Here is a 45,743-nt window from a genome sequence, read left to right as displayed (position 1 = left end):
CCCCCCCGCCAGCGCGTTGGAACGGCTGGGGCTGATGCAGGCGCGCATCGAGGCCATGATCAAGGCAACCGACGCCATCGAGGCGCCGCTGGCGAAGTTCACAGGTCTTCTCGATGACGGCCAGAAGGCCAAGCTCGAGGCGCTCTCCAAGGACCGTCGTGCCGCGCTCGCGTCCATGCAGCGCAAGGATACGAGCAAGGATACGAGCAAGGATGCGCAGGCCTCGAGCGCCTGCGACCCGAACAGCGACCCCCGCTATGACGAAAAGCTGCAGCGTCAGTATGAGCAGCTCGTGCAGCAGCAATGGCCGGCAGATGATGTCGCCTCGACGCTCCGTCTCGACGACACCGCCCGCGCCCGCTTCGAGGTGCTCCAGGACACCACGCTGCGCACCATGGAAACGCTCAGTGCCTGCCCGTCACAGACGCCCGAGACACCGCAGGCCCGCCTCACCGCCGTGAAAGCGCGGCTGCAAGCGATGCTGCAAGCGGTGAACGGCGTCACCGATGCGCTCGACGATTTCGAGGCGGATCTGACCGACGAGCAGAAGGCCGGCTTCGAGGCGATCGGGCCGAAGCGGGGGGCGTGAGGCCGACGGCGAGACGTCTCCCCGTGAAATCGGTTAGCTAATCTCCCGCCTGACCTTCGCGGCCGCATCGCACATGGCCTTCAGCTTCCCGAATGCGGTCGCGCGCGGCATGTATTTCATGCCGCAATCGGGCGCGGGGATCAGACGGTCGGGCGACACGTGCTTGAGCCCGTTGCGGATGCGATCGGCGACGGTATCGACGCTCTCGATCGCGGGGTCCGCGAGGTCGAGCACGCCGAGCATGATCTTCTTCGACGACAAATCCTTGAGCACGCCGAGGTCGAGCTTCGGCTGCGCCGCCTCGATCGAGATCTGGTCGGCGATGGTGTCGTCGAGCTCGGCCAGGAAGGAATAGCCGGCCGGCTTGTTCGAGCCGGGCACGACGGCCGCATAGCCGAAGCAGAGATGCACCACGGTCGGCACCGTGATGCCCTGCAGCGCGCGGTTGATCGCCTTGACGGCATAGCGCTTGGCGAGCTCCGGATTGTTGCGCACCCAGGGTTCGTCGAGCTGGATCACGTCGGCGCCGGCCTTCTGCAGATCGAGCGCCTCGGCATTGACGGCTTCGGCGAGCGCCATCGCCAGCTCTTCCTCGTCCTTGTAGAACTCGTTCTTGGCCTGCTGGCTCATCGTGAACGGGCCGGGAAGGGTGATCTTCGCCGCACGCTCGGTGTTCTCTCGCAGGAACTGCATGTCATGCAGCTCGACCGGGCCCTTGCGCATGATGGGGCCGACGACGCGCGGCACCGGCGTCTTCGTGTTGCCGGTGCGCGCCACGATCATCGCGGGGTTGTCGCCGTCGATGCCGTCGAGCGCGGTGGCGAAACGATTGGAATAGCTCTCGCGACGAATCTCGCCGTCGGTCACGATGTCGATGCCGGCGCGCTCCATGTCGCGGATCGCGACGATGGTGGCATCGTCCTGGGCTTCCTCCAGATGCTCCGCCGGCAGCCGCCACATGTCGTGCAGGCGGGTGCGCGGCACCACCTTCGACAGCATGGCGCGGTTCACCAGCCATTCCGGCTGCGGATAGGAGCCGACCACGGTGGTCGGCAGGATGTGCGTTGGCATGGGCATGGGGTTCTCCTTCTTATTGTTGTCGAGCGCTGTTGTGAGCGCGTCTGGTCAGGCCGCGCGCGTTGCCGCGACTGAACCCTCGTCCTTGACGGGATTACTGAGGATGCCGATGCCGGAGATCTCGATCTCGACGACGTCACCGCCCTTCATCCACAGCGGCGGCGTGCGATAGGCGCCGACGCCGCCGGTCGTGCCTGTCACGATCACGTCGCCGGGCACGAGCTCAGTGAAGGTCGAGCAATAGGCGATCAGGGCCGGCACGTCGAAGACGAGATCGGAGATCGGCGCCTTCTGCACCTCGACGCCGTTGAGCCGGGTGATCAGTGTCTGCGCGGTGACATCGGTCAGCTCGTCGGTCGTGACCATCCACGGCCCGAAGCCGCCGGTCCCGGCAAAATTCTTGCCCGGCGCGAATTGCGAGGTGTGGCGCTGCCAGTCGCGGACGCTGCCGTCATTGTAGCAGGCATAGCCGGCGACATGGCTGAGCGCAGCTTCACGCGCGATGCGGCGGCCGGCCTTGCCGATGATGACGGCCATTTCGCCCTCATAGTCGAACCGCTCGGATTCCAGCGGCCGGATCATCGGCTGGCCGTGGCCGACCTGGCTGTTGGCGAAGCGGGTGAAGATCATCGGATGCGCCGGCGTCGGGTGGCCGCTCTCGGCGAGATGCGTGGCGTAGTTGACGCCGATGCAGAAGATCTTGTCGGGATCGGGGACCGTCGGCAGCAGCGCGACGTCCTGCAATGCGTAGTCGGGCTTCTCGGCGATGAGCTTCTTCAACTCGTCGAGCGAGCCCTTTGCAAGCAGCGCCTTCAGCGTCGGATAGGCCTTCAGGCGCTTGCCGGCATCGATGACACCCTTGTCGGTGACGATGCCATAGCTCGCACTGCCGGCGATGGTGAAGCTTGCGACTTTCATGGGTCAAACACTCTCTTCGATGGAGGAAACATAGTCGTTGATCGGAAGCGCGATCTCGCCGCCCCGGATCGGAACGCAGGCCGGCGGGAAGTCCTGGCGGAAGCGGGCGCCGGCCGCACCGGCGCGGTCGAGAAAGCGTTCCAGATGCGCCATCGGGCCGGTCGGAAGATCGTGCAGCACCATCAGCGTCCAGGGCTGCCGGCTGCATTGGTCGAGCGCGCGCTCGGTCCAGCCGTCGGGGTCGTCCCAGTCGCGCGGAATCGAATTCCAGAGCACGCAGCTGTGCTTCTTGCGGGTGAGGTAGTCGACGACGGATGGCTTGAGCAGCCGCGTGTCCAGATTGCCGCCGCCACCGAACGGCCGGAACCAGCGCTGCGGATGGGCGAGATCGCCAATCGCGTCCTGCGTGCGGCCGATCTCGTTCTCCGCGGTGTCGCGCCCGGATTGCTCGCCAAGCGGGATGCTGTGCGTGAAGGTGTGGTTGCCGATCCAGTGCCCCTCGCGGTGCGCGCGCTCCGCAAGGCCGCGCCGCTCGGGGTCGGCAAGCTTCTCGCCAATGACGAAGAAGGTGGTCTTGATCCCGCGCCCGGCCAGAATGTCGAGCACGCGCGGCGTCACCTCGGGATCGGGGCCGTTGTCGAATGTCAGGGTCAGATCGTACACGCAGCTACCTCAGGTCGCCGGCTGCATCGCGCCTGTCGCGATGTCGTCGTTGGCCTGGCCGGCGCGGGTGCCGGTCTGCCAGATCGCCGCCTTGCGCTCGATCCACCGGATCACGGCGTTGAAGCCGATCGCGAGGAACAGCACGAGCAGCACGCCCGCGAACACGTGCGGGCTGTCGAGGATGGTGCGGTAGCGCGAGATCAAATAGCCGATGCCGGCCGAGGAGATCAGCATCTCCGAGACGACGACGCCAACGATCACCAGCGCGCCGCCGACACGCAGGCCGGACAGGACGGTCGGGATCGCCGCGGGGATGACGACGCGGACCAGCCGCTGGCTCAGCGTCGCGCCCATGCTGCGGGCCGCGAGCAGGAGCTGCGGATCGATGGTCTGTATGCCGGCAGCGGTCGCGAGCATCGTCGGCAGAAAGCCGTAGATCGAGGCGAACGCGATCTTGGATTCCGAGCCGATGCCGAGCCACACGGTGAAAACGGGATAGAGGATCACCAGCGGCACCGCGTAGAGGCTCGACACCATCGGCATGATCAACACGCGCGGGCGCGGCAGGCTGCCGACGACGGCGCCGAGCAGGATGCCGCCGCCGCAGGCGAACGCCATGGAGACCACGACCTCGTAGAGCGTGACTGCCAGCGCATGACCATATTCGCCGGCGTCGGTCCATCCGGCCATCAAGGTGGACGATAGCGAGGGCAGGAACAGCTCGGCAATGAGCCCGGTGCGCGGCAGCAGCTCCCACAAGGCGATCAGGCCGATCACGATCAGATATCGCAACGTCCTCGCGCTTATTCTGGCACTGATCCTGGCGCTCATCGTCGCCTCACGCCGATTTGCGGATATGCCGCCAGATGCGGTCGCGCAGGCTCCCGAACGCATCGCCGCTCAGCATCTCGTAGGTGCGAGGCCGCGGCAGCTGGACCTGAAGATGGTCGACGATGCGGCCGGGCCGCGCCGACATCACGATCACCTCATCGGCGAGATAGACGGCTTCGGTGAGGCTGTGGGTGACGAAGACGACCGTCTTGCCGGTCGCCGCCCAGATGCGCAGCAGCTCGTCGCCCATGGTCATGCGCGTCTGCTCGTCGAGCGCTGCGAACGGCTCGTCCATCAGCAGCACGGGCGGATCCTGCACCAGCCCGCGCGCGATCGAGACGCGCTGCTTCATGCCGCCCGAGAGCTCGTGCGGATGGCGCCTGCCGAAACCTTCGAGCCCGACCAGCTTGAGCGCATCCTGCGCCTTGGCGCGGCGCTCGGCCTTGGGCACGCCGCGCAGCGCCAGCGGAAACTCGACATTGTCCTCGGCCGTCAGCCAGGGAAACAGGCTCGCTTCCTGGAACACCACGCCGACCCTGTCGGGGTCGGGCTGCAGGATCGGCGCGCCGCTGATGGTGATCGTGCCCGCGGTCTGCTGGCGCAGGCCCGCCATCATCATCAGGAGGGTGGACTTGCCGCAGCCACTGGGTCCGACCAGCACCACGAAGCGGCCGGGCTTGACCTCGAGGGAGACGTCCTCCAGCGCGACGACGTCCTGCGACCGGGTCTTGAACACCTGGCCGACATTCTTCACCTCGATCGCGCCGGCGCGCGGGGCGGGCTTCAATTGGGTCACGTTCGCCAATGGCTGCATCGCGTTTCCACCCATCTGACAAGTTCGTTGAAGGTCATGGCGATCGCGGCGACCATCACGACGCCGGCGAGGAGCTGCTTCATCTGGAAATTCTCGCCCCAGGTCGCGATCTGGTGGCCGATGCCGTCGCGCGAGGCGTACATCTCGGCGAGGATGACGCCGGTGAGGTTGAAGATCATGGAGATCCGCAAGGCCTCCAGCAGCACCGGCAGCATGCTCGGCAGATAGACCCGGAACGCGGTCTGCATCCGCGTGGCGCCATAGGAGCGTGCCACCGTCAGATGCTCGACCTTGACCGACTCCACCGCGGTGGTGGTCGACATGATCACGATGAAGATCGTGGAGAAGAAGCCGAAGCCGACCTTCTGGGCAAAGCCGACGCCGAACACCAGGATGAACATCGGCAGGAAGATCGACTTCGGGATGCTGAAGGCGAAGAACAGCAGCGGCTTGGCGACATCGGCGAAGTAGCGGTTCTCCGCGACCAGGAAGCCGATCAGCGCGCCGAACGGCACGGCCAGCGCGAACGCCGTCAGCACCTCGGTCGCGGTGACCATCAAATCCTTCTGCACCGCGGCGCGCTGCAGCAGTTCGCCGAGCGTCACGAATGTGTCGGAGGCCGACGGCAGCAGCCGCGGATTGACGATGCCGGTGCGCGACAGCATTTCCCACAGCGCCAGGACCGCGACGATGATCGCGATCCGCGCGAGGTTGATGGCGAGCGTGCCCTGCATCGTTACGGCTTGGTCGGGACGGGCTTGAACTTGGTCGAGATCACGTCCTCGGCGGGCACGATGTCCTTGAGCCCGCCGAGCTTGGCGAGATCGAGCGACAGCTGCACGGCGGCGCTGACGTTGGCCGCGCCCATGTCGCCGCTGGTCTCCAGCTTCATGATGGTGTTGTCGTATTCGAGGCCGGCGATCTCCGGCGGCATTTCGTAGAGCTCGGCGATCAGCTTGACGGTGACGTCGCGATTGGCCCGCATGAATGCGACCGCGCCGTAGAGGGCGTTCACCGCCTTCTGCACCATCTGGGGTTTTGCATCGGCAAACTTGTCGAGCACGATCCAGCCCGCGGCGAGGTTCGGCGGCACAGCGGTCGAATAGTCGAGAATGGTCTTGGCTTCGCCGGATTTCGAGATCTGGAAGCTCAGCGGCGAATAGACCACGGCGGCCTCGACATTGCCGGCGAGCAGGTTCGGCACCAGGCCGCCACCGCCGACGGGCACGCGCGTGAAGTCGATCTTCTTGTCCTGAATGGTCCACAGCGCGAGCAGGTCCGAGCCCGAGCCGGCCGCGGTGATCGCCACCTTCTTGCCGTTGAGGTCCTTGACGTCGAGCGTGGATTTGGTCGGCACCATCAGCTGCCAGCCGAAATTGCCCATCGCGGCGTTGGCGACGATGCGCGACATCACGCCCTTCTTGCGCCCGGCGGAGACCAGCGACGGCGGATCGAGGATGATGTCGGCCGCGCCTGCGGCCATGCCCTCGAAGGTCTCGGCACCGCTGCGGTAGATGGTCAGCTCGGCCTGGATGCCTTCCTTCTCGAACAGCTTTTGCCGCACCGCCGTCTCGGCGATCGTCGTTGGCCAATATGTCTTGGTGGGCAGGCCGACGCGGATGGTGTCGGCGGCGTTCGCGGGGCCGGCCAGGATGGCGGCGGCAACGAGCGATAGGAGCGCATGACGGCGATTGATCTTCATTGTTTCCTCCCGGTCTGTCTTTTCTTGTTTGTGTGCCGGATTCGTCCGGATCGTCAGGTCGTGCGGCTCACCTCCGCAATGCGCGAGGCGGCGAGCTCGACGAATTCCTTGGTGATACCGAAATGCTTTGACAGAGCGCGAACCGCCGCATCGGCGTCGCGCTTCATCACGGCCGCGACGATCGCCTCGTGCTCAGCCTCGACGTCGCGCGGCTTGACGCCGGGCTCGCGACGGATCGACAGACGCCGATATCGCTCGCTTTGCTCGTGCAACACGTCGCGGAAGCCGAGCAGCCATGGCGAGCCGCAGGCGTTGACCAGCGCACGGTGGAAAATGCGGTGACGGATCACCCATTCCTCGTAATGCACCGTGGGATCATCGGGGTAGTGATAGGGGACGGCTTTCAGAGCCGACCAGGTCGACTTCACCGATTCGAGCCAGGCATCGTCGCCCCGCTCGATCGACCGGCGCAGCGCAAGCCCCTCGATGTCGATCCGGGTCTGCGTCACGTCGGCGAGATCGGCGAGCGACACCGGGCTGACGCGGAAGCCGCGCTGGTCCGAGGCCTGCACCAGGCCGTCGGCGACGAGGCGCGACAGTGCCTCGCGGACGGCGGCAAGGCTCACCGAAAACTGCTTGGCGAGGCCGGCGATGTGCAGCTTCTGGGCCGGCAGCAGTCGCGCCGCCAGGATATCGGCGCGCAACCGCTCATGCAGCGCCGACGTCAGGCTGCGCGGACCATCCCCGGAGTTTCCGGACATATCGAATTGAAGCGGACCCATCGGGCGATGATTGCAAGGCGGCATCCCGGGGTCAATAGAAAATCGAAAATCGATTTTTCTGGCAGGCAAGCTTGGGCTGGCGTTGGAAGCTCGGGAATCTCCATCGGTGGGGCCTGTCCCGCCTACGCCGCCGAAGCCGCTTCGATCAGCCGCACGCCCAGTCGAATTTCATGTCCCTGAAGTCGAGCTGCGCGTTGCCGGTGCCGAAATTGTAGCCGCCGAGATATTCCTCGAACTCGATATAGAACGGACTCATCTCCGGCACCGCCTGGCACGGCCGCATGGTGCCGCCGAGATGGTTGTGGGCGTGGTCCTTGGCCCAGTCGTGCAGGCGGTAATTGTCGGCGGTCGGGACGCCGCCCTCAAAGTAATAATAGGACTGATAGCCGGTCGGCGGGTTGCGCGGGATGTGCGGGTCCTGCGGGGCCTTGCCGGCGTTGGGATCATCAGCGCGCGGCGTCAACGCGATCGCGAGGTTCTCGGCCAGATCGGGGCGCGGAGGGCCGGCGAACATCTTCTGCGCAAAGGGCGGGGCCGTCTCAAAGAAGGCACTGGCGCCGCCGACATCGAGCCAGCGCGGCCGGTCGGCCGTCGCCAGCGCAAGCGGCGCGGGCGGTGTCGCGAACGGGCCTTCGTATTCGCTTCTGGTCAGCAGCAGCGCGGCATAATCGTAGTCGAGGATGTCGGTCATGCGCGACAGGCGCGGATGCGATGGCTGCGCCATCACCGCCGCGCGGATCTCGGGGACATCGGTCGCGCCGCCGTCAGTGTGATCAGCCGGAGTGGCGAAGAACGACACCGCGACGATGTCCTCGCCATGCACGCGATAATCTTCCGGCAGCAGCAGCGTGAAGCCGTGCATCAGCGGATAGCCGGTGACGGGATCAAGCGGCCATTGCTCGCTGCCGATGCCCGGCGGCAGGCCATAGACCCAACCCTGGTCGCGCGCGCGATCGGCGGGACGGTCCAGCATCTTCAGATCATAAGCACGCGAAGGCAAGGCAAACGCCACTGGTAGTCTCCATTGGAAGCGCCTCGCCGTTGAGGCGAGGGTTAGTCGCGGGGAGCAGGGATGTGGTTCGGGGGGGGGAGGAATTTTGGCAACGCCGTCGCCTCATTCTCCCCTGTCGTCCCGGCGAACGCCGGGACCCATAACCACAGGGAGAAGTTTGGCGAAGATGAGTTGTTCGGTACTTCTATCTCCGCCGATAGATCACGCGGTATGGGCGGGACGAGCGGTGAGGGCACGCTGAGGCGGTTTTAACCCCTCCTATCTGATCTGGCTGCTTGGAAGTTCTTACGGAAAGGCTTATTCCTACGCTCTGTGAGGAGGCAACGATTGATGTCCTCTTCGCCGCCCTCCAGCACCGTGTCTTCTCGGGGCACTCTGACTATGCAGTTCGAGTTCGATTGGGACCCGATCAAGGCGGAGAGCAATCGGCGCAAGCATGGGGTCGCCTTCGAGGCGGCGATGGGCGTTTTCAGCGATCCGCTGGCCCTGTCGCTACTCGACAATGAGTCTGGCAAAGGGGAGGAGCGATGGGTTACCATGGGCCGGAGCCCGGCTGGTAATTTGCTTCTGGTCGTTCATACCTATGTCGAGCTGACAGCGGACCGGGCCGCGATCCGCATCATCTCGGCGCGCTACCCGAGTCGCCGCGAGATCAGGTCTTATGAAGGTTGAACGGTAATCCGATGAAGGACGAATACGATTTCTCGACCGCCGCGCGCGGCAAGTTCTTCCGCAAAGGCGCTCGCCTCGTGCCGCCGGTGCACCTGGAACCCGAGGTTCTGGCCTACCTCTCGGACCTCGCCGAGACCCAAGGCACCTCGCTGAACGACCTCGTGAACACCCTTCTCAGAGAAGACATTGAGCGCCTCGACGCAGAGAAGCAGCACTCGCCCCGGCCATAGTCTGCTCCCGCGGAGACAGCGATGAAGGTTTTCAAATGGGATGACGATCTTGCTGTGGTTCTTCCCCCAGGAGCTGATCGACCAGCTCGCTCTCAAGGAGGGCGACGAAATCGAAATCGCCGCCACCGGTGGAAGCACGACCACTGCCGAGACCGAGGTCCAGCGTGGCGGTCTGCGCGAAAACCGCCGCGTTGAATTGTGGCCTCCGACCGACTCTCGCAACCCATTGATCTGTCAGTCGCCGTCTACTGTGCATGGGGTTGTTTTCGATGTTTTAAGAAGGCCTGAAGCACATCTCTCATTCGAATAATCCAAAATTCGCTTTACTCGAAAAACGAAACACCCTATGATTCCCTCCCAACTCATCCCCCGGTAAGGGACGGATCGCGATCGTCAGGGTTCGTGGGGTGAGGGGCGGTGGACGCGGGCGGCGTTGGTGCCAGATGCGGTCGCAGGGCGGGTAGTCCCCGTGAGCGATCAGCGGGCGCGTGTACGACGGTGCTGCCTTGCGTACGGCAAAATCGTGTGGTCGTGACGCCCGAATTTCTGGCGTCAAGTCTTGCAGCGGTGCGCTGGTCCGACCGGACCTGCGCATCCCTTGAAAGCTGCAAGACGACGGTGGCAACAGAGAATCGACTCACCGGCGAGAGCGCGACATAAGCCGTTTCAACCACTGCGCAGGGAAGGCCGGGCATTCGGCCGCACCTGTTTCTCCCCTGTGAGCGACTATCACGCACTCATGCACAGGGGTTTTCGGGTGCCAGCCGGTGCCCGGTCTTCCCTGCGCCCTTCCACTTCGAAGGGTGCCGAGACCAAGCTAAACCCGGGCGCCATGTGCCGCGGGATCGCGACATGCTGTTTGTAAGCGATAGCAGGCAATGCCAGACCATGCGAGGCGAGCGAGAGAGCTAACCGCGGCGCCGCGCCACTGAGGCGTCCATCACGTTCTCGACTTCCTCGCGCCAGTTCAAAATCTCCATCGCCAGCACGGGATGATTGAAACCCTTGAGCTGGAGATCATCGAGGGCGCGCGCTTCCACCCAGGGCTCTACGATGCCGTAGACGCGGCGGCTCACCACGATCTGGTTGGGCTTGGCCTCGCCGCACAGGCGAGAGGCGAGGTTGGTCACGCTGCCGATCGCTGCATATTCCAGCCGCTGCTCGAAGCCGACCTGGCCGAGCGTGGCATAGCCGACCGCGATGCCGATGCCGAAGCCGAGGCTGTGCCCGCGGTTGCGCCAGCGCTCGGTCAGCGGGCCGATGGTGTCGCGCATCTCCACCGCCATCTTCACGGCGCGCTTGGTGTGGTCCTCGAACTGGATCGGCGCGTTGAACAGGATCATCACGCCATCGCCGGCATATTTGTCGAGCGTGCCCTCGTACTTGAAGATCAGCTTGCCGAGCGCGGCGTGATATTCGCGCAGCACGTTCATCGCCTCTTCCGGCTCGGTCGCCTCCGTGAACGCGGTGAAGCCGCGCAAATCGCAGAACACCACGGTCACCTCGCGGCGCTGGCTGGTGAGCAGCCCTTCCGGGCTGTCGGAGGAGGCGATCAGCTGCGCCACCTGCGGCGCCAGGAAACGCTCCAGCTTGCGGATGCGCTCGATCTCGCCGAGCTGGGTCTTGACGCGCTCCTCGAGCGACTTGTTCCAGTTCTTCAATTGCTCGGTCTGCTCGCGCAGCTTGTCCGCCTGGGCGCGCACGGTCTCGTTCGCCGTCTCCAGGGCGTGGCTCTTTTGGTCGACCTCGGTGAACAGCCGCGCATTGCGCATCGCCAGCACGGCCTGGTTGGCGAAGGTGCGCATCAGGCCGATGATGCTGGCGGCGAACTCGCCGCTCGCGCGGCGCAGCACCACCAGCGAGCCGAGCGTGCCCTGCTGGTCGACCAGCGGCACCACCAGCACCGAGTGGAAGCCGGCCGCGATCGCGACCTCGCGCAGCGGCTGCTCGGCGGCCGCGCCAAGTTCCGCAATCGCGATCGGCTCGCCGCTTTCGGCGGCATCGCTCAGGATGTTCTCGCCTTCGTCGATGGTGACATGCGCGCCGTCGGGGGATTTGTCGATGCCGTTGGCCTCGATCAGGTTGAAGCGGCGCGTCTCCGCATCGAAGCCGTAGATCAGCACCGCATCGGCATGGGTGATCTCGATCGCGCGCGCGGCGATCGTCGGCAGCACGGCGTTGAGATCGAGCGAGGCGGCGACGGCGCGGCCGACCTCCTCGAGCACCTTCAGCTCGTTGATCGACTGCGCCAGATCGCGCGTGCGCTCCTCGACCTTGGTCTCCAGGTCCGAATAGGTCTCCTGGATCTGGCCGGCCATGCGGTTGAACTGACCGGCGAGGTCCTCCAGCTCGTCCGCGGTACGCACTTCGATGCGGTGACTGAAATCACCCTCGCCGAGCCTGTAGGCGCCGTCGCGCAGCGCGGTGATCGGAATGATCATGCGGCGGGCGAGCAGCGTGCCGGCGAGGATCGCGACCATCAGCCCCATGCCGATCAGGAGCGCGATGCGCACCAGCTGGTCGCGGATCGGCGTCAGGGCCTGCGTGGTCGGCTGCTCGAACAGCACGCTCCAGCCGAGCTTCGGCACCGTGCTCGCGGCGCTCATCACCGCATGGCCGTTGAAGTCGGTGCCCGAGCTGTCGGCCTCATGGCCGGGCGCGATCGCGGCCGCGACCTGCGGCAGCTTCGACAAATCCTTGCCGACATCGGGCCCTTTCGACGACGTCGCCAGCACGCGGCCGCGGGGATCGACGACATAGGCAAAGGCCGCCTTGCCGACTTGCGCGTCGGACAGGAAGTCGGAGAGAAAGCTGAGATCGATCTCGGCCACGGTGACGCCGGCATTGAAGCCGGAATGCGCCACCGAGATCGACATGAACGGCGTCCGGTCGGCGAACCAGGCCGGCGCATAGCTGACGCCGCGGGCGACGGTGTCGGTGAAGCGCATGTCGCGGGAGAGGTCGGCGTTGCTGCCGGTCGTGGTCGACTGGCGGGAGACGCGCAGCACCTCGCGGCCTTCGCCGTTGAGCTGGAACAGCTGGTTGACGACCGAGACCTGGTGCAGCAGCGACGCGTAGTCGGCGCGGCGCTTTTCGAGGGTGTCCTGGCTCGCCCGCGTCACCCAGCTGATCTGGCGATCGAGCTCCGAGATCGACTGCTCGATCCGCCGGGCGGCGGCTTGCGCCTTGTCCTCCAGCCCGTCGGTCAGCTGGGTCTTGGTGGCGCGGTAGGAGATCCAGGTCTCCATCGCGCCGTTGACGGCGAGGACGAACACGACGAGGCCGACGAGGGAGACGACGTATTTGGCGAACAGGCCCTCGCGCAGAAACCGTGTCTTGTCGTTCGCTCCTGCCATCCCGATCCTCTCGCGCCGCCATCGACGCTGCGCGCTCACGGGCCGTGCAGGCCCTTCCCGGCCGTTCTATCACAATTTGGGCCAAAGGACCGCCGCGTGGGCCGGGGACCGGCCGGCGTGGTTACTCCCTGTGGACGCCGGGGCCGGCGGAAGGCCGGTGAATTGCCGCAGCCTCATCCGTTCGGAGGAAGCCGGTGGCGGGGAAGCTGATGTAAGGGGATTGCCGTGGAGCCCAGCCCGCCAATCACCGGTTAAAGAGTTGCCGCAGCACGTCGTTCATTGGCTGACTGTCCTGCTGAGCGACCGGCGGGTCCTCCAGGGCCGGAGCCGCGGGCGAGGCCTGTGGCGCGGGCGCAGAGGGCGTTGCCGGCAGGCTGCGGCTGCGGCCACTGCCTGGCGCGGCGCCAGTGCTGCTTCCCGCGCCGCTGGAAAGTCCCTGCTGAATCAAATTGCCGATGGCTTCGCCCAAGGGGCCGCCGAGCAGATTGTTCTGCCCCGGCTGCTGGGCTTGCGGATTGGCGTTGCCGGCCGCGTTGCCGCCGGGTGCAGTGGTGCCACCGAGACCCAAACTCCCCAGAATGTTGCCGAGCCCGGCGCCATCAGGGCCGAACAGGCCCTTACCCATCTCGCGCAGCTTGGCATAGGCGGCATCCGGATTGTCCAGCATGCCGGCCATATCAGGGTAGATCTTGGGCTGCGACCAGCTGCCCTGGATCATCACGGGAATGCCGAAGCCGACGGGCTCATTGGCGCGGCCCTGGCCTTCGGTCGTCATCACCAGCTTCGGCTCGACGCGAAAGCCCATCATCTTGGTGTCGAGCGCGATGGTGCCGGCACCGGTCACGCGCACCAGCGGCCCGATCAGGTTGAGATCGGTCGTCACCGCCTGGCCCTTGTCGATGCGGAACGAGGCCGAGAGCTGCGACAAATCCGTGCTCTGCTCCTGGCCGGCATTCTGGTTGTCCTGCCAGCCGGACAGCGTGCCCGATGTCAGCGAGCGAATCATCTGCGCGACATTGATGCCGCGGATGGCGCCGTCCTGGAAATTGACGAAGGCTGTGCCCTGCATGTTGGCCATCAGCGCGCGCTGGCTGGTGCCCGCGCTGCGAAGAGCGAGCTTGGCCTGCAGCTTGCCGTCGATGCGGTCGAATTCGGCAAGGCCCTGAAGCAGCGGCAGCGCACGCACGCCGACGAGATCGGAATGCATGGCAAAGCTCGGCGCGCCGGTGGTTGCATCGAGGATCACCTCGCCGGAGACCTGGCCGCCATAGGCGCCGAGATTGGCGGTGCCGGCCTTCAGCACGCCGCCGGCGAGCTTCGCATCGAGCGCCAGCGGCGCGATGCGGGCATCGCCGATCACGGCTTCGTTCGCCGAGATACGCACCTGCGCATCGACATAATTGAGCCCGGAGACGTCGATCGGCGCATTGCTCCAAGGCTGCCCGGCTGCGCCCTCCGGCGATTTCGCCAGCGGAATCGCCAGTCGCTGGAAGTCGAGGTCGAGCTTGACCAGCGGCTTGCTCGCAATGTCGACCGAAGCCCAGCCGTTGAATGTGCCATCGCCGAGCCGGCCATTCACGCCGTTGATCATCACGACGTCGCCGTTCATTCGCATCTCGGCATGGCCGGTGAGCTGAGACTTCAACACGTCGGGCATGTCGATGGCGAAATCCACCGGGATCGTCGGCCGGTCGGCCGGCGGCGCCGGCGTGGTCGCCTTGATGTCGAACTTGGTCGGGTGGTCGCCGACGCGCGCGGTGCCGGTGACATTGACCTTGCGGTCGCGGCCGATGGTCGCCTCCGCGTTGATGGCACTGATGCGGCCCTCGACACGGTCGCGCACGCGCGCGAATGCGACCTCACCGTCGGTGACCTTGATGCGGTCGATGGATGCCCCGCCGACATCGAGCGCGAGCGGCTTCGACGACCCCCCCGCATTCGGCAGGCGTTCACGCAGCAGCGGCTGGTAGAGCACCGGATGGGTGACGATCAGCTCGCGGATCTCAGGGCGGCCCGACCACACGCTGGAGAGCGACATGTCGGCCTGCACGCTGTCGACCGTCACGCGCGTGATGCCGCTGCGATCCCGGGGGTCGGCAAGCGAGAGGTCGTTCAGGGTGACGTTCAACGTCGGCCACAGGCTGATCTTCGTGGTGCCGTCGATCGAGAGACGATAGCCGGTCGCGCTCTCGACGCGCGAGGCGATCGTCGACGTCAGGAAGCCCGAGGGGATTCCGACCACCAGCAGGAGTGCGATCACGACGATGACGGCGGCCAATGCCGCGCCGGCGAATTTTACTGCTCTCATCTCGACTTTCCACTGACGGACGATCGGCGTCGAATCCCGCCGGCTATCCATCCTTCGCGGCCGAGTTTATCCCGGGACGGGAAGCGGCTCCAAGCGCGTAAAAATAGTCAGGGGGTGCTGCAAAGTTATGTGACTTATGACACACTTCCCCGACGCGGTTTTACGCGATCCTGATCGTGATGGTTTCAAGCGATTTGCCAAGCGTCTGACAAGATGACTGACCAGGACTTCACAAGGACATTGAAATGAGCAAGCAGGCCGAATTTGCGGTCATTTTGAAGATGAACGCGATGTTCGCGGATCTCGGTGCAGACGAGCTCCAGCGGCTGTCCAATCTCTGTCACACCCAGCACCTGGGGAACGGCGAGGTGCTGTTCCAGAAGGGCGATGCCGGCAACGCGCTGTTCGGCGTGCGCCGCGGCCAGGTCCGCATCGAGACAGGTGCCTCCGACGGCAGCCGGCTGACGCTCAATTTCATGGGCCCGGGCGACCTGTTCGGCGAGGTCGCGGTGCTGGACGGCCAGAATCGGACCGCGGATGCGACCGCCGGCGAGGCCAGCGAATTGTTCGTGCTGCGGCGCGAAGATTTTCTCAGCTTCCTCGAACGCGAGCCGAAGGTCGCGATCAAGATCATCGCGCTGCTGTGCCAGCGCATCCGCTGGCAGAGCGAGCGCATGGAGGAATCCATGCTGCAGCCGCTGCCGGTGCGCCTGGCGCGGCGGCTCTGCGCGCTCGCCGCCGATTTCGGTTCCGAGGTGCACATCTCGCAGGAGCAGCTCGGCGTCTTCGTCGGTGCCGCCCGCGAAAGCGTCAACCGCCAGCTGCAGGCCTGGCGCAAGGAAGCGATCCTCGATCTCCAGCGCGGCCGCATCCTGCTGCGGAACATGACCAAGCTGACCGCGATCGCGCGGAACGAGTAGGGATCAGCCGAACGCAGCCCACGAATGCAGGGCTTGCCGGTGCAGACAGCAGGATCGAGCGTGTCCGCGCGAAAGTTATTGGGTAACATAGCGCCTTGAAGGCGCCCTGCGTTGACGCGCCCCTCCGGCCGCTCGCCTAAATTTTACTCCGCAGCACGGTGGGCGACGTCTTTCGGTGCTGGTGCCGCTCCGTGATGACCGTCCGTCTCGGCATCCTCGCTGTGCACGATCAGCCGCTTGGCGAAGCGCCAGATCAGGGCGCCGAGATCGTCCATCACCATGAACATCGCGGGCACGAACACCAGCGACAGGATGGTCGAGAAGATCAGGCCGCCGATCACCGCGAGCGCCATCGGCGAGCGGAACTCGCCGCCGGCGCCGACCGCGAGCGCGCTCGGCATCATGCCCGCGGCCATCGCGATCGTGGTCATCACGATCGGCCGGGCGCGCTTCATGCCGGCGTCGATCATCGCCTCTTCGCGCGGCTTGCCGGCGTGAATGGCTTCGATCGCGAACTCCACCAGCATGATCGCGTTCTTGGTGACGATGCCCATCAGCATCAGAATGCCGATCCACACCGGCGTGGTGAGCTGCTTGCCGGTGATGAGCAGGGCCGCGATGGCGCCGCCGATCGAGAGCGGCAGCGAGAACAGGATGGTGATCGGCTGCAGGAAGGTGCCGAACAGCAGCACCAGCACGGCGTAGACCATCATCAGGCCCGCCGTGATCGCGGTGGCGAAGCCGTCGGACAGTTCGTTCAGGCTTTCGGCGTCGCCGGAGGGAGAGACCTTCACGCCCTTCGGCCGGCTCTTCATCACCGGCAGGTCGTAGATCTTCTTGGTGGCGTCGCCGAGCGCGGCCGAACCGACGAGGTCGGCGGCGACGGTCGCCTGCCGCTCGCGATCGTAGCGGTTGATGCTGGTCGGACCCTGGTCGAGCTTGACGTCGGCGATGACCGAGAGTGGCACGCCGCCCTTCTCGCCGTGCTCGCCGAGCGGGACGCGCAACTGCTCCAGCGTCTTCAGATTGCCGCGCGCGGCATCCTCGAGCTGCACGCGGATCGGCACCAGGCGGTCGCCGACGTCGAACTTGGCGAGCGCGGGTCCGACATCGCCGATGGTGGCGACGCGGATGGTCTGCGACAGGCTTTCGGTCGAGACCCCGAGCCGCGCGGCGAGATCGGCGCGCGGTTCGACGCGCAGCTCCGGCCGCTCCAGCGTGGTTTCCGAGATCACGTTGGAGATGGTGGGAATCCGCTTCATCTGCGTCGCGAGCTCGCTCGCGAAATTGTTGACGATGTTGGCGTCGACACCGGTCACGACCAGCGAGATAGCGCGCAGGCCGTTCTCGTCGAGGAACCAGAAGCGGATGTCGGGAATGTTCTCCAATTCCTGGCTGATCGAGAATTCGAGCTCGCGCTGGGTGATGTCGCGGGCATCCTTGGGCGTGTAATTGATGATCAGCGCGGCGCGCCGGACTTCCTGGGTGCCCGGCGGAACGCGCCCGCCGTCGACGAAGATGCTCTTCACCTCGGGCCGCTTGCGCAGGCGCGCGACGATGTCCTCGGTGACCTTTTCGGTATAGGCGAGCTGGGTGCCCGGCGGCAGCTCGAGCGCAAGCAGCGAGCGCGAACTGTCCTGCGCCGGCAGGAAACCCTGCGGCAACAGCGTAATGCTCCAGATCGAGGCGGCGAAGACGCCGAAGCCGACCAGCACCGTGATGAAATAGTGTTTTACCGACCAGGCCACGATCCTGTGATAGGACCGCAGCACGCGGCCGGGCGGCGGTTCTTCGTGAGTGCCAGGCTTGAGGAAGTAGGCGGCGAGCACCGGCGTGACGAAGCGCGCCGCGAGCAGCGAGAAGAACACCTGCACCGAGACGGTGATGCCGAACTGCTTGAAGAACTGTCCGGCGATACCCGACATGAAGCTCGCCGGTGCGAAGATCGCGATGATGGTGAGCGAGATCGCGATCACCGCGAGGCCGATCTCGTCGGCGGCTTCGAGGGCGGCACGATAGGGCGACTTGCCCATGTTCATGTGCCTGACGATGTTTTCGATCTCGACGATGGCGTCGTCGACCAGAATACCCGTCGATAGCGTGATGGCGAGGAAGCTGACGAGGTTCAGCGAGAAGCCGAGCAGGTCCATCGCCCAGAACGCCGGGAAGATCGACAACGGCAGCGAGATCGCGGCGATGATGGTGGCGCGCAGGTCGCGCAGGAACAAGAGCACGATGACGACGGCGAGGATGGCGCCTTCGAACAGGGTCGAGATCGCCGCGTGGTAATTGCCGTTGGTATATTCGACCGAGGTGTCGATCACCTTCAGGTCGACGTCGGGATAGGCGGCCTTGAGTACGTCGATGCGCTTCTGCACGGCCTCGGCCACCTTGACGTCGCTGGCGCCCTTGGAGCGCTTGATGCCGAGCGCGACGATCGGCTCGCCGTTGAAGCGGGCGAAGGTGCGGCGGTCTGCGATGGTGTCGGTGACGGTGCCGAGATCGTCGAGCCGGACCTCGCCGCCGCCGAACAGCGGGATCATGGTGCCGGCAAGATCGCTCAGCGTCTTTGCGCCGGCGAGCGTGCGGATCGCCTGGTCGTTCTTGCCGATCTCGGCCCGGCCGCCGGCGACGTCGACATTGGTACCGCGCAGGCTCTGGCTGACATTGACCGCGGTCAGCCCCATCGCCTGCAGGCGGTCGGGATCGAGCGAAACAAGAATCTCGCGCTCGACACCGCCGATGCGCTCGACCTGGGCGACGCCGCGCACGCCTTGCAGCGCGCGCTTGACCACGTCGTCGACGAAATAGGAGAGCTGCTCGGGCGTCTTGCCGGGCGAAATCGCGGCGTAGGTGACGATCGGCAGGCCGATGACGTCGACGCGCTGGATCAGCGGCTCGGTGACGTTCTGCGGCAGGTTCGAGCGGACACGCGTCACCGCGTCCTTGACGTCGTTGAGCGCGCGGTCGGTGTTGGTTTCAAGCGCGAACTGGATGGTGGTGACCGACACACCGTCGGTGATCTGTGAGGTAATGTGCCGCACGCCCTCGACGCCGGAGACGGCGTCTTCGACCGTCTTGGTCACCTGCGATTCGAGCTCGGCGGGCGCCGCGCCGAACTGCGATACCACGACCGAGATCACGGGAATGTCGGCCGAAGGCAGCCGCGTCACCGCGAGCTTGGTGAAAGACACCCAGCCGAGAATCAAGAGGATGATCGAGAAGACGACCGACGGCAGCGGATTCCGGATCGACCAAGCCGAGATATTGAGAGCCATCAGCGTACCCGCGTGCGATCGAGTTCATCGGCGAACATGGTCTTGATCTGGTCGCCGTCATGGAGCGAAGAGCCGGCGTCGGCCACGACGATTTCGCCGACGTCGAGGCCTTCCAGGATTTCCGTCGCGTTGTCGGACGAGAGCCCGACCCGCACCTTGCGCGTCTCGATCGTGTTGCCCTTGACGACCTGAATGGTGAGATGGTCGATCGCGGTCTTGGGGATCGAGACGCCGCAGCTTCGCTTGGCGTCGATCGAGGCGCGGGCGAATACGCCGACCTTCAGCGACGGATTGTTGGTAACGCTGATGCGGACGCGGCCGAGCTGCGTGGCGCGGTCGATTTCGGGCGCAACCAGCCGGACCCGGCCGATCAAATCGGGCGCGTCGTCGCGGCTGATCCGCACGGTGGCGCCCGAACTGAGCTTGGGCATGTGCACCGCCGGAACCTGAGCATCGAGCTCGATCTCGTTGTTGACGGCGATGCGGAACATCGGGCCGGCCTGCGGTGAAGCGGGCGCGCCGACAATGGTGCGGACTTCGGTGATGAGGCCCGGCGCAGGTGCTTTCAGCGAGATCGGGCCTTGCGGACCGGGTCTCTGCGGCTGCCCCGGGATCTGTGGCGGCGCGGTCAGGCGCGCCAGCTCCTGGTTGTCGGCAACGACGGTGCCTTCGGTGACGAAGAGGTCGGTGACCTTGGATCCTTCCTGGTCGGCGATGACCACCGCCTCGCGGCGCGGCACGAAGAAGCCGGTCACCCGCACGAGGTCGGAGAAGCAGGCATTGGTCGACTTCGTCACGATGACGAGCGCCTCGCTCTGCGTCTCCTTCGGCTCGGCGCGCTTCCGATGCTCGAACAGGTAATAGCCGACGCCGAGCGCGACGACGAACACCACCGTTCCGGCAGGCTTGAGATATTCGGAGAGATTCATCGCCGGATCATCCTGGCCTGGCTCACGGCCGTCCGCGCGAGGCCCATCGAGAACGTTTCCCTGAAACAAAGCGGCGTCCCGCAAGGCCGCGGGACGCGCTTTGGAGGCGAGACTTTACACCACATCACGACTTGTCACTTCAGAGGATTGCGTCGTGCTCACTTCGATGCGGTGGTCTTGTTTTCCATGTTGACGACCTGCACGCGGCGGTTGGCCTCTGCCATCGGCTGGCTCGGATTCTTCAGCTTGCTCTTGCCGTAGCCGACGGTGACGAGGTCGGTGGCGGAGATGCTGTATTTGTCGACGAGATAGCGCTTGATCGCATCCGCGCGGCGTTCCGACAGGTCCTGGTTGTAGGTTTCGCCGCCGGCGGCATCGGTGTGACCGGCGACCACGAAGGTGGAGCCCTTCAGGTCGGGACTGGTCAGCGCGCGACCGAGCGCCTGCACGGACGGCATCGACTTGGCGCTGATATTGGCGGAGTTGTAGTCGAACGTGATTTCGAGATCGATGTTCGGCTTGTCCTTGGCGACCGACGCGATTTCCTCGCGCTCGGTCGAGGACAGCGAACGCGTCGAGCGGCCGCGCACCGACTGGATCAGCTTGGTCTCGGCCGCGTTCGGCGCGGGATCGGCCTGCGGGGCGATCGAGAGGCCGCGGGTCAGGGGCTTCTTGGCCGGCGGCGCCAGCGCGCGGACGATGTCGTCCTCGGTGACGTTCTTGCTGTTGCCGTCATCGCCAGCGAAGGCCGGCGAGGCCGGCAGCGACAGCGTGGCGCCAAGAGTGATGCCAAGAGTGATGATGGACAGGATCGCGGTAAGTCCCTTTGCAGCCGATTTCATAACCAGTCCCTCCTGCGCAGCCAGCTCGCGCGGTTCCAAAATTCCTGCCAAAATTCCTGCAATGAGCCCCCCGGGGAAGGCTGCCTGCGGCATCCGTTCGTTAGTCTTCCCTGGGCCACCAGGGGTTCGAGGCGCCGCCTGCCTCAATTCAAAAAAATACTAGCGCACTCCGTAGCTTGCGAACTCCTGAACGATGTTCGGGTCCATTGCCTTGGCATTGGCGATATCAAGCGCGCCTTCCTGGGCGGAGCCATTGCGCTGCTTGGCGAGGCCACGTCCGTAGAGCGAGGAAGTCAGGCGCGGGTTGATCCTGAGGGCCGCATCGAAATCGGCGATGGCATTCTTGACCGCGCCCGATTTGAGGTTGACGAGCCCGCGGCTGTCCAGCGCATCGACGAAGTTGGGCCGCAGCCGCAACGCCTCGTTGCAATCCTTCAGCGCGCCCTGGAGGTCGCCGACCACGGTGCGGGTCCAGCAGCGGTTGTTCAGCGCCTCGACATCCTTGGTGTTGATCCGGAGCGTGTCGTCGAAATCCTTGATGGCGAGGTTGTAGGCGCCCTTGCTGGCATAGACCTGGCCGCGCCGGTACAGCGCGTTCACGTCATCCGGATTGGCGGCGATCTTGGAGGTCAGGCTCTTGATCGTGGGATCGTCGGCCAGCGCGGCAGCGCTCGGCCCGCTGTCGGTGCTCGGTGCCGGAGCGGGATCAATCGGTTTGACCGGCGGTGGCGGCGGGGGCAGGGCGGCCTCGACCTGCGGCTTCGGCGTGGGGGCCGGCGCAGGCGCAGGCGCTGGCGCTGGTGGCGAAGCAGGCGCGGGCGCCGCAGCGGTGTCGGCCGGCTTCGACGGCGGAGGCGGTGTCGGCGGCGCGGGCGGTGACGGCGGCGGGTTGTTGGCGACGACCGGCGGCGGCGCGGGAGGCGCGGGCGGCGTCGCCGGTGCCGGACGCGACCCGCCAGCTCCCGGGCTGAACGAGAAATCTTCGGCCAATGAAGAGGATATCCACGGCACCTGCTCGCCGCGCGAAGCGCGGGTGACGCCCATCTTGGTCCGGTTCAGTGTCTCCTCGGCCATCAGGTCGGGGACCCGGATTTCCTTCAGGAGCTCCTGGACGAACAGGCTGTGCTCGCCGCCGGCGTCGGAGACCACCGAGGCCAGCGCCGCCGAATACATCACCAGCGTTCCGTTCGGCGCGATGACCGGGGTCAGGCCAGCCGAGAAACTGCGGAACCGGCGCTCGAACGGATTGCGCCTGGAGGCGTCGATCAGCGCGATCTTGACGCCGGCGCCGCGGGTGTTGAGCTCGCCGAGGACGGTCTCGAGGCTGAAACCGTCGCGGCGCACGTCGGATTCGGTCCAGATCTGCGCATCGATCGGCAGCATGTAGCTCTGGCGCGCCGACTGGATGCCGAAGCCGCTGAAGAATACCAGCGCCACCGATCCCGGCTTGATCTTGCCGTAGAGCTTGTCGAAGGCGCGGCGCATGCCGTCGCCGGTCAGATTCTCGGCGATCTCGACCGAAAAGCCGTCGCGCTTGAGCTCGTCGGCGACGTCACGGGCATCGTTGATCGGTTCCTTCAGCGGGGCATCCGCATCCGGGTACTTCGCGTTGCCGATGACCAGCGCAAAGCGGTCACCGGCCGCAAGCGATGGGGCCGTCGGGACGAGCGAGATGAGCAAGGGCAGAAGAAGAAAGAAGCGAATTTTCATAATCAGCGCGGTCCAGCCAAAAAGGCGCCGTTACCAGCTTGCGCCGCGGCGACCTTAACTTACGCTTCCTGCATTATCAAACCGGGGACGGGAGGCGTCAACCACTTGGAGATTCGGCGTTATCGCGACGATTGACCGCAACGCCCGGGTGCGCCGCAGGGGGAATAAGCAGGCTGTCATGTTTGTGCTCGACGTGATCCGGCTCGATCTTACCGGCGGCACGTTAGGGCCTCCATGGCGACGAAAATGTGATTGGTCTCACATTGAGGGCATGCCTCCGTCGCGCCGCGAGGCGTTTGACCTTTGCAGCGGACAATGGCTTGGTGCGCAGGATCGTCCCGGAAGGTCCACTCAGAAAAGCAAAGCAAAAAGCAAAGAAATCATGGGAAACGCCTACGAAATCTACGCCCTGCGCTATGCGACGATGTCGCCGCGCACCCCCAGCATGAACTTCCTTCAGCCCGATCCGCATGACAGCGCGGCGCAGGACCTCGACTATTTCGTCTGGCTGATCCGAGGGCACGGCCGCGACATCCTGGTCGACACCGGCTTCAATGCCGAGGAGGCGAGCGCACGGGCGCGCAAGCTGACACTCAATCCGGTCGATGCGCTGGAGCGTTTTGGCGTCAAGGCATCGAGCATTCGCGACGTCATCGTGACGCATCTGCATTACGACCACGCCGGCAATCTCGATCGCTTCCAGAATGCGCGCTTCCATCTCCAGGAGCGCGAGATGGCCTATGCGACGGGGCGCTGCATGTGCAACGGCCTGCTGCGACATCCGTTCTCGGTCGAGCACGTCACGCAGATGGTGCGACATGTGTACGGCGAACGCGTCACTTTCTATTCGGGCGACGGCGAGGTCGCGCCCGGCGTCACCGTGCACCGTGTCGGCGGCCATTCCGACGGCTTGCAGGTGGTCAAGGTCGAAACCGCGCGCGGACCCGTGGTGCTGGCGTCCGATGCCGCGCATTACTACGCCAATCTGCAGCGCAAGAGCCCGTTCCCGATCGTCTACAATGTCGGCGACATAGCGGTCGGCTGGGAAACGATCGAGCGTCTCGCCGGACATCCAGATCGCTTCATTCCCGGTCACGATCCAATCGTGACGGAAATCTATCCGCGCGCCAGCGACAAGGTCGACGCCTGGGCGCTGCATCTGCCGCCGACGCGGTCGTTTGCGAAGTGAGGGCGTAGCCGTCATTCCGGGGCGCGCGAAGCGCGAACCCGGAATCGCGCGCCACAATCTCTGGATTCCGGGTTCGCCGCTTTGCGGCGCCCCGGAATGACAGCGTCGGCAAATACGCCTGCTTGGCGTCGGCCTCTTTGCTGGTCTGGATCAGGTCGAGACTCGCTTCGATCTTGCCGAGCCGGGTCGAGAGCGCCGGTTTGATTCCAGTCTGACCTTTTCCTCGGACGTGTGCGGTCTCCGAGACGGGCGGCAGATATGGTTTCAACGAGTGCCGGCAGGATCCACACAAGCAACGATATCGCGGGGAGATTTTCGAGCCGCTAGCTCCGGCGGAGAGAATATCGCCAGGTATCCTCCGTCCCCTGCGAGCTTAGATGTGGCGACCTCGCGATAGCCGACGGCAGTTAATTCGCAGCGCAAGAGCTCAATTGGCGTGCCGTGCTTCGACGTCGGAAGCTCAAGATCGACAATTCCCACCCGTGCACCCTGCTTCAAGGCGGGCGCGAGATTGTAGAGGAAGGCATAGGGTTGGGCTATCTCGTGATACATATGCGCAAGGATTGCGGCGTCCAGCGAGGAAGCGGGCAGACGCGGGTCGTGGGGTTCGCCGAGCGCGAATTGCACGTTCGTTAACTTCAGAAGTTTTGTTCGCCTCGCGAGTTCGACGAGGTAATCCCGCGTGACGTCCTGGGCAACGACAGAGCCGGCGGGTCCGACGAGGTGCGAGAGCCTGACCGTGTGGTACCACTGCCTGCTCCAATGTCGCCGACTGTCATACCTGGTTTCAGCTCAAGAACGCGTGCGATTTGACCGGCCTCATTGAGGGCGTCGCGGCGCTCTTCGGCGGAGCGGCGCGGGCTGACGATTCGTGCGACAGGGCGCTGCGGTGAGGGAAACTCGTTTGCAGCGACTCCGGGGGGAGCCAGATAACCCATGTCAACCGCGTATGCGCGAGCTGCAGCAAAGGCCACAAGTAGCATCGCTATATACGCCACTGCCGTCACGGGCCTACCAAGCTTTCTCAACCGGACTCCCAAAAGCCGACGTCTGCGCCTCTATGAGTCGCTAATACGCCTGCTTGGCGTCCGCTTCCTTGCTGGTCTGGATCAGATCGAGACTCTCCTCGATCTTGCCGAGCAGCGCCGAGAGCTGCTTGCGCTCCTGCGCGGAGAGGCAGGCGAGGATCTCGTCCTCCCGCCGCAGCAATTGCGGGAACAGCTCTTCGTAGAGCGCGCGGCCCTTCTTCGTCAGTTGCAGGCGGAATTCGCGGCGGTCGGCTTCGTTCTCGACCCGCTCGATCATGTCCTCGCTGAGCAGCGTGGTCACCGCGCGGCTGATGGTGGATTTGTGCGTGCGGGTGCATTGCGCGATGTACTGCGCGCTACAGGCATCGTTGCGGAACCCGAGCGTGGCGATCACGCGCCAGGCCGGAATGTCGAGGCCATGCCGTTCCTGATATTCGACCGAGAGCGCGGAACTGACCTCGGCCGCGAGCCGGTTGAGACGGAACGGCACGAACTTGAACAGGTCGAGCCGTGCCTTTGGCCGCGCGGAGGCCTCATCGGCTTGCCGTGCCTTCAGTGCGATATCGCTGGATGTCCTCGCCAAGGAGCGCGCTCCGAATTCCAGTTGACGGCCGGCCGGCTCCGGTCCAAAATAGTTGCACGTGAGACTATCTAGCAGATCAGTGCTCCCCTGACCATAGCCGAGGTTCGAGTATGGCGCAGGCCAAGCCACTTCAGGGCAAGACACATCAGGCCAAAGCCCAGTTCGGCTATCGCCGCCATGCCGATCAGGACCGCGCCGGCCAAGGCCCGGCCGAGCATCCGGTCGTGGTTGTCGGCGCCGGCCCGGTCGGGCTGTCGCTCGCGATCGATCTTGCCCAGCGCGGTCAGCGCGTCGTCCTGCTGGATGACGCCGACCGCATTGGCGAAGGTTCGCGCGCGATCTGCTTCTCGAAGCGGTCGCTGGAATATTGGGACCGGCTCGGCGTCGGCGACCGTATGGTCGCCAAGGGCGTGGTGTGGAGCGTCGGCCGGATCTTCCACGGGGACTCCCTGCTCTACCAGTTCAACCTCCTGCCCGAGGACGGCCACAAGCGGCCCGCCTTCATCAATCTCCAGCAATATTACGCCGAAGCCTATCTGGTCGATCGTATCAGCGACCTGCCCGAGATCGACCTGCGCTGGCGCAACAAGGTGACGGCGCTGGAGCAGCGCAACGACGGCGTGGCGCTGACGATCGAGACACCCGACGGCGCCTATCGCCTGCACGCGCAATATGTGATCGCCTGCGACGGCGCGCGGTCTTCGCTGCGGCAGATGGTCGGCGCCGAGTTCGCGGGACAGGTGTTCGAGGACCAGTTTCTGATCGCCGACGTCAAGATGACCGCGGAATTCCCGACCGAGCGCTGGTTCTGGTTCGATCCGCCGTTCCATGCGGGACGTTCCGCGCTGCTGCACCGGCAGCCCGACGATGTCTGGCGCATCGACCTCCAGCTCAATCGCTACGCCGATCCCGTGGTCGAGAAGAAGCCGGAGAATGTGCGGCCGCGGATCGCGCGCATGCTCGGCCACGACAAGTTCGAGTTCGAGTGGATCTCGCTCTACAAATTCCAGTGCCGGCGGATGGACCGCTTCATCCATGGCCGCGTGATTTTCGCCGGCGATTCCGCGCATCAGGTTTCGCCGTTCGGCGCCCGCGGTGCCAATTCCGGGCTCGAGGACGCGGAAAACCTGTCCTGGAAGCTCGACCGCGTGCTGCGCGGCACTTCGCCCGCAAGCCTGCTCGAAAGCTATCATGCCGAGCGCAGCATGGCGGCCGACGAGAACATCCGCGAGTCGACACGCTCGACCGATTTCATGGCGCCGAATTCGCATCAGGAAGCGCGGCTGCGCAAGGCGGTGCTGTCGCTGGCCAAGGAAACCGAGTTCGGCAAGCGCATGGTCAACGGCGGCCGGCTGTCGGTGCCGTGCAGCTATGACTCGCCGCTGTCATCGCCGGATGCAGATGTGTGGGGCGGCGGACCGTCTCCCGGCTGCTCCATGCTCGATGCGCCGGTTGCCGAGCACGCCTATCTGACGGACGCCTTCCGCAAGGGGGGAACGGACTTCACCCTGCTCTCGTTCAGCAATGGTGCGGCGATTGATGTGCCCGACGGGGTCAAGGATGTTCGCATCGGTGGCGAGGGCGGACTTGCCGATCCCTCGGGCCTCGTCGCAAAGCGCTATGACGCCGCGCCGGGTGCTGCCTATCTGCTCAGGCCCGATGGCTATGTCGCCGCGCGCTTCCGCCATCCGACGCGCGCCGCGATCGCGGCTGCGTTGTCGCAGGCTCAAGGTCTCAATTGAGGTTTCGCATGCCGTTGTCCACCAGCTCCAACTTTGCGCGGCCAGACGATGCCTTTCGCGCCATCGTCGAGGCGCATCGCGGGCTCACCGAGGAGCAGAGCGCCGATTTCGATGCGGCGCTGGTGCTGATCCTCGCCAACCATATCGGCGAGATCGATGTGCTGCGTGAGGCGATCGAGCTTGCCAAGCGCCGCATGATCGACGGTCAGCAGCAACAACAGCAACAACAATAACCCAGAAGACTCAAAGGACGAATTGATGGCGAAGAACTTCGCATCCACCGGCGATCTCTCGGAAAAGAAGATCACCTTCTCCGAGATCGGCACCGATCTCTATGCCTTTACCGCCGAGGGCGATCCGAATACGGCCGTGATCGTCGGCGACGACGGTTGCCTGGTGTTCGACGCGCAGGCGACGCCGGCGATGGCGAACAAGGTGATCGAGCGCGTCCGCACTGTGACCGACAAGCCGATCAAATATGTCGTGCTGTCGCACTATCACGCCGTGCGCGTGCTCGGCGCCTCCGCCTACAAGGCGCAAGGCATCGTCGCCTCGCAGGAGACCTATCGTCTGATCGAGGAGCGCGGCAAGCAGGATTGGGATTCCGAATACGGCCGCTTCCCGCGGCTGTTCCAGGATGCGCAAAGCATCCCCGGCCTGACCTGGCCGACGCTGACCTTCGAAGGCGAGATGTCGATCTATCTCGGCAAGCGCGAGGTGCGGCTGATGCAGCTCGGGGCCGGCCACACCTCCGGCGACATCGTCGCCTGGGTGCCTGATGCCGAAGTGATGTTCTCCGGCGACCTCATCGAATATCACTCGGCCTGTTATTGCGGCGATGCGCATTTGCGCGAATGGCCGATGACGCTGAACGAGATCCGCAACTTCAATCCCAAGGCGATCGCGCCGGGCCGCGGCGATGCGCTCAACGGCACGGCTACGGTGCGCGAGGCCATCGCAATGACGCGCGACTTCGTCACTTCGCTTTATGGTGCGGCCGAAATCTCGGTGGCGAAGGGGCGCACGCTGAAGGAATCGATGGCCGCGACCCGCGAGGTGATGGATCCGAAATTCCACAGCTTCGCCATCTACGAGCACTGCCTGCCGTTCAACGTGTCGCGCGCCTTTGACGAGGCGTCGGGGATCGACGATCCCGTGATCTGGACCGACAAGCGCGACCAGGACATGTGGGCAGCCCTGCAAGGAGGAGGATAGTGATGAACATCAACACCTCGCCCGATCAGATCGTCCGAAGCTCGGCACAGGTCACCCCGGGCTACATGTCCGGCTTCGGCAACAGCTTTGAGACCGAGGCGCTGCCGGGCGCGTTGCCGATCGGGCGCAACTCGCCGCAGCGCTGCGCCTACGGACTCTATGCCGAGCAATTGTCCGGCTCGCCCTTCACCGCGCCGCGCGGCACCAATGAGCGCTCGTGGCTCTATCGCATCCGTCCGTCGGTGAAGCATTCCGGCCGCTTCGAGAAAGTCGAGGCCGGCCTGTGGCGTTCGGCGCCATGCCACGAATACGATCTGCCGATCGCGCAGATGCGCTGGGACCCGACGCCGCTCCCGGAGGACGATGTGACCTTCGTTCAGGGCGTGCAGACCATGACGACGGCGGGTGACGTCAATACGCAGGCCGGCATGGCCGCGCATGTCTACCTCATCACCAAATCGATGGTGGATCAGCATTTCTACAATGCCGATGGCGAGCTGATGTTCGTGCTGCAGCAGGGCAATCTTCGACTCGTCACCGAGTTCGGCCGCATCGACGCCGAGCCCGGCGAGATCGTGGTGATCCCGCGCGGCGTCAAGTTCCGCGTCGAGATTCCGAACGGGCCGGCGCGCGGCTATCTCTGCGAGAATTACGGCGGCGCGTTCACGCTGCCGGAGCGCGGGCCGATCGGCGCCAACTGCCTGGCCAATGCACGCGACTTCCTCACCCCCGTCGCGCATTACGAGGACAAGGACACGTCGACCGAGCTGTTCGTGAAATGGGGCGGCTCGCTGTTCAAGACCACTCTGCCGCATTCGCCGATCGACGTCGTCGCCTGGCACGGCAATTACGCGCCCTACAAATACGATTTGCGTACCTTCTCGCCGGTTGGTGCGATCGGCTTCGATCATCCCGATCCCTCGATCTTCACGGTTCTGACCTCGCCGTCGGAGACCGCGGGCACCGCGAATATCGACTTCGTGATCTTCCCCGAGCGCTGGATGGTCGCCGACAACACCTTCCGTCCGCCCTGGTATCACATGAACATCATGAGCGAGTTCATGGGCCTGATCTACGGCGTCTACGATGCCAAGCCGCAAGGCTTCGTCCCCGGCGGCATGAGCCTGCACAATTGCATGCTGCCGCACGGCCCGGATCGCGACGCTTTCGAGCATGCCAGCAACGGCGAATTGAAGCCGGTGAAGCTGACGGGGACCATGGCCTTCATGTTCGAGACCCGCTACCCGCAGCGCGTCACCGCGCACGCCGCGAACGCGTCCACGCTGCAGGACGATTACGCGGATTGCTGGAAGGGGCTGGAGAAGCGGTTCGATCCGAGCAAGCCGTAGTCTCTCTTACCCTCCCCTGGAGGGGGAGGGTCGTTACGCATGCAGCGAAGCGGAATGCGTAGCGGGGTGGGGTGACGGTCTCTCCGCGAGTAACGCTGCCCGTGTTGAGAGATCACCCCACCCCGTCCCATATTTCGCTGCGCTCAATATGAGCCGACCCTCCCCCTCCAGGGGAGGGTGACACCGTCACCGCTGTGCCACGAGAAACCTATGCCCCACCCCAACGACCCCAGCCTCCGCTCCTTCATCGACGTCGATCCCGCCTCCGACTTCCCGATCCAGAACCTGCCCTACGGCGTGTTCTCGACCGCGGCCAATCCGACGCCGCGCGTCGGCGTCGCGATCGGCGATTACGTGCTCGATCTCTGGGAGCTCGAGCAGGATTCCCGGCTCGATGTCGGTCCGCTCGGCGTGTTCTCCGGCGCCTCGCTCAATCCTTTCATGGCGCTGGGACCAAAGGTCTGGACCAGGACGCGGGCGCGGATCAGCGAGCTCCTGCGGGCCGATCATCCGGAGCTGCGCGACAATGGGGAGCTGCGCAGCCGCGCGCTGGTGCCGGTGCGCGATGCAAGGCTGCATCTGCCCTTCACCGTCTCCGGCTACACCGATTTTTACTCGTCCAAGGAGCACGCCACCAATGTCGGCGTGATGTTCCGCGGCAAGGACAATGCGCTGCAGCCGAACTGGCTGCACATGCCGATCGCCTATAACGGTCGCGCCTCCACGGTCGTGGTCTCCGGCACCCAGGTGAAACGGCCGCGCGGGCAGCTGAAGCCGCCGAATGTCGAGCTGCCGAGCTTCGGGCCCTGCAAGCGGCTCGATTTCGAGCTGGAGATGGGCGTCGTGATCGGCCAGCCCTCGCCGATGGGCGGCATGCTGACGGAGAGCCAGGCCGAGGAGATGATCTTCGGCTTCGTGCTGCTCAACGATTGGAGCGCGCGCGACATCCAGCAATGGGAATATGTGCCGCTCGGCCCGTTCCTCGCCAAAGCGTTCGCGACCTCGATCAGCCCGTGGGTGGTGACGCGCGAGGCGCTGGAGCCGTTCCGCCAGAAGGGGCCGGAGCAGGAGCCGGTGCCGCTGGATTATCTCAAGCAGGGCAAACCGCAGAACTACGATGTCGCGCTCGACGTCTCCTTGCGCGCCGCCGGCGCCAACGCGCCGGCCGGCATCAGCCGCACCAATTTCAAATACATGTACTGGTCGTCGGTGCAGCAGCTGATGCACCATGCCTCCTCCGGCTGCGCCATGAATGTCGGCGATCTCCTCGGCAGCGGCACGATCTCCGGTCCGGAGAAGAACCAGCGCGGCAGCTTGCTCGAGATCAGCTGGAACGGCACCGAGCCGATCGAGCTCCCCGGTGGCGCCAAGCGCTCATTCCTGGAGGATGGCGATAGCCTCGTGATGCGCGGCTGGTGCCAGGGCTGCGGCTATCGCGTGGGGTTCGGTGAGGTGGAAGGGACGATTTTGGCGGCGGAGTAGCCGCGCGCTCCTGTCTTGTAGGGTGGGTTAGCGTCAGCGTAACCCACCTCTTCAGTGTCCGCGGTCGCAGACGTGGTGGGTTACGCTGCGCTAACCCACCCTACGCATCGACGGCGTGGAGAGACCTACCGGCTCTCCGGCGGCACGTCCCGTATCCGCGCGCAATGCGCCGCGACGTCCTCGACGCTGTATTTCAGATGCACCCGCTTGTCCGACGGCGCCTGTTTGCTCGTGCAGACGCCCGGCCGCCATTCCTGCGTCGGCCTGATCGGGCGCGGCGCAAAACCGCCGCCGCAGTTCGGGCAGACGTTGGACAGTTTCGTCTCGACGCAGTCCGCACAGAACGTGCATTCGTACGAGCAGATCCGCGCGTTCGTCGCATCCGGCGGCAGGTCGCGGTCGCAATATTCGCAGTTCGGTCGAAGCTGGAGGGCCATGGCTGAATCTCCGGATTGGCTGGGATCATCGCAGATCGCGCGGGGAGCGCGAATGACGTAGTTCCCTCGATTTCAGCCGGCCTTGATCTCCCTCAGCGGCAATCGCGAGCTCTCCTTCAGCCTGTCGAGCACGATCGAGGAGCGCACATGCGCCACGCTCTGATGCGGCATCAAGACGTCGTTGACGAGGTTGGAGAGGCCCTTGAGATCGCGCAGCACTGCCTTGAGCACGTAGTCGGCGTCACCGGTGAGCGAATAGGCCTCCTGGATCTCGTCGATCCGGTTCACCAGCGCGCGAAACCGCTTGGAATTGTCCGGCGAATGGGTCGCAAGGCCCACCTGGATGAAGGCGATCACGCCGAAGCCGAGCGCCTCGCTGGAGAGATCGGCGTGATAGCCCGCGATCACCTTCTCCTCCTCCAGCCGCATCCGCCGCCGCGAGCATTGCGAGGCCGAAAGTCCCGCGAGGTCCGCGAGTTCCTGGTTGGTGAGGCGGCCATCGTCCTGGAGCGCGCCCAGGATCCTGAGGTCGAAGGCGTCAACCGAAATCATGCGTCGTTTGCCCATATCATGCACGGATCGTGCATATGATAGCCAAAGACCGTCCCGATTGCACGCTCATTGCAGGCCCCATGAAGGATAGTTCCTCCCAGTAGCAATTTGGGAGAGCCGCCTATGGGACCGTTTCCGCACGATGCACCGCCGGCCACTGTCAGCGCCGACAATCCGATGGGCACCGACGGGTTCGAATTCGTCGAATATGCGCATCCCAATCCGCAAGAGCTGCATGCGCTGTTCAAGCTGATGGGTTATGCGCCCGTCGCGCGCCACAAGACCAAGAAAATCACGGTCTATCGCCAGGGCGACATCAACTATCTCATCAACGAGGAGCCCGGCACTCACGGTTACGAGTTCGTTGCCACGCACGGGCCCTGCGCCCCCTCGATGGCGTTCCGCGTGGTCGATGCGAAGGCGGCCTATGACCGCGCGATGTCGCTCGGTGCGGAGCCTGCCGATGTGTCATCCGCGCAGAAGACGCTCGATGTGCCCGCGATCAAGGGCATCGGCGGCAGCCTGCTCTATCTGGTCGACCGCTACGGCGCCAAAGGCTCGGCCTATGAGGCCGAGTTCGAATGGCTCGGCGCGCGCGATCCGCGGCCTGCCGGCGCCGGCCTGTTCTATCTCGACCATCTCACCCACAACGTCCATCGCGGCCGCATGGACGTCTGGGCCGGCTTCTACGAAAAGCTGTTCAACTTCCGCCAGATCCGCTTCTTCGACATCGAGGGCCGCGCCTCCGGCCTGTTCTCGCGCGCACTGACCAGCCCAGATGGCAAGATCCGGATTCCGATCAACGAGGACGCCGGCGATTCCGGCCAGATCGAGGAATATCTGAAGACCTATCGCGGCGAGGGCATCCAGCACATCGCCTGCGGCTGCCGCGACATCTACCGCACCATCGAAGGCCTGCGCGTCGCCGGCCTGCCCTTCATGCCGTCGCCGCCGGAGACCTATTTCGAGCGGATCGACGCGCGCCTGCCCAAGCATGGCGAGGACCTCGCGCGTCTCCGGAAGAACGGCATCCTGATCGACGGCGAAGGCGTGGTCGAGGGCGGCCAGACCAAGGTGCTGCTCCAGATCTTCTCGGCCAACGCGATCGGCCCGATCTTCTTCGAGTTCATCCAGCGCAAGGGCGACGACGGATTCGGCGAGGGCAACTTCAAGGCCCTGTTCGAATCGATCGAGGAGGATCAGATTCGGCGCGGAGTGCTGAAGGTGGATGCGGCGTAGGCACCTGCGTTAGACGCGGGGTGCACCCTCAATGTCGGTGTCGTCCCCGCGAAGGCGGGGACCCATACCCACAGGGATTAGTTGCTACAGGGAGTAGTTGCGGCGCGAGCAGATAACTCCGAGTCTTCGCCAAACCGCTTCCTGTGGTTATGGGTCCCGGATCTGCACTCGCTACGCTCGCTTGTTCGGGACGACGGCGGAGTTTGAGGCGGCAGCGGAGAGTCTATCTCTTCCACGCCTTCGTCACCGCGGCGATCTCCGCTGCCTCCGGCTCACGCACCGTCGACGGTGTCCGCGAGAACCGCGGCGCCGGCGCGGGCTGCTTGACGCCATGACGCTCGACGAACACGTTGCGGGCGACCATGTGCGGATGCTGGGTTGCTTCCGACATGGTCAACACCGGCGCGAAGCAGATGTCGGTGCCTTCCATGATCTTGCACCAGTCCTCGCGCGTCTTGCTCTTGAACACGGCCTTCAGCTTCTCCTTGAGCGCCGGCCAGGCCTTGGGGTTCATCTGCGCGTCGAAATCGGCATCGGTCAGGCCCGCATGCTCGCGCAGCAGCGCGTAGAACTGCGGCTCGAGGGAGCCGATCGAGACGAAGTGCCCGCAGGCACATTCATAGACGCCGTAGAAATGCGCGCCGCCGTCGAGGAAGTTCTGGTCGCGGCCCTCGGTCCAGCGGCCGAGCGTGGTCATGTCGAAGAAGAACGACATCAGCGATGCCGCCCCGTCGCACATCGCGGCATCGACGACCTGGCCCTTGCCGGATCGCTGCGCCTCCAGCAGGGCTGCGAGCACGCCGACGACGAGATAGAGCGCGCCGCCGCCGAAATCGCCGACCAGATTGAGCGGCGGCACCGGTGCTTCCTTCGTGCCGATGGCGGCGAGCGCACCGGTGATGGAGATGTAATTGATGTCGTGGCCGGCCGCATTGGCGAGCGGGCCTTCCTGGCCCCAGCCGGTCATGCGGCCATAGACCAGCTTGGGGTTGCGCGCGAGCACGACGTCCGGGCCGAGCCCGAGCCGCTCCATCACGCCGGGACGAAAGCCCTCGACCAGCGCATCGGCGCTGGCAAGCAGGTCGAGCACCTCTGCGATCGCGGCCTTGTCCTTGAGGTCGAGCTCGATCACCTTGCGGCCGCGCCCCGCCACCGACTTCATGCTCTTCTTCGCGCCGACCCGGTCGAGCGTGACGACGTCGGCACCCATGTCGGCCAGCATCATGCAGGCGAACGGGCCGGGGCCGATGCCGGCGAATTCGACGATGCGGAAGCCCGAGAGCGGGCCGGAGGAGCGGACGGTCGAGGTGGGCGCTGATTTGTCGAGCACGTTGTTGTTTCCTCGGGTCGCGGGCGGATGCCGATGGTTCGGCAATCGCCGCTGACATTCTTCTTTGGAGCGAGTTAATCGGCTGATTAACTTTTCTCGCCTTCATGCCAGCGAGGCAAGCGCTTTTGATGCCGCATGGCCAAAATAAAACGGCGCGCACCGAAGTGCGCGCCGCGGAAAATTTGTGTCGAGGCGCTATCAGCGCGCCGCGGCCACCGCGCGCTGTGCCATTACCTTGATGAGGTTGGCGCGGTACTCGGCAGTGCCGTGGATGTCGGCCAGCAATCCGTTCGCCGAAATCGTCACGCCGTCGATCGCCGACGGCGACCAGTTCGCCTTCAGCGCCGCCTCAATCGCGGGCACCCGCATCACGCCGCTCTGCGAGGCGCCGGTCGCGGCGACCCGAACCTCGCCCGATTTGGTCTGCGCGACGAACACGCCGGTCAGCGCAAAGCGCGAGGCCGGATGCCGCATCTTCTCGTAGCCGGCTTTTGCCGGCACCGGGAACGACACGGCGGTGATGATCTCGCCGTCTTCGAGTGCCGTGGTGAAGAGGCCCTGGAAGAAGTCCTCGGCCGAGATCGACCGCTTGTTGGTCTTCACGGTGGCGCCAAGGGCCAACAAAGCGGCCGGGAAATCCGCGGCCGGATCGTTGTTGGCGATCGAGCCGCCGATCGTGCCGCGGTAACGCACGGCGGGGTCGCCGAGGACCGAGGTGAGATAGGCAATCGCGGGAATCGCCTTCTTCACATCGGCATTGGTCATGATGTCGTAATAGATCGTGGCGGCCTTGATGGTCAGCGTGTCGCCCGACAATTCGACGCCCTGCAGCTCCTTGATCTTGCCGAGGTCGATCACGTCGGAGGGGCTTGCGAGGCGCTGCTTCATCACCGGCAGCAGCGTCTGGCCGCCGGCAAGGAACTTCGACTCGCTGCCCTTGGCGAACAGGCTGGCGGCCTCGTCGACCGAGGAAGCGCGATGATAGGTGGTCTGGTACATCTTCGTTCCTCCCTCTTAAGCCGCGTGGATCGTGCGCCACACCCGGTCAGGGGTTGCGGGCATTTCCAGGTTGTTCTTGCCGATCGCATCCGTGATCGCGTTGATCACGGCTGCAGAGGCGCCGATCGCGCCGGCCTCACCGCAGCCCTTGATGCCCAGGGGATTGCCCGGGCACAGCGTCGTGGTGTGGGAGAGGTTGAAGGAGGGCACGTCGTCGGCGCGCGGCATGGCGTAGTCCATGAACGAGGCCGTGACCGGCTGGCCGTTGGCATCGTAGATCGCATGCTCGAGCAGCGCCTGTCCGATGCCTTGAACAAGGCCGCCATGGACCTGGCCCTCGACGATCATCGGATTGATCAGCCGGCCGAAATCGTCGGCCGCGACGAAGTTGACGAAGGAGGTCTTGCCGGTGCCGGGATCGACCTCGAGCTCGCAGATATAGGTGCCGGCCGGGAAGGTGAAGTTGGTGGGGTCGTAGAAGGCGCTTTCCTTCAGACCCGGCTCCATCCCGTCAGGCAGATTGTGCGCGGTATAGGCTGCAAGGGCGACCATCGGCAGGGCAATCGCCTTGTCGGTGCCGGTGACCTTGAACTCGCCGTTCTCGATGACGATGTCGGCCTCGGAAGCTTCCAGCGCATGCGCCGCAATCTTCTTGGCCTTCGATTCCATCTTCTCCATCGCCTTCAGGATCGCGGTGAGGCCGACGGCCGCCGAGCGCGAGCCGTAGGTGCCCATGCCGAACTGCACCTTGTCGGTGTCGCCATGGACGATCGAGACCTGGCTGATGGGAACGCCGAGGCGCTCCGCGACGAGCTGGCAGAACGTGGTCTCGTGACCCTGGCCGTGGCTGTGCGATCCCGTCAGGATCTCGATGGTGCCGACCGGGTTGACGCGTACCTCGGCCGATTCCCACAGGCCGACGCCGGCGCCCAGGCTACCGACCGCCTTCGACGGCGCGATGCCGCAGGCCTCGATGTAGCAGGACACGCCGATGCCGCGCAGCTTGCCGTCGGCTTTCGCCTTGGCCTTGCGGGCGGGGAAGCCGGCATAGTCGATCGCCTTCATGGCAGCGTCGAGCGAGGCGTTAAAGTCCCCGGTGTCATAGGCCATGATGACAGGCGTCTGATGCGGGAACTGGGTGATGAAGTTGGTCCGGCGCAGCTCGGCCGGATCGACCTTCAACTGCCGCGCCGCCGTTTCCATCAGCCGCTCGATCAGATAGCTCGCCTCGGGTCGGCCCGCGCCGCGATAGGCGTCGACCGGCGTGGTGTTGGTGTAGACCCCGATCACCTCGGCGTGGATCGCCGGGATGTTGTACTGGCCCGACAGCAGCGTCGCGTAGAGATAGGTCGGCACCGAGGACGAGAACAGCGACATGTAGGCGCCGAAATTGGCGTAGGTCTTCACCTTGAGGCCGGTGATCTTGTTGCTGGCGTCGAACGCCAGCTCGGCATGGGTGACGTGGTCACGGCCATGCGCGTCGGTGAGGAAGGCCTCGGTGCGGTCGCCGGTCCATTTCACGGGACGGCCGATCTTCTTGGAGGCCCACAGCGCCACCATCTCTTCGGGATAGATGAAGATCTTGGAGCCGAAGCCGCCGCCGACGTCGGGGGCGATCACGCGCAGCTTGTGCTCGGGGGCGATGTTGTAGAACGCCGACAGCACGAGGCGGGCGACGTGCGGGTTCTGCGAGGTCGTGTAGAGCGTGAAATGCTCTTCCGCCGCGTCGTAATCGGCGATCGCCGCGCGCGGCTCCATCGCGTTCGGGGCGAGGCGGTTGTTGGTGACGTCGAGCTTGACCACATTGGCGGCCTTGGCGAAGGCGGCATCGGTGGCACCCTCGTCGCCGATCACCCAGTCATAGACCTGGTTGCCGGGAGCTTCGGGGTGAAGCTGCGGCGCGCCAGACTTGATCGCGGCTTGGACGTCGGCGACCGCCGGGAGCTCTTCATAATTCACGACGACGGCCTCGGCCGCGTCGCGCGCCAGATTCTTGCTGTCGGCGATCACGACCGCGACGGCCTGACCGACGAAGCGCACGGTCTCCGGCGCCATCGCCGGCCATGCGCCCATCTTCATCGGGCTGCCGTCCTTGGAGGTGATGGCCCAGCCGCAAATGAGGTTGCCGACCTTGTCGTCGACAATCTGCTGGCCCGTGAGCACCGCGACCACGCCCGGCATCTTCAGCGCGGCGGAGGAATCGATCCCCTTCACCTTGGCGTGTGCGTGCGGGCTGCGGATGAAATGGGCATGGGTCATGCCCAGCAGCTTGATGTCGTCCACGTACCGGCCCTTGCCGGTAATGAAACGCTTGTCTTCCTTGCGCACGACTCGCGCGCCGATGCCTTCTACACCCATGTCTGGTCCTCCCGACCGGAAATTTCTTTGACCGCGCTTTCCCTCGAAAGCTGCAGCCGTGGTTCTTTTCGAGGCGTGCCGCTTTACTCGGCCGCCTGCGAGACCTTCATGCGCCCGGCTGCATCCAGCACGGCTTTGACGATTTTGTGTTAGCCGGTGCAGCGGCAGATATTGCCTTCCAGCTCGGTTCGGACGGTCGCCTCGTCAAGCTGGCCGCCGTGACGATGCACGATGTCGATCGCCGACATGATCATGCCCGGCGTGCAATAGCCGCATTGCAGGCCGTGATTGTCGCGGAAGGCGGCCTGCATCGGGTGCAGCTCGTCGCCCTTGGCGATGCCTTCGATGGTGGTGATGCTGGCCCCGTCGGCCTGGCCCGCCAGCATGGTGCAGGATTTCACCGCGCGGCCGTCCATGTGCACGACACAGGCGCCGCACTGGCTGGTGTCGCAGCCGACATGGGTACCCGTGAGATTGAGGTGATCGCGCAGCAGTTGGACCAGCAGCGTGCGGTCCTCGACGTCGACAGCAACGGCCTTGCCGTTCACCGTCAGTTTGACTGTAGACACGATGTCGTCCTCCCAGAATGTTTGTAGTTATTCCAATTAGAAACAGCGCGATGAAACTTTGCAACTGGGATTTTGGGTCGCCGGCGTCACGAAACGGTCGTCGAGGCGCCGCGATCAGACAACAGCGATCCGTGCCGCCGCCAGCGCATGGCGCGACCTGTCCGAAACCTGCAAGGAGATGGTCTCTCGTCTTCCGCGGCGTCCACCTCTGCCATCGCGCGAAGGTTGCTCGCCCCGCGGATGTCGGTCCTTGGCGCCGCCGATTGTCTCTCCCTTGGGATTCTTGTCGTCGTTCCGCAAATAGGAGCACGGCCGGGCAACTTTGTAATCGCGATCTTGGTAGTAGGATTTGGTGCGGTAAGCTATTGATTTCATTGAAGCGTTGATCGCCCACGACGAGCCGTGGCCGGCTCGGGGGCTGCCGGGAAGCGGACTGACCAAGTCCGCCTGTACCCCCTGGCGATCAATGGACGCGAGAAGACAACCGATCTCTCGAGATGGCTTCGCCAATCGAGCGCCCACCGTCGTCCTGAAGGCGGGCCGGTCAAAGCGACAACGACACCGTGACATTGACGGATATCGTAACGCCCAGCGGCCATCCGTCGCGGTTGAACCGTCGTCGTGATTTGTGGACGTCGCTTATGCCGACTTTCGACGGAACGCGCGGATGGCTGCACGATGTTGCCGCAATCCGATCGCTGGTTTCGAGCTGCCAACGAGCGACAAGAAGCGAGTGCCGACAACGAGATGAGTGGCCAAGCCTGACAGTGATTTGCACTACTACCTTCCGCCTATACTAAGCGCGAAAAGGCGATGCTGTAATTTCCGTGATGGTTCGCAGGCGAACTGCGTATCGAAAGCGCAAAAGCGCATCGGCGCCCAACGTGGCGCGCAAAGCAACATCACGGAGGGAATAATGACCTTTGGAACGAGGGGCTTCTTGGCCGGCATTTCGATGATCGCGATGATGGGCGCCGGCACGATTGGCGTTCGCGCCAACGATTCACTGCTCAAAGCGCAATCCGATTCCAATCAATGGGCGGTGGCGGGCCACGACTACGCCAACACGCGGTTCAGCCCGCTCAACCAGATCAACGCCGAGAACGCCGGCAAGCTGTCGCTTGCCTATTCGTTCTCGCTTGCATCGCTGCGCTCGAACGAATCCTCGCCGATCGTCATCGGCAACACGTTGTACGTCTCGACGTCATGGGGGCCGAAATACGTCTACGCGCTCGACGCCGCGACCGGTGCGCGCAAGTGGACCTACGAGCCGGAGATTCCGGACGACGTGCTGCAATACGCCTGCTGCGACGTGAACAATCGCGGCGTCTCCTACGCTGACGGCAAGATCTTCGTCGGCCGGCTCGACGGCAAGCTGACCGCGCTCGACGCTGCGACGGGCAAGGCGCTGTGGACGGCGAAGGTGGTCGATTACAAGCAGGGCTCGGTCATCACCTCGCCGCCGCTGGTCGTGCGCGACAAGGTCATCACCGGCTTCGGCGGCGGCGAGTACGGCGTGCGCGGCGCGCTTCAGGCCTTCGACATCAACACCGGCAAGCTCGCTTGGCAGACCTTTACCGTTCCCACGCCGGAGGAGCCCGGCGGCGATACCTGGAAGGGTGATTCCGCGCAGCATGGCGGCGGCGCGGCCTGGCTGGTCGGCTCTTATGATCCCAAGACCGATACCGTGTATTGGGGCACCAGCAATCCCGGGCCGTGGAACACTGCCGTGCGCTCGACCGGCAATGGCGATTTCGGCAAGCTGACCAACCTCTACACGGCCTCGACGCTGGCCCTCGACCCGAACACCGGCAAGATCAAGTGGCATATCCAGACCACGCCCGCCGACGCCTGGGACTATGACGGCGTGAACGAGGCCGTGCTCGCCGACCTCAACATCGGCGGCAGCAACGTTCCGGCGCTGATGAAGGCGGATCGCAACGGGTTCTTCTTCGTCGCCAACCGCGAGACCGGCAGGGTTCTTTCGGCGGAGAAGTATGTCTTCTCGAACTGGGCGCAGAAATTCGATCTCGCCACCATGCGCGCGGTCGAGGATCCCGACAAGCGTCCGGGCCCGGGCCATCCCGCCAAGGACATCTGCCCCAATCTGATCGGCGGCAAGAACTGGCAGCCGATGTCGTTCAACCCGCAGACCGGCCTCGTCTACATTCCCTCCAACAATGTCTGCATGGATTGGTCGGTCAGTGACGTCGCCTACAAGCGCGGCGTGTTCTATCTCGGCGCAGAATTCCCGACCAAGGAAGGCCCCGGTGGCTTCCTCGGCGAGCTCGTGGCCTGGGATCCCGTCAACCAGAAGAAAGTCTGGTCCATCAAGGAAGACCTGCCTTTCAATGGCGGTACGCTGACCACTGGCGGGGGCCTGGTGTTCGCCGGCAACATCCATGGCGATTTCCGCGCCATCGATGCGAAATCCGGCAAAATGCTCTGGAGCAAGAATCTCGGCTCCGGCATCGGTGCGGGTCCTGTGACCTACATGGTCGACGGCAAGCAATACGTCGCCATCGTCGTCGGCCGTACGGCAGCACTGCCCGCGTTCCTGGGCGAGGTTGGCAAGAAGATGACGGCTGCAGCTCCCGAGGGCGGCTCGCTCTTCGTGTTCTCCGTCCAGTGACCACTGGCGCGTGTATCCCGAGGTGAGGGGATACACGCGCTCTTTTCCCAAAGTGTGATCGCGTCGTTGCGGCCGAGGCAGGGCCTTGTCGCAACGTGACGCCAACGATGCCCAACCACGGGAGGTGAGGATGCGTCCAAATCGTTCTGGCCTTGGCAATAGCAGACGTCGCGCCATCGCAGCTTTACTTGCATGTGTTGCCGGTTCCGCGCTCATCGTGCCAGCCGCCACAAGCCGCGCCGACGAAGTGAAGCCGTTCCGGCTCTGTGCCGATCCGACCAATCTTCCGTTCTCGAGCAACAGCCCCTCGCAACCCGGCCTCTATGTCGAGATCGGGCAGGCGCTGGCGCGGGCGCTCGGGCGGCCGATCGCCTACGACTGGTACAAATCGTATTTCGGCAAGCGCACCGTCCGCGTGACGCTGCTCGGCAAGCAGTGCGACGCCATGATCGGCCTGCCGCGCTCCGAGGATTTCATGGGGCCAGCCGTCATCTTCTCGAGCACGGTTGCGCGTGAGGGTTACGCCCTCGTGACGGCAAAGGACCGGACGGTCTCCGGGATCGACGAACTCCGGGGCAAGCGGGTCGCCGTGCAGTTCGCCAGCACGCCACAGAACCTCCTGGCGACGCGTGACGACATCCAGAAGGTGACGGTGCTGTCGCCCGAGGAAGGCATGCAGGCGCTCGATCGGGGCAAGGCCGACGTCGCCTTTATCTGGGGACCCGTGGCCGGCTGGCTGAACAAGACCGTCTACCAGGATCGGTATCGCGTTCAGCTCACCGAAGGCGAAGGTTTGTCGTGGGACGCGGCGATCGGCTTCGCGAAGGCCTCGACAGAACTGCGCGACCAGATCGATGCGGTCTTGCCGGACCTCGAGCGGACCATCGCCGACCTCAAGGTGAAGTATGGCCTGCCGACCGGTCAGGCTCTCCACTTCAATGCCGTGCAGACGCCGGCGGGAACCACGACCGGAGCCGGGACCGGCGCGGCGCATGTGGCCAGCGTCGTCGCGACCGAGACCAAGGGCGACGCGCTGGCGTCAAATGCCGAAGCTGTCGGTCAGGGCAAGGAGATCTTCAACGGCACCTGTGCGCATTGCCATGGTCCCGACGCGATCCAGAGCGAGCGGAAGATCGATCTGAGGCTGCTACGTCACCGCTACGGCGACGAGATGCGAGAGAAATTCCTGACCACGGTGCATGAGGGGCGTCCGGCCAAGGGCATGCCGTCCTGGAAAGAGGTCTTCACCGACAGCCAGTTCGACAACATCTACGCCTTTCTGCTGACGGTTCAGGCCGAATCGAACGACTGAATGGTCTTGACCGGACGGCATCGGGGAGATGTTCTAGGGTCCGTTTCGCATCCATCGGCACGAACGCCCGATGGATGCGCCCGCGCGATGGACCCCGGGGAAGGTGCCATGACCAGCTTCCTGATCATCGACGATCATCCGCTGTTTCGCGAGGCGCTCGGCAATGCCGTGCGGCTGGCGCTGCCGGAGGCCCGCATTCTGGAAGCGATGTCGATCGAGGACGCCTTACGGGTGCTTTCGGTCGAACGGGGGATCGACCTTGCGCTGCTCGATCTCTCGCTTCCCGACGCAACCGGTTTCTCCGGCTTTCTCAGGCTGCGCGAGACCTATCCGCGCCTGCCGGTCGCCATCGTCTCGAGCGAGGAGGATCAGCATGTGGTCCGCGAGGCACTGGCGCTGGGTGCTGCCGGCTATCTGCCGAAATCCACGTCCAAGCGCGAGCTCGCGCAGTCGATCGAAGGCGTGCTCGGCGGATCGGTGTCGGTGCCGAAGGATTTCGTGGCGGAGCCGCAGCGGAAGCGGGCCGACAGCAGCAAGGCACTCAGGGTCAAGCTTCGCGAACTGACGCCGCAGCAGCTTCGCGTGCTCGATCTCCTTCGCCGCGGCTATCCGAACCGGCAGATCGCGCAGGAGCTTCAACTCGCCGAATCGACTGTGAAGGCGCACATCACCGAGATCCTGCGCAAGCTCGGACTGTTCAGCCGCAACAAGGCGATCGTCGAGATCGGCAAGGTCGATCTGCCGGATCCGCGGCAGCGGCCCCATCCGAGGATCGATCGCGGGAGGCCGCAATGAGCTGCTGGTCCGATTTGATCTGGATCAAGCCGGGTTGCTCCGGCGACGGCATGCTCGCCGGTCTGATCGCTGACTTCGGTGACGAGCTGGGAACGGCCCAAATCTGATGCGGTTTCTGATTGTCGAGGATCATCCGCTGTTTCGCGAGGCGCTCGAGGGAGCGCTGCAAATGGCGACGCCGGATGCCGAGATGCTTCAGGCCACCTCGATCGACGGTGCGCTCGAATTGTTGGCGTCGAGGCCCGATGTCGACCTCATTCTTCTCGACCTGTCGATACCCGGGACGACCGGACTGTCCGGCATCATCCGCATCCGCAAGGCGTTTCCGCGCATTCCCGTCGTCATCGTGTCGGGGCACCAGGACGCGCAGATCATCTCGGGCGCATTGTCGCTCGGCGTATCCGGCTACATCCTCAAATCCTCGTCCAAGCAGGAGCTGGCGCATTCGATCGGCGAAGTCGTGCGCGGCGCGGTGTGTCTGCCGGCCGCTTTTCGCGCGCTGGCCCGCCCGCAGCGTTCGCCGATCGCGGCCCAGGAGCTGCTGAAGCGCCTTCACGATCTGACGCCCCAGCAATTGCGCGTCCTCGAAATGCTCAAGCGCGGCCTGCAGAACAAGCAGATCGCCTTTGAGCTGAAGATCTCCGAGACCACCGTGAAGGTTCACGTCTCGGATATCCTGCGCAAGCTGAACGTGATGAGCCGCACCAAGGCGATCGTCGAAATGTCGAAGATCGATTTTGCGACGCTGGCGGGCTCGGGAGCGGCCGCGAAGCGCGACCGCGCCCGGACCGATCCGCAGGCATGATTGCCACCTCGTTCGCAGCCGATGCGGCGCAAGGTGATGAACTAAAGCGCGATATGCGATCAGGATGAATCGTCATCGCGCTTTAGGTTGTTATTTAAGCATGATCTTTCCGGAAAAACGCTGCGCACTTTTCCGCATCATGCTTTAGCTCAGCAGGAACGACAGCAGCGCGCGCATTTCCGCCGGCCTGATCGGCTTCTTCAGCACTTCCAGCCCGTAGCGGCTGGCTTCCGCCGCAGCCTTTTCGGAATAATCCGCGGTGATGATCATCGCCGGCACGTCCGACTTCAACCGCTGCCGGATTCCCTCGACGGCCGACAATCCGCTTTCGCCGTGATCGAGATGGAGATCGGCGATGATGGCGTCCGGCGTGCCGCCGAGCTCACTCAAGCGCTGGGCGGCATCCGCGGCGGATCTCGTGGTCGCGACGTCGCAGCCCCATCCTTCCAGCAAGGCGGCCAGCGCCTCCGCGCCCGAGGCGTCGTTCTCGATGAGCAGGATTTTGGCCCCTCCCAGACCGCCATAGTGCAGGTCTGCGGGCTTCATCTCCTGCAGGTCGTCGCTGACATCGGCGCGATCGGCCTGCTCCAGCTCGAGCACAAAGGTCGATCCGCGGCCGACATGCGACGACAGCCGCACCTCGTGGCCGAGCGCCGTCGCGAAGCGGCGCACGATCGAAAGACCGAGGCCGAAGCCGGCCTGGTCGGTCGCGCTCGCGTCGCCGCGCTGGAACTCCCGGAAGATCGCCTCCTGCTGCGCCTGCGCAATTCCGGGCCCGGTATCGGAGATCTGGATCGCGATGCGATCGCCACGCCGTCTGCATCCCAGGATGACGCCGCCGCTGCGGGTATAGCGGATCGCATTCGCGAGCAGATTTTGCAGGATCCTCCGGAGCATCATCGGGTCGGACAGGACCGCGAGCGGCGAGCTGCGGACGCGCAGGGACAGTCCCTGCCTCCAGGCGATCGGCTCGAACTCGTCGCGGAGCTGGTCGAGCAGCGGCCCAAGCGCGATCGGCCGCACGTCGGGCCGGAGCGCGCCCGCATCGAGCTTCGCGATCTCCAGAAGCGAGCGCAGCAGGTCTTCCAGCGTGACCAGGGACCGGTCGACCTGGTCGATGAGCAGGCCTGCTTCCTGCGACTCCATCATCTCGGTGAGGGCCGACAGGGTCAGGCGTGCCGCGTTCAGCGGCTGCAGGAGATCGTGGGTGACCGAGATCAGCACGGACGATTTCAGCGAGCTTGCAGCTTCCGCCTGCTGCTTGGCGCGGTACAAGCCTTCGTTGGCCCGCTCGACCGAACGCAGGGCATCCCGCAACTGATGCGTCCGGTCGCGAACTTGATGGTCGAGCGCGATTGCGGTTTCGAACAGTGAGAACGCATTGAGCTGCTGGTCCATCGACCGCTCGACGCGCGACATCAGCGCCGCATTGATCTTCTTCAGCTTGACCGACTCCCGCCGGAGCTGCTCGATCGTTTCGGCATCCTGCCAGGT

General features: G+C 64.7%; 38 protein-coding genes and 3 pseudogenes. 16 read left to right on the top strand and 25 right to left on the bottom strand.

Annotated elements, in window-relative coordinates:
• Positions 1-589: Spy/CpxP family protein refolding chaperone (locus IC66_RS0134970; protein WP_038950756.1), on the top strand; the 589-nt coding region annotated here is incomplete at its 5' end.
• 33 nt (positions 590-622) lie between these two features.
• Here the strand turns inward: IC66_RS0134970 and IC66_RS0134965 are convergent.
• The 9 genes from IC66_RS0134965 to IC66_RS0134925 form a co-directional block, all read right to left on the bottom strand.
• Complete coding sequence (locus IC66_RS0134965) at positions 623-1,666, bottom strand: uroporphyrinogen decarboxylase family protein (protein ID WP_202948584.1); 1,044 nt, start codon at positions 1,664-1,666, stop codon at positions 623-625.
• A gap of 48 nt (positions 1,667-1,714) precedes the next feature.
• Positions 1,715-2,584, bottom strand: coding sequence for a fumarylacetoacetate hydrolase family protein (locus IC66_RS0134960; protein WP_038950754.1), 870 nt, complete (start codon positions 2,582-2,584; stop codon positions 1,715-1,717).
• 3 nt (positions 2,585-2,587) lie between these two features.
• Positions 2,588-3,247, bottom strand: coding sequence for a polysaccharide deacetylase family protein (locus IC66_RS0134955; protein ID WP_038950753.1), 660 nt, complete (start codon positions 3,245-3,247; stop codon positions 2,588-2,590).
• Positions 3,248-3,256: 9 nt separating this feature from the next.
• A complete protein-coding gene (locus IC66_RS0134950; protein ID WP_038950752.1) occupies positions 3,257-4,078 on the bottom strand; it encodes an ABC transporter permease in 822 nt (273 codons plus the stop codon).
• 7 nt (positions 4,079-4,085) lie between these two features.
• Positions 4,086-4,892: an ABC transporter ATP-binding protein gene (locus IC66_RS0134945; RefSeq protein ID WP_049801915.1), complete on the bottom strand. Its 807-nt coding sequence runs from the start codon at positions 4,890-4,892 to the stop codon at positions 4,086-4,088.
• Positions 4,871-5,626 (bottom strand): ABC transporter permease, encoded by a 756-nt coding sequence (locus IC66_RS0134940; protein ID WP_028143883.1) that lies wholly within the window; start codon positions 5,624-5,626, stop codon positions 4,871-4,873. Before IC66_RS0134940 ends, IC66_RS0134945 begins: the two co-directional genes overlap by 22 nt.
• Positions 5,627-5,628: 2 nt before the next feature.
• The gene (locus IC66_RS0134935) at positions 5,629-6,594 is read right to left on the bottom strand and encodes an ABC transporter substrate-binding protein (protein WP_028143884.1); all 966 of its coding nucleotides are present in this window, start codon (positions 6,592-6,594) and stop codon (positions 5,629-5,631) included.
• A gap of 53 nt (positions 6,595-6,647) precedes the next feature.
• Entirely contained in the window at positions 6,648-7,355 is a 708-nt protein-coding gene (locus IC66_RS0134930) for a GntR family transcriptional regulator (RefSeq protein WP_038973090.1), read from the bottom strand.
• A gap of 166 nt (positions 7,356-7,521) precedes the next feature.
• Positions 7,522-8,388 (bottom strand): hypothetical protein, encoded by an 867-nt coding sequence (locus tag IC66_RS0134925; RefSeq protein ID WP_049806714.1) that lies wholly within the window; start codon positions 8,386-8,388, stop codon positions 7,522-7,524.
• Between the two features lie 381 nt (positions 8,389-8,769).
• Here IC66_RS0134925 and IC66_RS0134915 point away from each other — a divergent pair, with 381 nt between their 5' ends.
• The 3 genes from IC66_RS0134915 to IC66_RS0134905 are packed head-to-tail and all read left to right on the top strand — an operon-like array spanning position 8,770 to position 9,600.
• Positions 8,770-9,060, top strand: a complete 291-nt coding sequence (locus IC66_RS0134915; protein WP_028143887.1) for a BrnT family toxin — start codon at positions 8,770-8,772, stop codon at positions 9,058-9,060.
• Between the two features lie 11 nt (positions 9,061-9,071).
• Positions 9,072-9,290 (top strand): hypothetical protein, encoded by a 219-nt coding sequence (locus IC66_RS0134910; RefSeq protein ID WP_028143888.1) that lies wholly within the window; start codon positions 9,072-9,074, stop codon positions 9,288-9,290.
• Between the two features lie 49 nt (positions 9,291-9,339).
• A complete protein-coding gene (locus tag IC66_RS0134905) occupies positions 9,340-9,600 on the top strand; it encodes a hypothetical protein (protein WP_157158142.1) in 261 nt (86 codons plus the stop codon).
• 598 nt (positions 9,601-10,198) lie between these two features.
• Here the strand turns inward: IC66_RS0134905 and IC66_RS0134900 are convergent.
• Positions 10,199-12,646, bottom strand: coding sequence for an adenylate/guanylate cyclase domain-containing protein (locus tag IC66_RS0134900; RefSeq protein WP_038950748.1), 2,448 nt, complete (start codon positions 12,644-12,646; stop codon positions 10,199-10,201).
• Positions 12,647-12,890: 244 nt separating this feature from the next.
• Complete coding sequence (locus IC66_RS0134895; RefSeq protein ID WP_038950747.1) at positions 12,891-14,954, bottom strand: AsmA family protein; 2,064 nt, start codon at positions 14,952-14,954, stop codon at positions 12,891-12,893.
• Positions 14,955-15,199: 245 nt separating this feature from the next.
• On the opposite strand from IC66_RS0134895, the gene IC66_RS0134890 reads away from it, so the two are divergent.
• Positions 15,200-15,874 carry a Crp/Fnr family transcriptional regulator gene (locus tag IC66_RS0134890; protein ID WP_028143892.1) on the top strand — a complete coding sequence of 225 codons (675 nt, stop codon included), beginning with the start codon at positions 15,200-15,202 and terminating at the stop codon, positions 15,872-15,874.
• 143 nt (positions 15,875-16,017) lie between these two features.
• On the opposite strand, the gene IC66_RS0134885 is transcribed toward IC66_RS0134890, so the two are convergent.
• The 4 genes from IC66_RS0134885 to IC66_RS0134870 all read right to left on the bottom strand — a co-directional run bounded on the left by IC66_RS0134885 (position 16,018) and on the right by IC66_RS0134870 (position 22,633).
• On the bottom strand, positions 16,018-19,152 hold the full coding sequence (locus IC66_RS0134885) for an efflux RND transporter permease subunit (protein WP_028143893.1): 3,135 nt from the start codon (positions 19,150-19,152) through the stop codon (positions 16,018-16,020).
• On the bottom strand, positions 19,152-20,081 hold the full coding sequence (locus IC66_RS0134880; protein WP_028143894.1) for an efflux RND transporter periplasmic adaptor subunit: 930 nt from the start codon (positions 20,079-20,081) through the stop codon (positions 19,152-19,154). The genes IC66_RS0134885 and IC66_RS0134880 overlap by 1 nt, the downstream gene beginning before the upstream one ends.
• A gap of 158 nt (positions 20,082-20,239) precedes the next feature.
• A complete protein-coding gene (locus IC66_RS0134875) occupies positions 20,240-20,923 on the bottom strand; it encodes an OmpA family protein (RefSeq protein WP_038950746.1) in 684 nt (227 codons plus the stop codon).
• Between the two features lie 159 nt (positions 20,924-21,082).
• Complete coding sequence (locus IC66_RS0134870; protein WP_028143896.1) at positions 21,083-22,633, bottom strand: caspase family protein; 1,551 nt, start codon at positions 22,631-22,633, stop codon at positions 21,083-21,085.
• Between the two features lie 382 nt (positions 22,634-23,015).
• Between IC66_RS0134870 and IC66_RS0134865 the strand changes: the two genes are divergently transcribed.
• On the top strand, positions 23,016-23,822 hold the full coding sequence (locus IC66_RS0134865) for an N-acyl homoserine lactonase family protein (RefSeq protein ID WP_038950745.1): 807 nt from the start codon (positions 23,016-23,018) through the stop codon (positions 23,820-23,822).
• Between the two features lie 112 nt (positions 23,823-23,934).
• On the opposite strand, the pseudogene IC66_RS49130 reads toward IC66_RS0134865, so the two are convergent.
• The 3 genes and pseudogenes from IC66_RS49130 to IC66_RS0134855 form a co-directional block, all read right to left on the bottom strand.
• Positions 23,935-24,015 (bottom strand): annotated as a pseudogene (locus IC66_RS49130) (MarR family winged helix-turn-helix transcriptional regulator); the annotation flags it as partial.
• 71 nt (positions 24,016-24,086) lie between these two features.
• A pseudogene (locus IC66_RS49285) lies at positions 24,087-24,805 on the bottom strand (class I SAM-dependent methyltransferase).
• 85 nt (positions 24,806-24,890) lie between these two features.
• Positions 24,891-25,433 (bottom strand): MarR family winged helix-turn-helix transcriptional regulator, encoded by a 543-nt coding sequence (locus tag IC66_RS0134855; RefSeq protein ID WP_028143899.1) that lies wholly within the window; start codon positions 25,431-25,433, stop codon positions 24,891-24,893.
• Positions 25,434-25,543: 110 nt separating this feature from the next.
• On the opposite strand from IC66_RS0134855, the gene IC66_RS0134850 reads away from it, so the two are divergent.
• From IC66_RS0134850 to fahA, 5 genes are all read left to right on the top strand, one after another.
• Entirely contained in the window at positions 25,544-27,175 is a 1,632-nt protein-coding gene (locus IC66_RS0134850; protein WP_038950742.1) for an FAD-dependent oxidoreductase, read from the top strand.
• Between the two features lie 8 nt (positions 27,176-27,183).
• A complete protein-coding gene (locus IC66_RS0134845; RefSeq protein ID WP_028143901.1) occupies positions 27,184-27,408 on the top strand; it encodes a DUF2783 domain-containing protein in 225 nt (74 codons plus the stop codon).
• Between the two features lie 25 nt (positions 27,409-27,433).
• Positions 27,434-28,390: an MBL fold metallo-hydrolase gene (locus tag IC66_RS0134840; protein ID WP_028143902.1), complete on the top strand. Its 957-nt coding sequence runs from the start codon at positions 27,434-27,436 to the stop codon at positions 28,388-28,390.
• A 2-nt stretch (positions 28,391-28,392) separates the two neighbouring features.
• Entirely contained in the window at positions 28,393-29,739 is a 1,347-nt protein-coding gene (gene hmgA, locus IC66_RS0134835; RefSeq protein ID WP_028143903.1) for a homogentisate 1,2-dioxygenase, read from the top strand.
• A 210-nt stretch (positions 29,740-29,949) separates the two neighbouring features.
• On the top strand, positions 29,950-31,221 hold the full coding sequence (gene fahA / locus IC66_RS0134830; protein WP_028143904.1) for a fumarylacetoacetase: 1,272 nt from the start codon (positions 29,950-29,952) through the stop codon (positions 31,219-31,221).
• A 125-nt stretch (positions 31,222-31,346) separates the two neighbouring features.
• Here fahA and IC66_RS0134825 read toward each other — a convergent pair whose 3' ends face one another.
• Together IC66_RS0134825 and IC66_RS0134820 are read right to left on the bottom strand one after the other, a co-directional pair.
• Complete coding sequence (locus tag IC66_RS0134825; protein WP_028143905.1) at positions 31,347-31,658, bottom strand: DUF1272 domain-containing protein; 312 nt, start codon at positions 31,656-31,658, stop codon at positions 31,347-31,349.
• A gap of 72 nt (positions 31,659-31,730) precedes the next feature.
• Positions 31,731-32,210 carry an Lrp/AsnC family transcriptional regulator gene (locus IC66_RS0134820; protein ID WP_028143906.1) on the bottom strand — a complete coding sequence of 160 codons (480 nt, stop codon included), beginning with the start codon at positions 32,208-32,210 and terminating at the stop codon, positions 31,731-31,733.
• 123 nt (positions 32,211-32,333) lie between these two features.
• Here IC66_RS0134820 and hppD point away from each other — a divergent pair, with 123 nt between their 5' ends.
• Complete coding sequence (hppD, locus tag IC66_RS0134815; protein ID WP_028143907.1) at positions 32,334-33,449, top strand: 4-hydroxyphenylpyruvate dioxygenase; 1,116 nt, start codon at positions 32,334-32,336, stop codon at positions 33,447-33,449.
• A 223-nt stretch (positions 33,450-33,672) separates the two neighbouring features.
• Here the strand turns inward: hppD and IC66_RS0134810 are convergent, their stop codons facing one another.
• The 4 genes and pseudogenes from IC66_RS0134810 to IC66_RS0134795 form a co-directional block, all read right to left on the bottom strand.
• On the bottom strand, positions 33,673-34,779 hold the full coding sequence (locus IC66_RS0134810) for a CaiB/BaiF CoA transferase family protein (RefSeq protein WP_038950741.1): 1,107 nt from the start codon (positions 34,777-34,779) through the stop codon (positions 33,673-33,675).
• A gap of 198 nt (positions 34,780-34,977) precedes the next feature.
• Entirely contained in the window at positions 34,978-35,778 is an 801-nt protein-coding gene (locus IC66_RS0134805) for an FAD binding domain-containing protein (protein WP_028143909.1), read from the bottom strand.
• A gap of 15 nt (positions 35,779-35,793) precedes the next feature.
• Complete coding sequence (locus IC66_RS0134800; protein WP_028143910.1) at positions 35,794-38,136, bottom strand: xanthine dehydrogenase family protein molybdopterin-binding subunit; 2,343 nt, start codon at positions 38,134-38,136, stop codon at positions 35,794-35,796.
• An 83-nt stretch (positions 38,137-38,219) separates the two neighbouring features.
• Positions 38,220-38,705 (bottom strand): annotated as a pseudogene (locus tag IC66_RS0134795) ((2Fe-2S)-binding protein).
• 916 nt (positions 38,706-39,621) lie between these two features.
• Here IC66_RS0134795 and IC66_RS0134790 point away from each other — a divergent pair.
• From IC66_RS0134790 to IC66_RS0134770, 4 genes are all read left to right on the top strand, one after another.
• Positions 39,622-41,337, top strand: a complete 1,716-nt coding sequence (locus tag IC66_RS0134790) for a PQQ-dependent methanol/ethanol family dehydrogenase (RefSeq protein WP_038950740.1) — start codon at positions 39,622-39,624, stop codon at positions 41,335-41,337.
• Between the two features lie 130 nt (positions 41,338-41,467).
• Positions 41,468-42,649 carry a c-type cytochrome gene (locus IC66_RS0134785; protein ID WP_028143913.1) on the top strand — a complete coding sequence of 394 codons (1,182 nt, stop codon included), beginning with the start codon at positions 41,468-41,470 and terminating at the stop codon, positions 42,647-42,649.
• A gap of 108 nt (positions 42,650-42,757) precedes the next feature.
• Positions 42,758-43,444: a response regulator gene (locus IC66_RS0134780; protein WP_028143914.1), complete on the top strand. Its 687-nt coding sequence runs from the start codon at positions 42,758-42,760 to the stop codon at positions 43,442-43,444.
• 106 nt (positions 43,445-43,550) lie between these two features.
• Positions 43,551-44,249: a response regulator gene (locus tag IC66_RS0134770; RefSeq protein ID WP_038950738.1), complete on the top strand. Its 699-nt coding sequence runs from the start codon at positions 43,551-43,553 to the stop codon at positions 44,247-44,249.
• A 144-nt stretch (positions 44,250-44,393) separates the two neighbouring features.
• Here the strand turns inward: IC66_RS0134770 and IC66_RS0134765 are convergent, their stop codons facing one another.
• A complete protein-coding gene (locus IC66_RS0134765) occupies positions 44,394-45,722 on the bottom strand; it encodes a hybrid sensor histidine kinase/response regulator (protein WP_038950737.1) in 1,329 nt (442 codons plus the stop codon).
• Positions 45,723-45,743: the final 21 nt, after the last annotated feature.

It is taken from the genome of Bradyrhizobium genomosp. III (assembly GCF_000261705.1).
Classification (GTDB): domain Bacteria; phylum Pseudomonadota; class Alphaproteobacteria; order Rhizobiales; family Xanthobacteraceae; genus Bradyrhizobium; species Bradyrhizobium ottawaense.
This window is presented reverse-complemented; position numbering and strand designations above follow the sequence as displayed.

Coding starts and splice junctions, on each gene's coding strand:
- IC66_RS0134965 (WP_202948584.1), bottom strand. CDS start 1,666: ATGCCCATGCCAACGCACATCCTGCCGACCACCGTGGTCGGCTCCTAT.
- IC66_RS0134960 (WP_038950754.1), bottom strand. CDS start 2,584: ATGAAAGTCGCAAGCTTCACCATCGCCGGCAGTGCGAGCTATGGCATC.
- IC66_RS0134950 (WP_038950752.1), bottom strand. CDS start 4,078: ATGAGCGCCAGGATCAGTGCCAGAATAAGCGCGAGGACGTTGCGATAT.
- IC66_RS0134945 (WP_049801915.1), bottom strand. CDS start 4,892: ATGCAGCCATTGGCGAACGTGACCCAATTGAAGCCCGCCCCGCGCGCC.
- IC66_RS0134940 (WP_028143883.1), bottom strand. CDS start 5,626: ATGCAGGGCACGCTCGCCATCAACCTCGCGCGGATCGCGATCATCGTC.
- IC66_RS0134935 (WP_028143884.1), bottom strand. CDS start 6,594: ATGAAGATCAATCGCCGTCATGCGCTCCTATCGCTCGTTGCCGCCGCC.
- IC66_RS0134930 (WP_038973090.1), bottom strand. CDS start 7,355: ATGTCCGGAAACTCCGGGGATGGTCCGCGCAGCCTGACGTCGGCGCTG.
- IC66_RS0134915 (WP_028143887.1), top strand. CDS start 8,770: ATGCAGTTCGAGTTCGATTGGGACCCGATCAAGGCGGAGAGCAATCGG.
- IC66_RS0134910 (WP_028143888.1), top strand. CDS start 9,072: ATGAAGGACGAATACGATTTCTCGACCGCCGCGCGCGGCAAGTTCTTC.
- IC66_RS0134900 (WP_038950748.1), bottom strand. CDS start 12,646: ATGGCAGGAGCGAACGACAAGACACGGTTTCTGCGCGAGGGCCTGTTC.
- IC66_RS0134895 (WP_038950747.1), bottom strand. CDS start 14,954: ATGAGAGCAGTAAAATTCGCCGGCGCGGCATTGGCCGCCGTCATCGTC.
- IC66_RS0134890 (WP_028143892.1), top strand. CDS start 15,200: ATGAGCAAGCAGGCCGAATTTGCGGTCATTTTGAAGATGAACGCGATG.
- IC66_RS0134885 (WP_028143893.1), bottom strand. CDS start 19,152: ATGGCTCTCAATATCTCGGCTTGGTCGATCCGGAATCCGCTGCCGTCG.
- IC66_RS0134880 (WP_028143894.1), bottom strand. CDS start 20,081: ATGAATCTCTCCGAATATCTCAAGCCTGCCGGAACGGTGGTGTTCGTC.
- IC66_RS0134875 (WP_038950746.1), bottom strand. CDS start 20,923: ATGAAATCGGCTGCAAAGGGACTTACCGCGATCCTGTCCATCATCACT.
- IC66_RS0134870 (WP_028143896.1), bottom strand. CDS start 22,633: ATGAAAATTCGCTTCTTTCTTCTTCTGCCCTTGCTCATCTCGCTCGTC.
- IC66_RS0134865 (WP_038950745.1), top strand. CDS start 23,016: ATGGGAAACGCCTACGAAATCTACGCCCTGCGCTATGCGACGATGTCG.
- IC66_RS0134850 (WP_038950742.1), top strand. CDS start 25,544: ATGGCGCAGGCCAAGCCACTTCAGGGCAAGACACATCAGGCCAAAGCC.
- IC66_RS0134845 (WP_028143901.1), top strand. CDS start 27,184: ATGCCGTTGTCCACCAGCTCCAACTTTGCGCGGCCAGACGATGCCTTT.
- IC66_RS0134840 (WP_028143902.1), top strand. CDS start 27,434: ATGGCGAAGAACTTCGCATCCACCGGCGATCTCTCGGAAAAGAAGATC.
- hmgA (WP_028143903.1), top strand. CDS start 28,393: ATGAACATCAACACCTCGCCCGATCAGATCGTCCGAAGCTCGGCACAG.
- fahA (WP_028143904.1), top strand. CDS start 29,950: ATGCCCCACCCCAACGACCCCAGCCTCCGCTCCTTCATCGACGTCGAT.
- IC66_RS0134825 (WP_028143905.1), bottom strand. CDS start 31,658: ATGGCCCTCCAGCTTCGACCGAACTGCGAATATTGCGACCGCGACCTG.
- IC66_RS0134820 (WP_028143906.1), bottom strand. CDS start 32,210: ATGATTTCGGTTGACGCCTTCGACCTCAGGATCCTGGGCGCGCTCCAG.
- hppD (WP_028143907.1), top strand. CDS start 32,334: ATGGGACCGTTTCCGCACGATGCACCGCCGGCCACTGTCAGCGCCGAC.
- IC66_RS0134805 (WP_028143909.1), bottom strand. CDS start 35,778: ATGTACCAGACCACCTATCATCGCGCTTCCTCGGTCGACGAGGCCGCC.
- IC66_RS0134800 (WP_028143910.1), bottom strand. CDS start 38,136: ATGGGTGTAGAAGGCATCGGCGCGCGAGTCGTGCGCAAGGAAGACAAG.
- IC66_RS0134790 (WP_038950740.1), top strand. CDS start 39,622: ATGACCTTTGGAACGAGGGGCTTCTTGGCCGGCATTTCGATGATCGCG.
- IC66_RS0134785 (WP_028143913.1), top strand. CDS start 41,468: ATGCGTCCAAATCGTTCTGGCCTTGGCAATAGCAGACGTCGCGCCATC.
- IC66_RS0134780 (WP_028143914.1), top strand. CDS start 42,758: ATGACCAGCTTCCTGATCATCGACGATCATCCGCTGTTTCGCGAGGCG.
- IC66_RS0134770 (WP_038950738.1), top strand. CDS start 43,551: ATGCGGTTTCTGATTGTCGAGGATCATCCGCTGTTTCGCGAGGCGCTC.